The 56369-nt window shown below is 58.2% G+C and carries 58 protein-coding genes and 1 tRNA gene (2 of these 59 cut by a window edge); 38 read left to right on the top strand and 21 right to left on the bottom strand.

Annotated features, from left to right (window positions below):
- The 11 genes from BLP10_RS12330 to BLP10_RS12280 all read left to right on the top strand — a co-directional run.
- On the top strand, positions 1 to 525 hold the 3' portion of the coding sequence (locus tag BLP10_RS12330) for a pyruvate dehydrogenase complex E1 component subunit beta (RefSeq protein WP_091134803.1). 927 nt of this gene lie to the left of the window's left edge; only the last 525 of its 1452 coding nucleotides appear in the window; the start codon falls outside the window, past its left edge; the stop codon is at positions 523 to 525.
- Positions 526 to 529: 4 nt separating this feature from the next.
- Entirely contained in the window at positions 530 to 826 is a 297-nt protein-coding gene (locus tag BLP10_RS12325; RefSeq protein WP_091134801.1) for a DUF5076 domain-containing protein, read from the top strand.
- Positions 827 to 849: 23 nt separating this feature from the next.
- Positions 850 to 2274 (top strand): pyruvate dehydrogenase complex dihydrolipoamide acetyltransferase, encoded by a 1425-nt coding sequence (locus tag BLP10_RS12320; protein ID WP_091134799.1) that lies wholly within the window; start codon positions 850 to 852, stop codon positions 2272 to 2274.
- Positions 2275 to 2391: 117 nt separating this feature from the next.
- Positions 2392 to 3831 carry a dihydrolipoyl dehydrogenase gene (lpdA, locus tag BLP10_RS12315; protein WP_091134797.1) on the top strand — a complete coding sequence of 480 codons (1440 nt, stop codon included), beginning with the start codon at positions 2392 to 2394 and terminating at the stop codon, positions 3829 to 3831.
- A gap of 154 nt (positions 3832 to 3985) precedes the next feature.
- A complete protein-coding gene (locus BLP10_RS22845) occupies positions 3986 to 4189 on the top strand; it encodes a hypothetical protein (RefSeq protein WP_139165493.1) in 204 nt (67 codons plus the stop codon).
- Between the two features lie 67 nt (positions 4190 to 4256).
- Positions 4257 to 4706, top strand: a complete 450-nt coding sequence (locus tag BLP10_RS12305; protein WP_091134793.1) for a GFA family protein — start codon at positions 4257 to 4259, stop codon at positions 4704 to 4706.
- 117 nt (positions 4707 to 4823) lie between these two features.
- The gene (locus tag BLP10_RS12300) at positions 4824 to 6398 is read left to right on the top strand and encodes a GmrSD restriction endonuclease domain-containing protein (RefSeq protein WP_091134791.1); all 1575 of its coding nucleotides are present in this window, start codon (positions 4824 to 4826) and stop codon (positions 6396 to 6398) included.
- Between the two features lie 479 nt (positions 6399 to 6877).
- The gene (locus tag BLP10_RS12295) at positions 6878 to 7150 is read left to right on the top strand and encodes a hypothetical protein (protein WP_091134789.1); all 273 of its coding nucleotides are present in this window, start codon (positions 6878 to 6880) and stop codon (positions 7148 to 7150) included.
- 167 nt (positions 7151 to 7317) lie between these two features.
- Positions 7318 to 8277, top strand: coding sequence for a lipoyl synthase (gene lipA, locus BLP10_RS12290; RefSeq protein ID WP_091134788.1), 960 nt, complete (start codon positions 7318 to 7320; stop codon positions 8275 to 8277).
- 24 nt (positions 8278 to 8301) lie between these two features.
- The gene (locus BLP10_RS12285; protein ID WP_091134785.1) at positions 8302 to 8826 is read left to right on the top strand and encodes a P-loop NTPase family protein; all 525 of its coding nucleotides are present in this window, start codon (positions 8302 to 8304) and stop codon (positions 8824 to 8826) included.
- Entirely contained in the window at positions 8827 to 9297 is a 471-nt protein-coding gene (locus BLP10_RS12280; RefSeq protein WP_091134783.1) for a type II toxin-antitoxin system RatA family toxin, read from the top strand.
- Between the two features lie 14 nt (positions 9298 to 9311).
- Here the strand turns inward: BLP10_RS12280 and BLP10_RS12275 are convergent, their stop codons facing one another.
- Together BLP10_RS12275 and BLP10_RS12270 are read right to left on the bottom strand one after the other, a co-directional pair.
- Positions 9312 to 9797, bottom strand: a complete 486-nt coding sequence (locus BLP10_RS12275) for a CinA family protein (RefSeq protein WP_091134780.1) — start codon at positions 9795 to 9797, stop codon at positions 9312 to 9314.
- Positions 9787 to 10989, bottom strand: coding sequence for a bifunctional 2-C-methyl-D-erythritol 4-phosphate cytidylyltransferase/2-C-methyl-D-erythritol 2,4-cyclodiphosphate synthase (locus tag BLP10_RS12270; RefSeq protein WP_139165491.1), 1203 nt, complete (start codon positions 10987 to 10989; stop codon positions 9787 to 9789). The genes BLP10_RS12275 and BLP10_RS12270 overlap by 11 nt, the downstream gene beginning before the upstream one ends.
- A gap of 106 nt (positions 10990 to 11095) precedes the next feature.
- Here BLP10_RS12270 and dusB point away from each other — a divergent pair, with 106 nt between their 5' ends.
- The 7 genes from dusB (at position 11096) to hflX (ending at position 20285) form a co-directional block, all read left to right on the top strand.
- Positions 11096 to 12112 carry a tRNA dihydrouridine synthase DusB gene (gene dusB, locus BLP10_RS12265; RefSeq protein ID WP_091135090.1) on the top strand — a complete coding sequence of 339 codons (1017 nt, stop codon included), beginning with the start codon at positions 11096 to 11098 and terminating at the stop codon, positions 12110 to 12112.
- A complete protein-coding gene (locus BLP10_RS12260; protein ID WP_091134776.1) occupies positions 12109 to 13209 on the top strand; it encodes a two-component system sensor histidine kinase NtrB in 1101 nt (366 codons plus the stop codon). Before dusB ends, BLP10_RS12260 begins: the two co-directional genes overlap by 4 nt.
- A gap of 10 nt (positions 13210 to 13219) precedes the next feature.
- Complete coding sequence (gene ntrC, locus BLP10_RS12255; protein ID WP_091134774.1) at positions 13220 to 14683, top strand: nitrogen regulation protein NR(I); 1464 nt, start codon at positions 13220 to 13222, stop codon at positions 14681 to 14683.
- 131 nt (positions 14684 to 14814) lie between these two features.
- Positions 14815 to 17034 carry a sensor histidine kinase NtrY-like gene (locus BLP10_RS12250; RefSeq protein WP_175493899.1) on the top strand — a complete coding sequence of 740 codons (2220 nt, stop codon included), beginning with the start codon at positions 14815 to 14817 and terminating at the stop codon, positions 17032 to 17034.
- On the top strand, positions 17031 to 18398 hold the full coding sequence (ntrX, locus tag BLP10_RS12245; protein WP_091134770.1) for a nitrogen assimilation response regulator NtrX: 1368 nt from the start codon (positions 17031 to 17033) through the stop codon (positions 18396 to 18398). Before BLP10_RS12250 ends, ntrX begins: the two co-directional genes overlap by 4 nt.
- A 233-nt stretch (positions 18399 to 18631) precedes the next feature.
- Positions 18632 to 18886 (top strand): RNA chaperone Hfq, encoded by a 255-nt coding sequence (gene hfq / locus BLP10_RS12240; RefSeq protein WP_009491222.1) that lies wholly within the window; start codon positions 18632 to 18634, stop codon positions 18884 to 18886.
- A gap of 1 nt (position 18887) precedes the next feature.
- Complete coding sequence (gene hflX / locus BLP10_RS12235) at positions 18888 to 20285, top strand: GTPase HflX (protein WP_091134768.1); 1398 nt, start codon at positions 18888 to 18890, stop codon at positions 20283 to 20285.
- Here the strand turns inward: hflX and mazG are convergent.
- A complete protein-coding gene (mazG, locus tag BLP10_RS12230; RefSeq protein WP_091134767.1) occupies positions 20282 to 21115 on the bottom strand; it encodes a nucleoside triphosphate pyrophosphohydrolase in 834 nt (277 codons plus the stop codon). The two genes, hflX and mazG, sit on opposite strands and share 4 nt — an antisense overlap.
- A 102-nt stretch (positions 21116 to 21217) precedes the next feature.
- Here mazG and BLP10_RS12225 point away from each other — a divergent pair, with 102 nt between their 5' ends.
- Positions 21218 to 21646: an OsmC family protein gene (locus tag BLP10_RS12225; protein WP_091134765.1), complete on the top strand. Its 429-nt coding sequence runs from the start codon at positions 21218 to 21220 to the stop codon at positions 21644 to 21646.
- Positions 21647 to 21889: 243 nt separating this feature from the next.
- Here the strand turns inward: BLP10_RS12225 and BLP10_RS12220 are convergent, their stop codons facing one another.
- The 8 genes from BLP10_RS12220 to BLP10_RS12185 all read right to left on the bottom strand — a co-directional run bounded on the left by BLP10_RS12220 (position 21890) and on the right by BLP10_RS12185 (position 32133).
- Positions 21890 to 23419 (bottom strand): L,D-transpeptidase family protein, encoded by a 1530-nt coding sequence (locus BLP10_RS12220; protein ID WP_091134764.1) that lies wholly within the window; start codon positions 23417 to 23419, stop codon positions 21890 to 21892.
- Entirely contained in the window at positions 23358 to 24425 is a 1068-nt protein-coding gene (locus BLP10_RS12215) for an ABC transporter ATP-binding protein (protein WP_091135087.1), read from the bottom strand. The genes BLP10_RS12220 and BLP10_RS12215 overlap by 62 nt, the downstream gene beginning before the upstream one ends.
- Entirely contained in the window at positions 24418 to 25398 is a 981-nt protein-coding gene (locus BLP10_RS12210; RefSeq protein ID WP_091134763.1) for an ABC transporter ATP-binding protein, read from the bottom strand. The genes BLP10_RS12215 and BLP10_RS12210 overlap by 8 nt, the downstream gene beginning before the upstream one ends.
- A complete protein-coding gene (locus BLP10_RS12205) occupies positions 25395 to 26216 on the bottom strand; it encodes an ABC transporter permease (protein ID WP_091134762.1) in 822 nt (273 codons plus the stop codon). Before BLP10_RS12205 ends, BLP10_RS12210 begins: the two co-directional genes overlap by 4 nt.
- Positions 26217 to 26225: 9 nt before the next feature.
- Positions 26226 to 27161 (bottom strand): ABC transporter permease, encoded by a 936-nt coding sequence (locus tag BLP10_RS12200; protein WP_091134760.1) that lies wholly within the window; start codon positions 27159 to 27161, stop codon positions 26226 to 26228.
- Positions 27162 to 27245: 84 nt separating this feature from the next.
- Complete coding sequence (locus tag BLP10_RS12195) at positions 27246 to 28793, bottom strand: ABC transporter substrate-binding protein (protein ID WP_091135085.1); 1548 nt, start codon at positions 28791 to 28793, stop codon at positions 27246 to 27248.
- Positions 28794 to 28951: 158 nt separating this feature from the next.
- Positions 28952 to 30580: an amidohydrolase gene (locus BLP10_RS12190; protein ID WP_091135082.1), complete on the bottom strand. Its 1629-nt coding sequence runs from the start codon at positions 30578 to 30580 to the stop codon at positions 28952 to 28954.
- A gap of 80 nt (positions 30581 to 30660) precedes the next feature.
- Complete coding sequence (locus BLP10_RS12185; RefSeq protein ID WP_091134758.1) at positions 30661 to 32133, bottom strand: M81 family metallopeptidase; 1473 nt, start codon at positions 32131 to 32133, stop codon at positions 30661 to 30663.
- 163 nt (positions 32134 to 32296) lie between these two features.
- Between BLP10_RS12185 and BLP10_RS12180 the strand changes: the two genes are divergently transcribed.
- Positions 32297 to 33226, top strand: a complete 930-nt coding sequence (locus tag BLP10_RS12180) for a LysR family transcriptional regulator (protein ID WP_091134756.1) — start codon at positions 32297 to 32299, stop codon at positions 33224 to 33226.
- Positions 33227 to 34115: 889 nt separating this feature from the next.
- Here the strand turns inward: BLP10_RS12180 and BLP10_RS12170 are convergent.
- The 8 genes from BLP10_RS12170 to BLP10_RS12135 form a co-directional block, all read right to left on the bottom strand.
- Complete coding sequence (locus BLP10_RS12170; protein ID WP_091134744.1) at positions 34116 to 34913, bottom strand: MBL fold metallo-hydrolase; 798 nt, start codon at positions 34911 to 34913, stop codon at positions 34116 to 34118.
- Positions 34910 to 35719, bottom strand: coding sequence for a TatD family hydrolase (locus BLP10_RS12165; RefSeq protein WP_091134743.1), 810 nt, complete (start codon positions 35717 to 35719; stop codon positions 34910 to 34912). Before BLP10_RS12165 ends, BLP10_RS12170 begins: the two co-directional genes overlap by 4 nt.
- A gap of 67 nt (positions 35720 to 35786) precedes the next feature.
- Entirely contained in the window at positions 35787 to 37118 is a 1332-nt protein-coding gene (locus tag BLP10_RS12160) for a family 1 glycosylhydrolase (RefSeq protein ID WP_091134742.1), read from the bottom strand.
- Positions 37119 to 37165: 47 nt separating this feature from the next.
- Complete coding sequence (gene metG / locus BLP10_RS12155) at positions 37166 to 38716, bottom strand: methionine--tRNA ligase (protein ID WP_091134741.1); 1551 nt, start codon at positions 38714 to 38716, stop codon at positions 37166 to 37168.
- A gap of 50 nt (positions 38717 to 38766) precedes the next feature.
- Positions 38767 to 39831, bottom strand: a complete 1065-nt coding sequence (locus tag BLP10_RS12150; RefSeq protein ID WP_091134740.1) for a DNA polymerase III subunit delta' — start codon at positions 39829 to 39831, stop codon at positions 38767 to 38769.
- Complete coding sequence (tmk, locus tag BLP10_RS12145; RefSeq protein WP_091134736.1) at positions 39821 to 40495, bottom strand: dTMP kinase; 675 nt, start codon at positions 40493 to 40495, stop codon at positions 39821 to 39823. The genes BLP10_RS12150 and tmk overlap by 11 nt, the downstream gene beginning before the upstream one ends.
- Positions 40495 to 41706, bottom strand: coding sequence for a D-alanyl-D-alanine carboxypeptidase family protein (locus tag BLP10_RS12140; protein WP_091134734.1), 1212 nt, complete (start codon positions 41704 to 41706; stop codon positions 40495 to 40497). Before BLP10_RS12140 ends, tmk begins: the two co-directional genes overlap by 1 nt.
- Positions 41707 to 41843: 137 nt before the next feature.
- Complete coding sequence (locus BLP10_RS12135; RefSeq protein WP_091135080.1) at positions 41844 to 42827, bottom strand: septal ring lytic transglycosylase RlpA family protein; 984 nt, start codon at positions 42825 to 42827, stop codon at positions 41844 to 41846.
- Between the two features lie 423 nt (positions 42828 to 43250).
- Here BLP10_RS12135 and BLP10_RS12130 point away from each other — a divergent pair.
- Both BLP10_RS12130 and BLP10_RS12125 read left to right on the top strand, forming a co-directional pair.
- Positions 43251 to 43340 (top strand) — tRNA-Ser (locus BLP10_RS12130).
- A gap of 265 nt (positions 43341 to 43605) precedes the next feature.
- Positions 43606 to 44439, top strand: coding sequence for a universal stress protein (locus BLP10_RS12125; protein WP_091135078.1), 834 nt, complete (start codon positions 43606 to 43608; stop codon positions 44437 to 44439).
- A gap of 122 nt (positions 44440 to 44561) precedes the next feature.
- Here the strand turns inward: BLP10_RS12125 and BLP10_RS12120 are convergent, their stop codons facing one another.
- Positions 44562 to 45401, bottom strand: coding sequence for a universal stress protein (locus tag BLP10_RS12120; RefSeq protein WP_091134732.1), 840 nt, complete (start codon positions 45399 to 45401; stop codon positions 44562 to 44564).
- 298 nt (positions 45402 to 45699) lie between these two features.
- On the opposite strand from BLP10_RS12120, the gene BLP10_RS12115 reads away from it, so the two are divergent.
- The 9 genes from BLP10_RS12115 to BLP10_RS23375 all read left to right on the top strand — a co-directional run bounded on the left by BLP10_RS12115 (position 45700) and on the right by BLP10_RS23375 (position 51775).
- Positions 45700 to 46038: a response regulator gene (locus BLP10_RS12115; protein ID WP_091134731.1), complete on the top strand. Its 339-nt coding sequence runs from the start codon at positions 45700 to 45702 to the stop codon at positions 46036 to 46038.
- 66 nt (positions 46039 to 46104) lie between these two features.
- Complete coding sequence (locus BLP10_RS12110; protein WP_091134726.1) at positions 46105 to 46653, top strand: sigma-70 family RNA polymerase sigma factor; 549 nt, start codon at positions 46105 to 46107, stop codon at positions 46651 to 46653.
- Positions 46646 to 47407: an anti-sigma factor family protein gene (locus BLP10_RS12105; protein ID WP_091134724.1), complete on the top strand. Its 762-nt coding sequence runs from the start codon at positions 46646 to 46648 to the stop codon at positions 47405 to 47407. Before BLP10_RS12110 ends, BLP10_RS12105 begins: the two co-directional genes overlap by 8 nt.
- 19 nt (positions 47408 to 47426) lie before the next feature.
- Positions 47427 to 48143: a Bax inhibitor-1/YccA family protein gene (locus BLP10_RS12100; RefSeq protein WP_091134723.1), complete on the top strand. Its 717-nt coding sequence runs from the start codon at positions 47427 to 47429 to the stop codon at positions 48141 to 48143.
- A gap of 31 nt (positions 48144 to 48174) precedes the next feature.
- Positions 48175 to 48756, top strand: coding sequence for a DUF2076 domain-containing protein (locus tag BLP10_RS12095; RefSeq protein ID WP_091134716.1), 582 nt, complete (start codon positions 48175 to 48177; stop codon positions 48754 to 48756).
- A gap of 118 nt (positions 48757 to 48874) precedes the next feature.
- Positions 48875 to 49360: a PRC-barrel domain-containing protein gene (locus BLP10_RS12090; protein WP_091134714.1), complete on the top strand. Its 486-nt coding sequence runs from the start codon at positions 48875 to 48877 to the stop codon at positions 49358 to 49360.
- 81 nt (positions 49361 to 49441) lie between these two features.
- A complete protein-coding gene (locus tag BLP10_RS12085; RefSeq protein ID WP_091134712.1) occupies positions 49442 to 50110 on the top strand; it encodes an exopolysaccharide biosynthesis protein in 669 nt (222 codons plus the stop codon).
- 382 nt (positions 50111 to 50492) lie between these two features.
- Positions 50493 to 51248, top strand: coding sequence for a TerC family protein (locus tag BLP10_RS12080; RefSeq protein WP_091134710.1), 756 nt, complete (start codon positions 50493 to 50495; stop codon positions 51246 to 51248).
- A gap of 83 nt (positions 51249 to 51331) precedes the next feature.
- On the top strand, positions 51332 to 51775 hold the full coding sequence (locus tag BLP10_RS23375) for a 4-aminobutyrate aminotransferase (RefSeq protein WP_139165489.1): 444 nt from the start codon (positions 51332 to 51334) through the stop codon (positions 51773 to 51775).
- Between the two features lie 178 nt (positions 51776 to 51953).
- On the opposite strand, the gene BLP10_RS23180 is transcribed toward BLP10_RS23375, so the two are convergent.
- Positions 51954 to 52100, bottom strand: a complete 147-nt coding sequence (locus tag BLP10_RS23180; RefSeq protein WP_175493897.1) for a hypothetical protein — start codon at positions 52098 to 52100, stop codon at positions 51954 to 51956.
- A 566-nt stretch (positions 52101 to 52666) separates the two neighbouring features.
- Here BLP10_RS23180 and BLP10_RS12070 point away from each other — a divergent pair.
- The 7 genes from BLP10_RS12070 to BLP10_RS12040 form a co-directional block, all read left to right on the top strand.
- Positions 52667 to 52876: a cold-shock protein gene (locus BLP10_RS12070; RefSeq protein ID WP_091134706.1), complete on the top strand. Its 210-nt coding sequence runs from the start codon at positions 52667 to 52669 to the stop codon at positions 52874 to 52876.
- Between the two features lie 97 nt (positions 52877 to 52973).
- Positions 52974 to 53252 carry a translation initiation factor IF-1 gene (gene infA, locus BLP10_RS12065; protein ID WP_091134704.1) on the top strand — a complete coding sequence of 93 codons (279 nt, stop codon included), beginning with the start codon at positions 52974 to 52976 and terminating at the stop codon, positions 53250 to 53252.
- Between the two features lie 43 nt (positions 53253 to 53295).
- Positions 53296 to 53559 carry a hypothetical protein gene (locus BLP10_RS12060; protein ID WP_091134702.1) on the top strand — a complete coding sequence of 88 codons (264 nt, stop codon included), beginning with the start codon at positions 53296 to 53298 and terminating at the stop codon, positions 53557 to 53559.
- Positions 53560 to 54092: 533 nt separating this feature from the next.
- A complete protein-coding gene (locus BLP10_RS12055) occupies positions 54093 to 54293 on the top strand; it encodes a hypothetical protein (RefSeq protein WP_091134700.1) in 201 nt (66 codons plus the stop codon).
- A 55-nt stretch (positions 54294 to 54348) separates the two neighbouring features.
- The gene (locus BLP10_RS12050) at positions 54349 to 54543 is read left to right on the top strand and encodes a hypothetical protein (protein WP_091134698.1); all 195 of its coding nucleotides are present in this window, start codon (positions 54349 to 54351) and stop codon (positions 54541 to 54543) included.
- 70 nt (positions 54544 to 54613) lie between these two features.
- Complete coding sequence (rpsU, locus tag BLP10_RS12045; protein WP_091134696.1) at positions 54614 to 54904, top strand: 30S ribosomal protein S21; 291 nt, start codon at positions 54614 to 54616, stop codon at positions 54902 to 54904.
- An 821-nt stretch (positions 54905 to 55725) separates the two neighbouring features.
- Positions 55726 to 56369: the 5' portion of an alpha/beta hydrolase gene (locus BLP10_RS12040; RefSeq protein WP_342026113.1), read on the top strand. 457 nt of this gene lie beyond the right edge of the window; 644 of the gene's 1101 nt are visible here — the first part of the coding sequence; the start codon lies at positions 55726 to 55728; its stop codon lies beyond the right edge, outside the window.

The raw sequence follows: 56369 nt of genomic DNA, 5'->3' as shown, positions 1-56369 counted from the left end.
GACGCCAAGGGCCTGCTCAAGAGCGCCATCCGCGACCCGAACCCGATCATCTTCCTCGAGAACGAGATCCTCTACGGCCAGTCGTTCCCAGTGCCGAAGCTCGACGACTTCACGGTTCCGATCGGCAAGGCACGCATTCATCGCGAGGGCACGGACGTCACCATCGTCTCGTTCTCCATCGGCATGACCTACGCGCTCAAGGCCGCTCAGGAGCTCGAGAAGGAAGGCATCTCCGCCGAGGTGATCGACCTGCGCACCATCCGTCCGATGGATACCGAGACCATCGTCGCCTCCGTCATGAAGACGGGCCGCTGCGTCACGGTGGAAGAGGGCTACCCGCAATCGGGCGTCGGCGCCGAGATCGCCATGCGCATCATGGAGAACGCGTTCGACTACCTCGACGCGCCCGTGATCCGCATCACCGGCAAGGACGTGCCGATGCCGTATGCGGCAAACCTCGAAAAGCTGGCCCTCCCGTCGGTGGCCGAGGTCGTGCAGGCCGCGAAGACCGTCTGCTACAGGTGAGATCATGACAGAGCGGAAATTCGAAGCTCTCAACATCCCTCCTGATGCCCTCGAAAAGGGTGGCGTCGAGATTCTGAGGGCTTCGGTGGTCGATGGGGCGGTGAGCATCGCGCTGCGCCGCGCCTTCGACGATCCGTTCACCTGGGGCGTGCTCCTGGTGGATCTCGCCCGTCACGCCGCGCGCGTCTATGCCATGGAAACCGACCTCTCGGAGGAGGAGGCCCTGGCGGAGATCGTTTCAGGCATTCAAGCCGAGCTGGACAATCCGAGCGATCCCGGCTCCTCGCAAGCCGTCAACTGATTCAGATCAGGATCAAAAACGCCATGCCCATCAATATCCTGATGCCCGCTCTCTCACCCACCATGGAAAAGGGCAACCTTGCCAAGTGGCTGAAGAAGGAAGGCGATACGGTAAAATCCGGTGACGTGATCGCCGAGATCGAAACCGACAAGGCCACCATGGAAGTGGAGGCGGTGGACGAAGGCGTCCTCGCCAAGATCGTCGTGCCGGAAGGCACGGCGGACGTGCCCGTCAACCAGGTGATCGCGCTGATCGCCGGCGAGGGCGAGGACCCGAAGAGCGTCACGGCCCCCTCGGGTGGTGGTGCTCCCGCACCCGCGCCGAAGGCAGAGGCGGCGCCTGCTCCGGCAGCTCCCGCGGCTGCTCCGTCTCCGCAGGCGAACGCCGTTCAGGGCGATGCGAATGCGCATATGTCCTACGCCCGCGTCGATCAGGCTCCCGCAGGCCCCGCGCAAGGCGCGAAGCCGAATGGGGCAGGGCAGCAGGCTTCCGGCAACCGGGTCTTCGCTTCGCCGCTTGCGAAGCGCATCGCCAAGGAAGCCGGTATCGACATCGGATCCGTGCAGGGTTCGGGCCCGCATGGCCGCATCGTCGAGAAGGATGTGCGCGCAGCCCTTCAGGGCGGAGGCGCTAAGCCTGCCGCTGCTCCTGCAGCCGCCGCAGGCGCTCCCGCCGCGAAGCCTGCTGCGCCGCAGCTTGCTGCGAGCATGGGCGCCGATCAGGTCAAGGCCATGTTCGAGGCCGGTTCTTACGAGGAAGTTCCGCTCGACGGCATGCGCAAGACCATCGCCAAGCGCCTCGTCGAGTCCAAGCAGACCGTTCCGCATTTCTACCTGTCGCTCGATTGCGAGCTCGACGCGCTCATGGCGCTGCGCGAGCAGATCAACGCAGCCGCCGGCAAGGACAAGGACGGCAAGCCCGCCTATAAGCTCTCGGTGAACGATTTCGTCATCAAGGCGCTCGCCATCGCGCTCCAGCGCGTGCCTGCGGCGAACTCCGTTTGGGCGGAAGACCGCATCCTGAAGATGAAGCACTCGGATGTGGGCGTGGCGGTTGCCATTGAGGGCGGCCTGTTCACTCCGGTCGTGCGGAAGGCCGAGCAGAAGACGCTCACCGCCATCTCCGCCGAGGTGAAGGACATGGCGGGCCGCGCCCGCAACCGTCGCCTGAAGCCTGAGGAATACACCGGCGGCTCCACCGCCGTGTCGAACCTCGGCATGTACGGCATCAAGGACTTCCAGGCCGTCATCAACCCGCCGCACGGCACGATCCTCGCCGTCGGCGCGGGCGAGAACCGCGTGGTGGTGAAGAACGGCGCTCCCGCCGTCGTGCAGGCCATGACCGTGACGCTCTCCTGCGATCACCGCGTGGTCGACGGCGCGCTCGGCGCAGAGCTTCTCGCGGCCTTCAAGCAGCTCATCGAGAACCCGATGGGGATGCTGGTTTAAGTCATTCGTCATCCCGGGGCTGTGCATCAGACCCGGGATCGTACGACCGTTTTGGCCTTATCCTGATAACGATCCCGGCTCTCGCTTTGCTCGGCCGGGATGACGAGTAGGAAGATCATGGCAAACCAATACGACATCATCGTCATCGGCGGCGGTCCGGGCGGCTATGTGGCCGCGATCCGCGCGGCGCAGCTCGGGTTCAAGACCGCCGTGGTGGAGCGTGAGCATCTGGGCGGCATCTGCCTCAACTGGGGCTGCATTCCCACGAAGGCGCTGCTGCGCTCGGCGGAAATCTACCATTACATGGAGCACGCCAAGGATTACGGCCTGTCCGCGCAGGGCATCGGGTTCGATGCCGCCGCCATCGTGCAGCGCTCGCGCGGCGTGTCGGGTCGCCTCAACGGCGGCGTGGGCATGCTGCTGAAGAAGAACAAGGTCGACGTGATCTGGGGCGAGGCGGCCATCTCCAAGCCCGGCGAGGTCGTGGTGTCGGCGCCCAAGAAGCCCGCCATGCAGCCGCAGCATCCGACGCCGAAGGGCGTGCTGGAAGCGGGCACGTACCAGGCCAAGCACATCATCGTCGCCACCGGCGCCCGTCCGCGCGCGCTGCCCGGCATCGAGCCGGACGGCAAGCTGATCTGGACCTATTTCGAGGCCATGGTGCCGCCTGCCATGCCGAAGTCGCTGCTCGTCATGGGCTCGGGCGCCATCGGCATCGAGTTCGCCTCGTTCTACCGCACCATGGGCGCCGAGGTGACCGTGGTCGAAGTGATGCCGCAGATCATGCCGGTCGAGGATGCGGAGATTGCGGCGCTGGCCCGCAAGCGCTTCGAGAAGCAGGGCATGAAGATCCTCACCGGCGCCAAGGTGACGAAGGTCGAGAAGGGCGCGAACTCCGTGACCGCCACCATCGACGACGGCAAGGGCGGCACGCAGACGATCACCGCCGAGCGGATGATCTCGGCGGTCGGCGTCGTCGGCAACATCGAGAATCTCGGCCTCGAGAAGATCGGCGTGAAGATCGAGCGCGGGGTCGTCGTCACCGACGGCCTCGGCCGCACCAACGTTCCTGGCATCTATGCCATCGGCGACGTGGCGGGCGCGCCCATGCTGGCGCACAAGGCCGAGCACGAGGGCGTGATCTGCGTGGAGACCATCAAGGGCCTGCACACGCACGCCATGGACAAGGCGAAGATCCCGGGCTGCACCTATTGCAACCCGCAGGTGGCGTCGGTCGGCCTCACCGAGGCCAAGGCGAAGGAGCAGGGCTTCGACATCCGCGTCGGCCGCTTCCCCTTCGTCGGCAACGGCAAGGCCATCGCGCTCGGCGAGCCGGACGGCATGGTGAAGACGATCTTCGACAAGAAGACCGGCCAGCTGCTGGGCGCGCACATGGTCGGCGCGGAAGTGACCGAGATGATCCAGGGCTTCGTGATCGCCATGAACCTGGAGACTACGGAGGAAGAGCTGATCCACGCCGTCTTCCCGCATCCGACGATCTCGGAAACCATGCACGAAGCCGTCATGGACGCCTATGGTCGGGCAATCCACATCTGAGCCCACAGGCCGCACCTGACTGTAAGAATGTGAAATGGCCGGGCTTGCCCCGGCCATTCTCGTTTCAACGCACCGGCATCGAGCGCCCCATGCCTCGTGCGGAACCTTGCCCGCCGTCATCTCTTTCCCACGCAATGACGGGATGGAGCATGAGATGCAGCGGCTTCTTTCAATCCTTGCCTTCCTTGTGGCCTCGACCTGGGCTTACGCCCAGAGCACGACGCCTGCCGTACCGAGCGCCGAAGAGGCGGGAACGAGCGGCGACGGGTGGCTGTATGCCTGGATCGCCATCGGCACCATCGTCGTAGCCTTCGGCATCTATCTCTTCCTCCGGCGGGGAGGGCGCGCACGGATGTGAACGCCCCGCGTTGACGCGCACGCCCGACGCATTCCACACTCGCCTCCCCGACGCCGGGGAGGGCATCATGGCGAATACGTTGGACATGCGGGAAGGCAAATGCCGCTGCGGGCAGGTGCGCTTTCGCGTCAGGGGTGAGCCCGTCATCACGATGGCCTGCCATTGCACAGGCTGCCAGAGGATGACCGCAAGCGCCTTCTCGTTGAGCGCGCTCTATGCAAGCGACAATTTCGAGGTCGTGCAGGGTGAGCCGGTGATCGGCGGGCTCCATGCCGCCACGCGCCATTTCTTCTGTCCGCATTGCATGAGCTGGCTCTTCACCCGTCCCGAAGACCTCGACGATTTCGTGAATGTCCGCGCGACGATGCTCGATAATGCGAAGGACTTCACGCCCTTCATCGAGACCTACACCAGCGAGTCGCTGCCGTGGGCGAAAACGCCTGCGGTGCACAGCTTCGAGAAACTCCCGCCGACGGAGCGTTATCCGGAGCTAGTGGCGGAGTTTCGAGAGATATAAGAAACGATGAGAAATTTTCGTCTGTGCTTGACCTAAAAACAAAAATTTCTCTAACGTAGGTTGTTATAAATTAAGATTCGCAATCTGAATTAGAGTAGCGAATGTAGGGGGGCAGCTTTGGACAGTCTCAGTATCAGAGAGCTTATTGATCAAGTGAGTCGGGGTCAGATTCGGATTCCAGCTTTTCAAAGAGGCTTTGTGTGGGATGCTGAACGTGTGGCTTACCTCATGGATAGCATCTACAAAAAATACCCTTTCGGCTCTCTGATGTTTTGGAGAACAAAGGAGCAGCTTAAATTTGACAGGGATTTGGGCCCTTTCAAATTGCCTGAACCTAAAGAGGATTATCCTGTCGACTATGTGCTTGATGGCCAACAGCGTGTGACGTCAATATTTGGCGTATTTCAAACTACTATCGAACAGTCTGATACCTCAGATTGGACGGATATTTACTTTGATCTAACAGCGGAACCGACAGTTCAGGATAGCCAGTTTATCGCCCTTGCTCCGGGCGACGTTCAGCCTGGCAAACATTTTCCTCTGAAGACTCTTTTCGACACCACAGCTTACCGTGCTGCTACTCAAGGTCTGCCTGATGACATAATCAAGCGCATAGATGAAATGCAGGCCGTTTTTAAAGAGACCAAAATACCAGTCCAGATATCCAAAACTGAAGATAAAACGACAGTTGCGATCATCTTCGAACGTGTGAACAGACAAGGTGTAGAACTTGACACGCTTCAACTGCTATCTGCTTGGACTTGGAGTGAAGAGTTTCAGCTACAAGATCAATTTGAAGAACTCGCAGAGGAGTTAGCTCCGTTTGGCTTCGCAGATGTTGGTGGGGACACCGATCTCCTATTGCGTTGTTGCTCAGCTATTCTGACAGGAGATGCTTCGCCTAAAGCGCTAATGGATCTAAATGGTGCTAATGTCCGCGAAAAATTCGATACCGTCACAAATGGTGTGAAGTACGGTGTTGATTATCTACGCAGTCATTATTCAGTTCAAACTCTACACAACCTTCCATTCACGACACTGCTTGTACCAATTGCTGTTTTCTTTGCCGTTTCAGGAAATCGAGAAGCCTCTTACACGGGTGATCAAGCTAGAATAATTGATAAATGGTTCTGGAGATCAGCATTCTCTAAGCGTTACAGCTCTGGTGTTCTAAGAAATTTGAAAACTGATATTGAGCAGATGGCTGCATTAAGAGATGGAAAGCAAAGCTCGCTCGGTGACTTCACATTTAATATTGATGAAGATTTCTTCAAAGCAAACTCTTTTGGGATGGGCAATGTAAATACAAAAACATTCCTATTAATGCTCGCCAAGCAGGGTCCAGTGTCCTTTATTTCCGGAAATAAAATTAATCTTGAAACTACCCTTAAGGCGGCCAATCGCTCTGAGTTTCATCATATGATGCCAAGAGATTTTCTAAAGAAAACTAAGCAGGATGTTTATGATGACAATATCCTCGCCAACATTTGCTTTTTGTCTAGAGCAGACAATCGAAAGCTCGGCGGCCAAGCTCCCTCGAAATATAGAACAATGATGCCTGAGGATATTAGTGATATCTTACAGTCTGCAGTAACTACTGAAAATTTATTTTCTGATGATTATCAGACTTTCGTTAATGAGCGAGCCACGGCTCTTACAAAAATCGCTGAGCATCTATGCGCAAAGCCGTAGCCCATATTTAGGGCTCTACCTCTACCGTAAAGAGGAGTTGATTTCACATAAGTTGGTAGGCTGACTTTGAAGTCAGCCTACCGAGGTCGTTCCCTATTTGTTCTTGACATTCTCCACAACCTTAGCTATATGTCGTGTCATCCCGGCTCACCGAGGGGCGCGCTCGCGAGGCGTCGTGATTGTGGGGCCGGGAGCGGTCCTGCGGAGGAGGCAACGCCAGCCCTCCGGCAGGAGGCCGCCCGCACATCCTTTGAGGATTGATGCGGTGTCCGCCTAAAAAAGCCGTGCGCGAGGGGCCATCCGGTTCTTCACACACACCAAACATCGAGCTGGATTGCCCATCGCGCCTCCCTCGATTGCCGCTGCAAGGCTCCCGGCTTGTTTCAGGCCCGGAGCCCGCAGGCGCGCGCCGTTTTCCCAAAATCTTTTTCTTCGCTTCCATTCCTTGCTCCGTTCATTGCCGCAGGAGGTTTTTTCCGATGAGCCGTGTCCGCCAGTATCTCTCCACGCTCCCCGATTGCGACGATGCCCTGCGCCGTCTCGCCGATGTGCTCCACGTTCCCGCCACCTGCCGCAACCGCGCCTGTCGCAAGGCTGAGCGCTGCCAGGGCGGCTATGGGCCGCCGTGCTATTTCGACCGGCGCAAGTTCTTTGCCGATGCGGTTCTGGACGACATGCATGCCTATCGCACGGAGTGGGACGAACGCCGGAGGAGCATCGAGGCCATGTTTCGTGGGGAGGGCCGCTCTTGAGGCGCAGCCCGGACGAGGCGCAGCGGCGGTCCGGGGTCGCGAGCAGGGCAAGGCGTCTTTACCACAATCCTGCCTTACGCCTTCAGCATTTGCGAAAGCGCGTCAAAAGCCTTAAATCAGGCCAACAGCAGAAGGGCAGGGTTCCTTCGATCCTTAGGGTTTAATTCATGGCCGTCGTTCTCGACCTTCTGAACAAGGATAACCGCCCCCGCCACCCGGAGAAGGCGCACCGGCCGGATCAGCCCGTTCAGCAGCGGAAACCCGACTGGATCCGCGTGAAGGCTCCCGGCTCGCCCAAATGGGCCGAGACCAACCGCATCGTGCGCGAGAACAAGCTCGTGACCGTGTGCGAGGAGGCGGGCTGCCCCAATATCGGCGAGTGCTGGGAGAAGAAGCACGCCACCTTCATGATCATGGGCGACACCTGCACCCGCGCCTGCGCTTTCTGCAACGTGAAGACGGGCCTGCCGCAGGCGCTCGATCCGAACGAGCCCGAGAGCGTCGCCAAGGCGGTGGAGAAGCTCGGCCTCGAGCATGTGGTCATCACCTCCGTGGACCGCGACGACCTGGCTGACGGCGGCGCCCAGCATTTCGCCGACGTGATCCACGCCATTCGCGCCCGCTCGCCGAAGACCACCATCGAAATTCTGACGCCGGATTTCCTGCGCAAGCCCGGCGCGCTCGAGGTTGTCGTCGCGGCCCGCCCGGACGTGTTCAACCACAACCTGGAAACCGTGCCGTCGAAGTATCTGAAGGTCCGCCCCGGCGCGCGCTATTTCCACTCCATCCGCCTGCTGCAGCAGGTGAAGGAGATCGATCCCACCATCTTCACGAAGTCCGGCATCATGGTCGGCCTCGGCGAGGAGCGGAACGAGGTTCTCCAGCTCATGGACGACCTGCGCTCGGCGGATGTGGATTTCATGACCATCGGCCAATACCTCCAGCCGACGAAGAAGCACCACCCGGTCATCCGCTTCGTCACGCCGGACGAATTCAAGGCCTTTGAAACCACTGCCTATGCCAAAGGGTTCTCCCTCGTCTCCTCGACTCCGCTGACGCGTTCCTCGCATCACGCGGGTGAGGATTTCGCCAAGCTCAAGGCGGCTCGTCTCGCCAAGCTCGGCTGATACTCGATTGGTCTTGGATGGGGCATGCAGCGGATTCTCATCATCGGCAGTCCGGGTGCGGGCAAGAGCACCCTGGCAAGGCGTCTCAGTGAGCGGCTCAACCTGCCGCTGATCCATCTCGACCGGGAGTATTTCGGTCCGGGCTGGTCCACGCCGCCGCGTCCTGAATGGCGCGAGCGGGTGAGGGCTCTCGCGGCCCGCCCGGCATGGATCATGGACGGCAACTACGCCTCCACCTTCGACATCCGCGTGCCCCGCGCCACCGATATCGTCTGGCTCGATCTGCCCCGCTGGCGCTGCGCTTCGTCCGTGCTCGCGCGCGTCGCGAGAAACTACGGACGGACGCGGCCGGACCTCGGCAACGCCGGACCGGAAAAGTTCGACTGGTCGTTCATGCGCTGGATCTGGGCCTATCCGGATAAGCTGCGTCCCAAGACGGCGCGCATGCTGGAGCGCCTGAGGCCCGACCAGAGGGTCTTTGTGCTGAACTCGCGTTCCGACATCCCAGGCCTCGAGGCCGCTCTCACACCTGTCAAGGAGGCCGCCTGAATGCCGTCCTTTCGCATGACGCGAACCGTCAAGCACAAGCCGGCCCAGATGTTCGCGCTCGTCGCGGACGTGGAGCGCTATCCCGAGTTCCTGCCGCTGTGCGAGGAATTGCGCGTCATCCGCCGCGTGCAGAGCGGGGAGGGCGTGGAGACGCTCGTCGCGGCCATGCGCGTGGGCTACAAGGCCATCAACGAGAGCTTCACCACCCGCGTGACCCTCGACGAGCCGCGCCTGCGCATCCAGGTCGAATACGTGGACGGGCCGTTCAAGTATCTCGAGAACCGCTGGAACTTCCGCGAAGCCCCGGGCGGCTGCGAGGTGGAGTTCTACATCAACTACGAGTTCAAGAGCTTCGCCCTCGGCCTGCTCATGGGCACCGTGTTCGACAAGGCGTTCCGCAAATTCACGGAAGCGTTCGAGGAGCGCGCGAACACCATCTTCGGCTCACGCGGAGCCGTGGCGGCGAGATAGTTCAGGAGGTTCCGTCAAATGGCCTTTTCGAGAAGGCCCAAGGCGTCTTCGACCGCGCTGCGTCGCACCGCCTCGCGCCCGAGATCGCCATAACGCCGCTCCAGATGGATCGTGGGAGAGCCCATTCGCGCCAGGCCGAAATGCACGAGCCCGACCGGCTTTGCCGCCGAGCCTCCGCCGGGCCCCGCGATCCCGGTGATGCCGACCGCCACATCGGCGCGGGAATGGGCCAGGGCCCCCTCCGCCATGGCGCGGGCCACAGGCTCGCTCACGGCTCCATGAGCGGCGATGAGGTCGGCTGGAACGCCGATCGACTCCGACTTCGCTTCGTTGGAATACGTCACGAACCCGCGTTCCACGACGGCGGACGACCCGGCGATCTCCGTCAGCAGCCCAGCGACGAGCCCGCCGGTGCAGGACTCGGCCGTCGCGATCTTCAAGCCCTTCTCCTCGTAAGCCTTGAGAAGGTTCGCCGCTCTCTGCTTCAGGTCAGGATACATACGGTGCCTCCGGCAGGCGGATGGTCGCCGCAGCCTGAGCGGCAATGCCTTCGCTGCGGCCGGTGAATCCGAGCTTTTCCGTCGTGGTCGCTTTCAACGACACTTGATCGATCCGAAGCCTCCCGATCTCCGCAATCCTCTGGCGCATCGCCTCCCGATGCGGGCCGAGGCGCGGTTTCTCGCAAAGCAGCGTCACATCCAGATGATCGATCAGGCCCCCGCGGCCTCTCACCAGCTCGATCGCATAAGCCAGGAAGCGGTCGGAGGAGGCGCCTTTCCATTGAGGATCGCTCGGCGGGAAATGCGTGCCGATATCCCCATCCGCGAGAGCGCCAAGAATCGCATCCGTCAGAGCATGGAGGACGACGTCGCCATCCGAATGAGCCACGACGCCGCGATCATGTGGCACTTTAATGCCACCGAGCCAGACATGGTCGCCGTCGTTGAAAGCATGCACATCAAAGCCGGTGCCCAGGCGCGTCACATAAGTCATGGATAAGCCTCTCAAACGCCTCTCAGCCTCGGGAAAATCGGAGGAATGGGTGAGCTTGATATTGCCAGGGTCGCCCTGGAATACATGGACGGGAAGTCCCGCCCATTCAGCTAGAGCGCCGTCGTCGGTGAAGTTCGTGAGCTTGGCTGAGGCGGCTTTGCGATGAGCCGCCAGCAAAGGCGAGAAATCGAACACCTGAGGAGTTTGGGCCGCACGCAGGCTCGCCCTATCTGGCGTCGACACCACCTCGTTTCGCGAGCCGATCACCTTGATCGTATCAGTGACGGCAACGCCGGGGACGGCTCCACCCCATTCCTCGACAGCTTCGATGGCACAATCAATGAGAGGGGCAGCGACGAAGGGACGTGCGGCATCATGAATTAGAACATGCCGAGGACGGAGGTCGCTTAGAGCTTCCAGCCCATTGCGAACCGAATCCTGCCGCGTTTCTCCTCCATAGGCCACGGACAGGAGGCTGACGTTCAAATCGCTGGACAGGGCGCCGATGCTCTCTTGGTAGAGTTCCAAGTCGTCGGGGTGAATCACGACAAGCGTCCGCTCAACTCTCGGATGATGCAGGAAAGCCTCAAGGGTTCGCGCCAAAACAGGTCTCCCGCCGAGTGATCGGTACTGCTTGGGGATGCCGTTGCCGGCTCTGGAACCTCGTCCTGCTGCAACGATGAGGGCGGCGACTGACATCAAGTGGCTCTCCGGATGAGAGTTCTCCTAAGCGTCACTGCCAAAGAAGGCAAATCTGACCTCTAGGGGCTTGCGCCGGCGCAGAAATGGCTAGTAAATGAGCATAATGGAACGTGAACAAAAAATAGGCGAAAACTTGCGGGTGGGCCTGATCTCGATCAGTGCTCCGGCAGTTCTTGCGCCATTGTCCGGTGTTACGGATGTGGTTTTTCGGCGCATCGCAAAGCGCTTGGGGGCAGGGCTTGTCATTTCCGAGATGGTGGCATCCGACGAGCTTGTTCAGGGCTCCGAGGAGGCGCAACTCCGGGCGGAGGGAGCGGGAATCGAACCCCACGTGGTCCAATTAGCAGGCTGCGATCCTCGGTGGATGGCGGAGGGTGCCCAAATTGCCGAAGCCGCAGGGGCAAGGGTAATCGACATTAATATGGGATGCCCGGCCAAGCGGGTCATCGGGGGCTATTCAGGGTCCGCCTTGATGCGGGATCTCGACCACGCATGTCGCCTGATCGAAGCGACTGTTCGGGCAGTCTCCGTGCCAGTGACAGTGAAAATGCGGCTGGGCTGGGATCACGATTCCATCAACGCCTCCGAACTTGCCCGACGAGCGGAAAACCTTGGCGTCAAGGCCGTGACGGTGCATGGGCGCACACGGCAGCAATTCTATAAGGGGCATGCTGACTGGAAGGCTATCGCATCCGTCGTGCAAGCCGTCAGCATTCCCGTCATAGCGAATGGCGACATTGGCTCGCTCGAAGACGCGCGCAAGTGTCTTGGTCTCTCAAACGCAAGCGCCGTGATGATCGGTCGCTCGGCTGTTGGCCGGCCATGGATCGTCGGTCAGATCGGCGCAGCTCTCCAGGGACGCGCCATCTCCGTGCCTAGCCCGGAGGAAAGAACCGCTTTGGCGTTGGAGCATTATGAGGGCCTGCTCTCACTTTACGGCGCCAAGGTTGGCATTAGACATGCCCGCAAGCATCTCGCGGCTTACGCAGAAGCCGCCGCTGAGGCAGGTTTCCATGTTCCTCAAAGCGTTCGAACCGGCTTGGTAACGTCAGACGATTCCTCTGTGGTCATGTCGCTGTTGCGTTCCCTGTACATCCATCAGGAGCGGGATGCTGCATGACTGTGGCCATCAACGACCTCATCATGAATGCATTGCCTCTTCCGGTGCTAACGATCGGTGAGGAACATAGGATCGTTCACGCCAATGCCGCGGCCGAGGCGTTTTTTGAGATGAGTCTGCGCATGATGCAGCGTCAGAAACTCACGGATTTCCTACCTTTCGGTTCTCCTGTCATGACGCTCGTGGAAGATGTGAGGCAGCGGGGATCGAGCGTCAGCGAGCACCGGGTCGATATCGGCAGCCCTCGTCTCGGGCCTGAGCGGATCGTGGACGTGTTCGCGACCCCTCTGGGAGATGAAAGTGACAACGTTGTCGTGATGCTGCAGGAGCGCACCATCGCTGACAAGATGAACCGGCAGCTGACACATCGTGGAGCCGCAAGATCAATTACAGCTCTTGGCGCTCTGCTCGCCCACGAAATTAAGAATCCGCTCTCGGGTATCCGCGGCGCTGCGCAACTTCTCGAACAGTCGGCGGATGAGGATGACAGGCTTCTCACGCGGCTGATCTGCGACGAGACGGATAGAATCGTCAAACTCGTCGAACGAATGGAACTTTTCGGGGAAGAACGACCCGTTGAGCGGGGCCCTGTGAACATTCACGGGGTCCTCGACCATGTAAAGCGTCTCGCGCAATCCGGCTTTGCCCGTCACATCCGTTTCGTGGAAAACTATGATCCCTCTCTTCCACCGGTCCTCGGCAACAGGGATCAATTGATCCAAGTGATCCTGAACCTCGTGAAAAATGCCGCCGAGGCAATTGGGATCGATGCGACAGATGGGGAGATCACTCTGACAACCGCATTTCGAACCGGTGTCAGACTTCAGGTGCCAGGGGCCCAGGAGCGCGTGAGCCTGCCGATTGAATTAAGCGTGAGCGACAATGGCGCCGGAATACCCCCTGAGCTCATGAGCGACCTCTTCGATCCGTTCGTCACGACGAAGGTTCAAGGCAGCGGCCTCGGCCTTGCCCTTGTCGCCAAGATCGTCGGCGATCACGGCGGCATTATCGAATGCGAACCTGCGCCAAGACGCACGACGTTCCGAATTCTCCTTCCCATGCACCGCGCCGCCTCCGGCAGCGATGCCGATTTGTGAGACTTAATCCATGCCCAGCGGACAAATCCTGCTTGCTGACGACGATGCCGCCATCAGGACAGTTTTGAACCAGGCATTATCCAGGGCGGGGTACGAAGTTCGATCCACAAGCAATGCAGCGACGCTCTGGCGATGGGTTTCTCAAGGAGAGGGCGACATCGTCATCACGGATGTGATGATGCCGGACGAGAATGCCTTCGATCTTCTGCCTCGTATCAAGAAGCTCCGGCCGGAACTTCCCATCATTGTCATGAGTGCGCAGAACACGTTCATGACCGCTATCAAGGCCTCAGAGCGCGGAGCCTATGAATATCTGCCGAAGCCATTCGATCTGAAGGAGCTTGTTGCGGTTGTAGGACGTGCGTTGTCGCGGCCTCGCACAGCGATATCGAACGCGAATCCTGTCGAGAACGACGATATCCCATTGGTGGGACGCTCCCATGCCATGCAGGAAATCTATCGTGCGCTCGCGCGCTTGATGCCGAACGATCTCACGGTGATGATCACGGGAGAATCCGGTACCGGCAAGGAACTCGTGGCTAAAGCGTTGCACGATTACGGCAAGCGGCGCCAGGGGCCTTTTGTTGCGGTGAATATGGCAGCAATCCCGCGCGAGCTGATTGAATCCGAACTCTTCGGGCACGAGAAGGGCGCTTTTACAGGCGCAACGTCGCGCAACACCGGACGCTTTGAGCAGGCCGAGGGCGGAACCCTTTTCCTTGATGAAATCGGCGACATGCCCATGGAAGCGCAGACCCGCCTCCTGCGCGTACTCCAGCAGGGGGAATACACCACTGTCGGTGGCAGGGTACCGATCAAGACGAATGTTCGCATCGTAGCCGCCACCAACAAAGACCTGCGGGTTCTCATCCAGCAAGGATTGTTCCGCGAGGATCTCTATTTCCGCTTAAATGTGGTTCCCTTGCGCTTGCCGCCATTGCGTGAGCGCGTTGAAGACATTCCGGATCTGGCGCGCCACTTCTTTACGCTCGTGGAGAAGGAGGGGCTTTCCCGCAAGCAGCTCGACGTCGAGGCCATGGATCGTCTCAAGCGCTACCGCTGGCCTGGAAATGTGCGCGAGCTGGAAAACCTCGTCCGCCGGCTCGCGGCGCTCTATCCGCAGGATACGATTACCGGCGCAATCATCGATGCGGAACTTGATTCCCAACCTCTTTTGCCGCCCCTGCCGGCAGGCAAGCCTATGGCCCAAGCCCAGGCAGGCTCTGAGGGACTCTCCGACGCTGTGGAGCGTCACCTGGCGGAATACTTCTCCGGGTTCCGGGACAGTCTGCCGCCTCCCGGCCTCTATCACCGAATCCTGCGCGAGATCGAAGGCCCCCTGATCGGGGCAGCCTTGGCCGCTACCAGAGGCAATCAGATCCGGGCGGCCGAACTCCTCGGGGTCAACCGCAATACCTTGCGCAAGAAGGTACGAGACCTTGAGCTCATGGTCGTTCGAACCAATCGGGGCTAAATCGAAAACTGTAATAATTTGACCACAGTGTTGTGTTGGTGCATCACCCACAAATGGGTGCTGCAGCGAAGGCACCCTCTTTTGCGGGGCCTCACGTCTTGACCGACCAGAGTATTCAAGAGCAGCGCCAAATGGCGGAACCGGCCCAGGGGAGCCTCGGCTGGCTTGGCTATGGCGCCGTGGTTGCGGCCCTTGGGTCCGCATTGGTCACCTTCCTGGTGCTTTCCGGCGCGACGCCTATCCTGCCTACGAACAATGTCGTTACGGCTATGTTCGTCATTAACGGGCTTCTTATCACCCTCCTGCTTGGTGTTGTCGCTTGGCAGGCGCGGAAGCTCGTCCGTGAGCATAAGGCAGGGGCTGCAGCTGCTGGCCTTCATGTGCGGATTGTTGGCCTGTTCAGCCTCGTCGCCGTTCTACCTGCCATCCTCGTGGCCGGCGTGGCGACGGTGACCCTGGAGCGCGGCCTGGACCCTTGGTTTACGGGTCAAATTCGGAACCTCATGTACAACACTGTCGACATTGCGCGTGCTTACCGCGAGATGCAGTGCCGTATCCTCGCCCGTGAGACCAACCTTATGGCGCTCGATCTGAACCGGGCGAAGGTGATGTTCGACGCGGACCGCAGGCTGTTTCGCGAATACATGAGTTACCGCTCCATCGCCCTGAGTTTTCCGTTGGCGATGATCCTGGAGCCGGATGGCACTGTGGTCGAGAAGATCGAGTCGAAAAAGCTCGAGGGTATTCCAGAGCCGAAGGCGGCAGATCTCAGCGATGCCAGCAGCCAGGAGCCCTGGTGCCTATTCCCGCGAACCGGCAATATCGTCGTGTCCGTTCTGAAGCTCGAGGCTCATAACGGGCGGCTTCTCTACATCGCCCGTGAGGTTGATCCGGGGGCTATCCAATTTCCGCCGATCGCAGAAGCTGGCGTCGCCTATTACGAAGCCTTCGACCAGAAGAAGGCGAGCATCCAGTTTGCCTTCGCTTCCATGTTCACAATTATCGCATTGACGGTGCTCCTATCGGCGATTTGGTTCGGCCTCAACTTCGCTAATCGCCTCGTGGCTCCCATCCGCCGGCTGATTCATGCAACAGACCAGGTAGCGACCGGCAACTTCTATGTGCAGGTGCCTGTCAAGCGTAGCGAAGGCGATCTGGGGCATCTGGGCGAGACCTTCAACAAAATGACGTCCGAGCTGCGGCGTCAGCACGACGGCCTAACCGCCGCAAGCGAGCTGATCGACCGTAGGCGTCGCTTCACGGAAGCAGTCCTCGCAGGCGTTTCCGCCGGTGTGATCGGCATCAATGATCGCGGACAGATCACCATCGTCAATCCCTCTACTGAGGCACTGCTTCAGGCCCCACGAGAGCAACTGATCGGCCGTTCTGTGACAGAGGTTCTCCCCGAGGTCGCACAGCTGGTGATGGAGATGGCACAGGGGCGTCAACGCCTGATGCAGGAGCAGATCCAGATTTCCCGTAAGGGCAGGGAGCGGACCATCAATGTGCGCGTCACAAGCGAGCAGGCGCGCAACGACAGGCGGGATCTTGTGATCACGCTCGACGACATCACAGATCTCGTCGTGGCGCAGCGAACCTCCGCCTGGGCCGATGTGGCGCGACGGATCGCGCACGAGATCAAGAATCCGCTTACTCCGATTCAGCTCTCGGCCGAGCGCATTCGCCGCAAGTACGGCAAGGTGATCACCACGGATCGTGAGGTGTTCGATCAATGTACGGACACAATCGTGCGGCAGGTGGATGACATCAAGCGTATGGTCGACGAGTTCTCGTCGTTCGCTCGCATGCCGAAACCCAAGATCGGGCAGGAGGATCTGGCCGAGACGATCCGCCAGGTCACCTTCATGATGCGTATTGCGCACCCAGAAATCGAATTTGTGGATCAGCTCCCTGAAGGGCAGGTGATCGCTCCTTTCGACCGGCGCCTAATCTCTCAGGCTGTGACGAACATCGTGAAGAATGCCACCGAAGCGATTGCAGCGGTGCCCGAGGACGAGCGAGGTCAAGCGCAGATTTCGGTGACGTTGGACGATACGCATACAGATTATCTGATCCTAGCTGTGACCGACAACGGCAAGGGTTTTCCCATCGAAGGTCGTCAACGCCTTCTGGAGCCTTACATGACAACGCGCGAGGGCGGCACAGGATTGGGCCTCCCAATCGTTGCGAAAATTCTGGAAGACCATGGGGGTGGCATGGACTTGGCCGACAATCCTGCAGGACGAGGCGGACAGGTTCGCATGTGGATCCCTAAGACGAAGCAAGTTGCAGAGGAAGAGACGGCACCGGCCGCCTCGGAGCGCAACGGAACTCGCAGAGCAAGCCTATGAGCGCTGATATTCTCGTCGTTGATGACGAAGTCGACATTCGCGAGCTGGTGGCAGGCATTCTTGAAGATGAAGGCCATCGCACCCGCACGGCCGGAACCTCCGATGATGCCCTGGCGGCTATCGAAGCCCGCCGTCCGCACCTTGTCTTTCTCGACATCTGGCTGCAGGGCAGCCGCTTGGACGGTTTGCAGGTGCTGGAGATTATCAAATCCCAGCACCCTGACCTGCCGGTCGTGATGATCTCGGGTCATGGCAACATCGAAACCGCGGTTTCGGCCATCAAAGCTGGCGCTTACGATTTCATCGAGAAGCCCTTCAAGGCCGACCGGCTCGTGCTGGTCGCAGAGCGGGCACTCGAAGCATCGCGCCTCAAGCGGGAGGTGCGCGACCTGCGCTCCCGTTCGGTTCAGGCAAGCCGCATCGCCGGAAAGTCCATTGTCATCAACCAGCTTCGTCAGGCGGTTGAACGTGCTGCGCCAACGAACGCGCGCATCCTCATCACAGGCTCTCCTGGTTCCGGCAAGGAGCTGACGGCCCGTACCATTCACGGCATGTCTACCCGTGCCAACGGCCCGTTCGTTGTTCTGACAGCCGCGAATATTACGCCCGAGACAATGGAAGCCGAGCTCTTCGGCACCGAGGGCGAGGGGGGAGGTCGCCGCGTGGGCGCGCTTGAGGAAGCGCACGGTGGCACCCTCTATATCGACGAGATCGCCGACATGCCTCGGGAGACGCAAAACCGTATCTTGCGCGTTCTCGTGGATCAGAACTTCCAGCGTGTCGGCGGCACAACCCGCGTTCATGTGGATGTGCGCATCATCTCATCCTCAAGCCGTGACCTGCCGGCTGAAATCGCTGCCGGCAACTTCAGGGAAGACCTGTTCCATCGGCTTGGCGTCATCCCGATCCGTGTGCCTTCGCTGGCAGAAAGGCGTGAGGATGTGCCGGAGCTGATCGAGTTTTTCATGGATCAGATCTCCACTACCACCGGCCTGCCGAAGCGGCAGATTGCTGAAGATGCCATGGCCGTTCTCCAGTCTCATGACTGGCCAGGCAACGTTCGACAGTTGCGCAACAATGTCGAGCGCCTGATGATTCTGAGTTCCGGGGATCCAGAGGCGGAAATTACGGCGGAGATGCTGCCGTCCGAGATCGGGACGCTCGTACCGACGACACCGGGCGGGGCAGGGGGTGAAAAGCTCATGAGTATGCCTCTGCGCGAGGCGCGTGAGATTTTCGAGCGGGAGTACCTACTGGCTCAGATAGCCCGATTCAGCGGTAACATCTCCCGCACGGCGGAATTCATCGGCATGGAGCGCTCGGCCCTTCACCGCAAGCTCAAGTCGCTGGGAATCGGCAGCTAACGATATCGCTTTCCATATATCAGTAGGCTGTTCTGCGAGGGGCTGCGCTTTCCCCAGCCCCTCATCCACGGAAAATATGCTTCTAATGAGGTAATAGCGAGAGTCCCTCTTGCCGAATGGTCAACTTCGCCCTGTAATAGACAGGCCGGTCAACGACCGCACGATAGCGGACAACCATATACAGGCGGCCCAATAGCCAAGACCGGCGGCGATGGGCTGGCGAGGCAACTTCAATGGCGGGCGATCGCGCGCAAAATCTGCAGGACACGTTTTTAAACTACGTCCGTAAGCAAAAGATTCCCCTGACGATATTCCTTGTAAATGGGGTTAAGCTCCAAGGCGTCGTCACATGGTTTGATAATTTCTGCGTGCTCCTACGCAGGGATGGTCATTCTCAGCTGGTTTACAAACACGCCATTTCCACCATCATGCCCGGACAGCCCGTCCAATTGTTCGATCAAATCGACGAGGCTGGCGAAAAGGCTTGAGGTGACTGAACCACGCACTCCGGGGGAACACCGTCTCGCAGAATTGGCCGAGCCTGAGAAGGACGTCGCGGCCGGTACTCGCACGCTTGTCGTAGGGCCTTATCTGACCCGAAAGCGTCGTGTGGGTTTCAGCGACGCTGATGCCGATGCATCAAATCCCCGTCCACCTGAGGCTCGCTTGGATGAAGCTTCGGGGCTTGCGCTCGCGATTGATCTCTCTGTCGTCCAGTCCTTGATCGCGCCGCTTTCATCCCCCAGGCCCGCCACTTATATCGGCACCGGCAAGGTGGATGAACTGGCCGCCTTGATCCGGGCGGAGGAGGTCGGTCTTGTGGTCATGGATTGTGCGCTCAGCCCCGTGCAGCAGCGCAATCTTGAAAAGGCATGGGGCGCCAAGGTTATCGATAGAACAGGGCTGATCCTGGAGATTTTCGGTCGCCGAGCGCGGACGAAAGAGGGTACGCTTCAGGTCGAACTGGCGCATCTTTCCTATCAGAAGGGGCGGCTGGTCAGGTCTTGGACCCATCTGGAACGACAGCGTGGCGGCTTCGGCTTTCTCGGCGGCCCTGGTGAGACCCAGATCGAGGCAGATCGCCGGATGATCCAGGAGCGGATGAGCCGCATCGAGCGCGATCTTGAAGGCGTGGTCAAAACCCGCTCCTTGCACCGCACGAGCAGGAGGAGGGTGCCTTACCCTATCGTGGCTCTTGTGGGCTACACCAATGCCGGCAAGTCGACCCTCTTCAACCGTATGACCCGGGCTGAGGTATTGGCCGAGAACATGTTGTTCGCGACCCTCGATCCGACAACTCGCGCCATTGACCTACCCCATGGCGAAAAGGCGATCCTCTCAGATACCGTCGGCTTCATCTCGGATCTGCCGACCATGCTGGTTGCCGCCTTCCGCGCAACCCTCGAGGATGTTGTCGAGGCCGATGTTCTTCTGCATGTCCGGGATGTTTCGCATGGCGAAACCGAAGCTCAGGCTGGCGATGTGAACGTCGTTCTTCGGGAACTCGGCATCGATCCCGACGACACCAGGCGGATCATCGAGGTCTGGAATAAGGCTGACCTGTTGTCGCCAGAAGACCGTGAACGGCTCTCAACCGCCTCCCATCGTGCCGGGATCGAGCGGCGGCCGATCCTGATCTCGGCGCTGACAGGCGAGGGCATGGACGAACTGCTTGAAACCATCGAGCAACACTTGGCCATGGGTCGGCGGACGTACGAGGTCGATGTAGCTCCAGAAGACGGGCAGGGCCTCGCATGGCTCCATGAAAACACTGAGATTCTGGAGCGGAGGGGGCTGGAGAATGGGCATACCCTCCTCCATGTGCGGTTAGTCGCCGGCAAGGAGCCGCGCTTCCTGAACCGTTTTCCTAATGCCAAGGTAATCTAGGTTTTCCGCTCTTCCAGCTTTGCCTGAACCCAGAGCTCTTCCATTTCGCTTAGGGAAGCATCGGTCAGTTTGCGGCCCTGCTGCTTCAATGCTTTCTCTACAGTGCTGAAGCGTCGTTCAAACTTGGCATTGGTGCGGCGTAGAGCTGTCTCCGGATCAATGCCATAGTGCCGTGCGAGGTTGGTAACTGAGAATAGAAGATCTCCGATCTCGTCTTCGATACGCTCTCTCTTGCCAGTTGAAGAGGCTTCCTTAACCTCCTCCAATTCCTCATGAATTTTATCGATAACTTGGGCGGGCTCAGGCCAGTCAAAGCCGACCTTGGCCGCTTTCGCCGTGAGTTTCTGAGCTCGGTTCAAGGCAGGCAGGGCTATTGGGATTCCTCCCAGGAAATCGGTTTCATTGGACTCCGGCGGAAGCCCGATCCTCTCACGAGCTAAGCGCCGTTCGGCCTTTTCCTCTCGTTTAATCTCATCCCAAAGGGTCTTCACCTCGTCCGGACCCAGATCCTTGGCATCTCCGAACACATGCGGGTGGCGGCGGATCAGCTTTCGGGTAATCGCCTCTACTACGTCGGGAAAAGCAAAGGTGCCTTGTTCTTCCGCCATGCGAGAATGGAACACGACCTGTAGCAACAGATCACCTAACTCATCCCGAAGATCGGCCAGATCGCCACGCTCGATCGCATCGACGACCTCATAGGCTTCTTCAAGGGTATAGGGTGCTATCGATGCAAAGTCTTGCTCCAGATCCCAAGGGCAGCCGGTCTTTGGCGTGCGCAGAGCTGCCATGATCTCCAGGAGACGCGCGATATCGGACGAAGGCTTCATTCCAGAATTTCCTTGCTCGTTGAGCGGTTCATAGCCCGATTCCGATGGGGAATCAGGACAAAAGATGATCAAAGGGCAGGAGCGAATTAGGAGACGGCAAACATGAAGGCGCGGGTCAAGCTGGTTGATGGGATGATGTTCGTGGGAGAGTCCGGCAGTGGGCACGCCGTCGTCATGGATGGCGCTCCGGAGTATGGTGGCCGCAATCTCGGCATACGCCCCATGGAAATGCTGCTGATCGGGCTGGGTGGGTGCACGGCTTTCGACGTCGTGCAGATCCTGCGCAAGGGCCGCGAGGACGTCACCGATTGCGATGTCGAGGTTACCGGCGAGCGGGCCGAGATCGATCCCAAGATCTTTACCTCAATCCATATTGAGTATCGCGTTAAGGGTCGCAACCTGGCCCCAGCCAAGGTCGAACGCGCTATTGAGCTCTCGAAGGAAAAATACTGCTCAGCCTCGATCATGCTGGGGGCCATGGCCACGATCACTCACAACTGGACTGTCGTCGAGGACGAGCTGACCTGCTGAGGCTTCTATCGCTGCTGATAAATGTCATGGTCTTGATCCTCTTGTGCGTAAGAGCAGGGCGCATAAGCTGGCAATATCAAATTCGCATAAGATATATTATGGAACCAAGAATAATGAGTCATTACGGCTTAGGTGGTGGTTCTGGGCGTATGGGCAGTTGGACAAACTCCAACAAACGGAATTGCTGCGTGCATAGTCGAACCTGACCGAAGCGAGTGTTCCATTGAGTCCCAATGGTCGCGATCAGAACATACGTTCACTCTCCACGCCGAAGTAACAGAGCCCGTCACCAGGCATCGCGTTCTCATTCGGAAAGATAATAAAGCCTGGCCTTGGTGCCGCGATGGTCTCGCCATTCGCTTTTTGAACGAGTGCCTGACCCATCTCAACGGGATCGCCTGTTTTCCATTGCCCGGTCAGGTGATCTCCCTCGACCTCGCAGACAAGCACATCGATGATATGGATGGCTCGACGGGCGGATACGGGAGGTTCGGGCGCGTCGATCAACTGCAGCTGAGCCAGCACCTTCAGGATAGCCGAGTAGCCCACCTCAATGGAGGCCGGATCGTCATGGCTTCCGCACTCGAGCGTTACGCCATATCCTCCGGAAAAGCGCATGTATTCCGTAGTACCGACCCCTTCGGAGTTGGCTGGATTGACGTAGCCAAGACTTGCTCGCTTTTTGAGGAACTGATCATAAACCTCTAGCCAACCGTGTATGACGGTTTCCGTGCCGAGGCGCACAGCGAGTTCTCCCTCGGGTTGTGCGTAGCGAAAGGGTTCGATGGCCCCAGAGTTGTTGGGAGGACCAGCGAACACGAAAGGCTCTCCTTCGCCACGAAACGAGTGGATATCCAGCAGGACATCGTGCTCTCGCAGCAGAGCGCAGATTCTGTTCCCGATCGCATCCTCGTAATTCTCCGGTACGGGCTTGTCCCGCAGGTCGCGGTTGAGGTTACGGTCTCCTTCACGGGTGCGCTGACGATAGGCCTTGAGATTGGCAATCGGCACGAAAGTCACTTCACCACGGCGGATCTTCAGGTTGCCGGTGCGGCAATCGGCAATGGCACGTTCTATGGCTTGAGGTCCGCAGGGCTCATTGCCATGGACTGCCCCTATCACTAGTAACTTCGGCCCCGGATGCAGACCCATGAAACGAACTGCTTCCAGAGAGTCTTCAGGATGTTGCGCTCGCTCCTGCGCTCCATCCGCATATGCGATGTCGATGACCATGCCAGGTTCCAACCGGCGAATGAATTCGGCCATCTTCTCCTGTGGCACACCAATGCATCCGGCCGTGCCACTCATATCTCTCCGGGCCGCATGGATGAAAAGCGCGCTACCACGCCCCGGTTCGGGAGCGGAATCGTTGTAGCCGATAGGGATTACAACATCGAAAAGGCGTTCATCACGCGTACGCGAAAGACGATCCTCCGACCGCTCTTCACCGCGGGCGAAGACAAGACGGTTGTAGTACCTCCCCTCCTCTTCCCAGATCATATCAGCTGTCATCGGGACGAACGGAAAAGTGAGATCCCTCGGAAAATCAGGCAATGCTGCAGCATTGAAGAACCCGTATCGCAACGGGAAAATGCCGATAGGTGTTCGCTTGTCCCCTTCCCGCTTTGCCCTCGGATTAACGAGTCCGGCAGATCCGATAGTGCATGGAACTTCCCAGTCACCGATACTGAGGATTCCTAACGACCGGTTCTCACTCGATCGGGAGATACGAATTGAAATTGTCGGGATGTGAGCCATCGGGAAGCGTTCCATGAATATTCTCTGGCACCTGCTTTGGAGTGAAGAGTTCACCCACTCTTCGACAGCGGACGAAATGTCCTGGCTCCACCTCGTCCAGTTCCGGCGTCGGCGGTATGCAGCAAAGGTCGCGCATATCCGGGCAGCGCGGATGGAACCCGCAGCCTGTGGGCGGATCGAGTGGATTTGGAATTTCCCCTGTGATCCTCGTGCCGCTCCCTTGCTTGAAAGGGTCCGGGATCGCTGCGATGAGGGCACGGGTATAGGGATGAGCCGGATTATTAAATATTGATTCCCAGGATCCGGTTTCAACGATCCGTCCGAGGTACATCACGGCTACCCGGTCACTCATGTGCTCGACGACACCAAGATCGTGACTGATCATGATGTAGGAGAGGCCAAGCGTTTCCTTCAACTCAAGCAGCAGATTGATGATTTGCGCCCGGATGGAGACATCGAGCGCTGAAACGGGTTCATCGAGGATCACGACTTTAGGCTCAAGGATGAGCGCGCGGGCAATTCCAATGCGCTGCCTCTGTCCTCCAGAGAACTCATGCGGATAGCGCTCTGCCGCTTCCGGACGCAATCCCACGCGCTTTAGCATCTCGCTGATGCGATCATCGATCTCGCTCGCCGAACCCATGCCATGAACGCGCAGAGGCATCTCAAGCGTCTTGCGAACAGTCTGGCGGGGATTAAGGGATGAGTATGGATCCTGAAACACCATTTGAGTGATCCGGGCCCGGGCCATGCGATCAAGGCCGTCCCCTACCCTGTGTCCATCTACAATGACTTTTCCATGGGTCGGCTGCTGCAAGCCTAATATGGAAAGGGCCAAGGTGGATTTCCCACATCCGGATTCACCTACCAAGCCCAGACATTCGCCCCGCCTCAACTCGAGATCTACGCCATTGACCGCGTGCAGATAACGTCGCGGCTTCCCTAAGAAGCCGCCTCCCACAGGGAAGTGGACGGCGAGGTTCTCGACCCTCAGGATCGCATCGTCGGACAGGTTACTCATGATGATGGCACCTAACGAGCCCGCCACGGGCGAGAGGCGTCACACCAGGGTCTTCAGTCCCGCAGACTTCAGTTGCTGCATAACAGCGAGGATTGAAACGGCACCCGGTCGGAAAAGCAGCCACAGGCGGAACGACTCCTGATATTTCCTTGAGCCGCTGCCGTCCATACTTTGAGCGAGCTCCGAGCAATGGCAGGGAGGCGACGAGCCCACTCGTATAGGGGTGGCTAGGGCTTTGAAAAACCTCTGTCGCGAAGCGCTCCTCTACAAGACGCCCTGCATACATGACCCCGACACGGCGACACATATTTGCGATCAGGCCGAGATCATGGCTGATCATGAGAACGGCTGTCCCCTTTGCCGCGGAGAGGTCACGGATCAATTCCAGGATCTCGGCCTGGACCGTGACATCAAGAGCCGTGGTCGGTTCGTCGGCAAGCAGAAGATCTGGCTCGCACGCCAGGGCGATGGCGATCATGACCCTTTGGCGCATACCTCCCGACAACTGATGTGGGTAATCCTTGATACGCCGCTCAGGTGCAGGAACCCGAACATTTGCGAGCGCTTCAATGGAAAGACGCTCTGCTTCTTTCCATGTAGCGCCTCTGTGGAGGACGAACATCTCAGCGATCTGCCGGCCGATTGGCGAGAGCGGATTGAGCGCCGTCATCGGCTCCTGGAATATCATCGAAATGCGATCGCCACGCAGCTTGCGCATCTCACCGGGAGAGAGAGCCTGGATCTCACGCCCATCGAAGCGGATCGTTCCGGCGCCGATGCTGAGCGGATGACGAAGAAGGCCGATGAGAGCAAGCGAAGTGATGCTCTTGCCACAGCCGGACTCGCCGACGAGACCAAAGGTTTCACCCCGCTTGATCGTAAATGACACATCCTGGACAGCCGGAAATTTTGTTCCGCCGACAGTCAAATCGATCCTCAGGTTCTCGACTTCGAGGAGAGGCTGCTCACTCATGCGCGTCGTGTCCGCGATTGAGGATCGAGGATATCCCGCAATCCGTCTCCCAGAAGGTTCAAGCCAAGGACGGTAATGAAGATTGCCAGCCCGGGAAAAATGGAGATCCAGGGAGCCGTCGTAATCTGATCTCTAGCATCGGAGAGCATGCTTCCCCAACTCGGGAAGGGAGGACGAATACCAAGGCCAAGGAATGACAATGCTGCTTCCGCGAGAACTGCGCCTCCCATGCCGAGAGTTCCGATGACGATGATCGGCCCAAGCATGTTTGGCAGCAACTGCGTCAGCATGATCCGGATGTCGCTGTAACCCAACACCTTCGCTGCCTGTACATAGCCTTGGCTTTTCAACGACAAAGCCGACGCTCGCGCGAGGCGGCATGTAAATGACCAATTGGTAAGTCCGAGTGCAATCAGCAGGCTCGTCAACCCTGGGCTCAAAATGGCCATGATAGCCAGAGCGAAGATGAGAGATGGAATGGCGAGCATCATGTTGGTGAGGCCATTGACAATATCGTCCCACCATCCTCCCCAGTATCCGGCAGATAGACCGAGGGCGACACCGATCACGGTGTTGATCAACTGTGAAAGAATGCCAACTGTGAGGGAAATCCGGGCCCCGTACAGCACTCGGCTGTAAATGTCGCGGCCTTGTGCGTCAGTTCCAAACCAGAATTCCGTCCCTGGCGGTTCTTCCGCATACATAAGATTTGCATCCATAACCGGATCGGTATGAGCAAGCCAGGGCGCCAGGAGACCTGCCACCACTACTGCCGTGAAAAGAATGCCGCCGATGAGGAGATTGGCTCTGATCTTCATAACGCCACCTCAGCTGTACTTGATCCGCGGGTCGATGATGGCGCACAGCACGTCGACAAGCATATTGATTAGAAGAAAAAGCAGAACGATCACCAAAATTGAGCCCTGTACAACCGGAATGTCTCGCAAAGTTACGCTGTCCACGAGGAGCGATCCGAGACCTGGCCAGGCAAAGAGCTTCTCAACGACGACTGCCTGACCGATGACGGTTCCGAATTGCAGGCCAATCGTCGTCAATACGATTACGAGAGCATTTCGCGTCAAATGCCATTGCACCACCCTTCTCTCGCTCATTCCCTTCGCACGCGCGGTGCGAACGAAATCCGCATTCATGATCTCAAGGACTGCGGCCCGGGTCGTTCGCGCGAGAAGGGCCATAGGGGCGACACCTAAGGCGATAGAAGGCAGGATGAGATAGCGCAAGCTCCCGTCACCATACCCGAAGCTGGGAAGCCACCCGAGTACCAGTGCGAACAGATACATCAGCATCAGACCGAGCCAGAACTTCGGCAACGAGAGGCCGGACACAGCGGTCACCATGGAAACCATGTCGACCCAGCTCCCGGGCCTTAGGGCAGCAATGAAACCAAGCGGCACGCCCATTGCGATCGCGAACAGCATGGATGCGAGGGTGAGTTGAGCCGTGGGCCACAGACGGTCAGCAATGACGCTCGTCACGGGCTGGCGTGACCGGAACGACGTCCCGAGGTCAAAGGTCGCAAGATCCGCAATATACTTCCCGAAACGAATATAAACCGGATCGTCGTACCCGAATTCCTTATTCATGCGCGCCATCACCTCAGCGTCGAGAACGCTGCGGCCATCATCGCTCATGCTTGATGCGAAGGTGCCTGGAATGACGCTGAAGAGCACGAAAATGATGGCTGCAACAGCAAGAATAATAGGTAATGTCTGCAGCAGCCGCCGCACGATGAACGAGAGCATCCACGTCTCCAACCTGACGCCTCGGGCCTAAGCCCGTCGACGTCAGGATCTTCGTTTAAACAGCCAGGGTCGGCAGGAATCTGGCTACTTGGCGGCTGGCGAGCTTTCGTCGACCCACATCTCCTCATAGTTCTGAATAGCGAGCTCCGTCGCATTGGGCTGCAAGCCTTTGAGCCAAGGCTGATAAGCCATTACCGCCTTGTTGTAGTTGAAGAACCACATGGGTGCCTCTTCATAGAGGATGGCGTTCGCTTTTTTCAGATTGGCAATCTGCTTTTCAGGATCAGCAGCGGCGCCTGCCTCATCGAGAAGCTTGTCGAACTCGGGATTCTTGAAGAGCGTGTAGTTACAGGCCGATTGCGGCGTGGCCGAATGGAAGCACTTCAATGCCGCCAACGGATCAGGGCCTGTCGAAAGGGACCATATAAAGGCTTGGTATTCACCCTTGCGGGCGACTTCCGAGAGAACCGTGCCTTCAACGGGCTTGATCTTGACCTTGATGCCCACCTTCTCCAGCATCGGGATCACGGCCTCGACGATCGGAATACCCCAGCTCTCGTTGGACGTTGCGGTCCATTCGAACTCGAAACCGTCCGGATAGCCTGCTTCGGCCAGCAGCTTCTTGGCCTTCTCCGGATCATAGGCATAAGGCTTCAGTGCGGAATCATACGCAGGCGATGACAACGGGAGCCAGCTCGTAGCCCGATAGGCTTTTTCTTTGTTGAGCCGCTTGATGATCAGGTCAGCGTCAATGGCATGATTGATCGCCTGCCGCACCCGCTTATCCGAAAATGGTTTGAAGCTTGGATTCAGACCCATCACGCGGGTGTAAACTTCCGCGACTTCAAGGATACCTTTCGACAGGTTCGGATCGGCCTTGTAGGCAACATACTGGGTAGGGCCAAGGATTGAGGCGTCGATCTCCTTATTGCGGAAGGCGACATCCCGTGCAGCCGCCTCACCGATGATGGAGACCACGACTTTGTCCGCATAAGGCTTGCCCGGCTTGTAGAATTTCTCCCACCGCTCCGCAGTCAAACGGGAACCAGGAACGTATTCCGCAAATTTGTACGGACCAAGTCCAACCGGCCTCGCATTGAAGGATTCCTTAGTCGCTTCGTCGGCGGGATAGATCGAGAGCATTGACGGATAGAAGTAGAAACCCGGATCGACTTTTTCAGTCAGCGTGATCTCAAGGGTATGATCATCGATCTTCTTGAGCCCAGAGATTTCCTTCGCCTGGCCCTTCTCGACCTCGACAGCACCTTTAATGATGCGGATGTAGCGTGCGCCGGGGTAGGCCTTCGTGCCGTCCATCAGCCGCGTGAAAGTCCAGATCACGTCGTCTGCGGTCATTGCGCGACCGTGATGGAAGATGGCATCGTTGCGCAGTTTGTAGGTATAAACCAGCCCGTCACCCGATACCGTCACCGAAGTGGCCAACTCCAGCGCAGGCTTGTTGTTGGTCGAGTCCCAATTGTAGAGCGTGCGATGGATTGCCTTTGCCCAGATCTCGTCCTGGGCCCGGTTCGACGTATGGATATCAAGATTTGCAAAACTTGAGCCGTACGGTGCCGTAAAGCGGATCGTGCCGCCGCTACGTGGTGTCTGCGCTTCGGCAACGCCGCCCATAACCAGGGCAAGCGCTGTTGTTGCGATGAGCTTCTTCAACACGGTGGTCCTCCAACGTAAGTGACTCTGGCGGCATTGCCCGCGGCAGCCGGACCGACCGACTCCCAAGCATTCCGTAACGGTGCAATTAAGTATCTCGACGCATCCCTCTTTATTTTCTAAGTCACGCCAAGACGGTCATAAACAATCGCACCCCCTCGGATCGTAAGATCACAGTACGTCTTGTCAAGAATATCCTCAGGTGTTGCTGCCAAAAGATTACGCGAAAATACCGCGATATCGGCAAGTTGACCTACGATGAGGCGACCTTTGGTGTTCTCTAGCTTTTGCGAGAACGCTCCAAACTCCGTGTATGCCTGAAGAGCGTATTCGATCGTAACACGTTCGCGCGCATCCATGACGGTTCCTTTCCAGGTTTTGCGCGTCAGCATGCTGTAGAAGTTCGGGAACGGGTTGGGGTCGCATACAGGTGCATCGCTTCCTGTCGCAGGTTTCAGACCCAGGTCGAACCACGTTCTGAAAGGATAGCTGCCCAGCGCCCTCTCCTCACCGAGCACTGATATGTATGCATCACCGAAATCATAGATGAAGACCTGTTGAGGGCAGGGATAGATACCGGCCTTCAGCATTCGTTGATGTTGCGCGGGAGTCGAGAAACCGGAATGCTCGATCCGGTGGCGCCGGTTCGGGTCCGGAAGTGCCGCGAGGGCTTTCTCGTAGGCAGTGATCAGTTGCTCGATAGCCGCATCGCCAATCGCATGACACGCGAGCTGGTATCCTTTGGAGTGAGCATCCATGACGAGTTCATTGAGCTCATCATCCCTCAGAATCTTGACGCCAGTGGTCTGGTCGTCCCCGAGATAAGGCTTCGACATCCACGCTGTGCGACCGCCTGCAGAGCCATCGAGGAAGTATTTGACAGCGCCGATCATCAGCATGTCGTCGCCGGTTCCGGAGATCAGACCGGCTTCGTAACACTGGGGCACAATGGTACGGTCGGGATCGCCCAACAAAGTCAGCCAGGTTCTAACGGGCAACCTGCCTTCCTGCTTGGCACGATGATAGGCTTTGATCTCGGCGAAACCCGCTCGCTGACCAACGGCAGCATCCATGCAACTCGTAATACCGAATGATAGTAGATAGCGACCTCCACGTTCGATGGCCGCGACCAGGCTATCTTCCGTTGATGGTGGAATGGCAGCCCAAACGGGGCCACGAGCATTCTCCGCTAGGAGACCGGTAAGACTGCCGTTGCGCTGCTCGATAAAGCCGCCCGGAGGTTCCGCTGAACTCTCGTCGATCCCTGCAAGTTCCAAGGCTCGGGAGTTGCAAATCGATACGTGGCCGCAGGTCCGAAGGAGCATAACGGGATTGTCGGGTGCAGCCGCATCAAGTTCAGTGCGGTGCGGATGACGCCCCACATCGAGCTTCGTCTGATCGTAGCCCCGCGCAAGAATCCACTCTCCCGGGCGGCTTTTGGAGGCACGTTCCCGAATTCCGGAAAGGAGCGCATCAAGGGTCGGGGCTGCCGCAGGTGTCGCGTCGACCCAATCCATCATGAGGCCCAAAGCAACGAGATGCAGATGGGAATCGTTTAGTCCTGGCGTTGCCAAGCGTCCATCAAGGTCGATGATGCGTGTGGCAGGACCAATGAGAGATGCAATCTCGCTTTGCCGACCGACAGCCAGAACACGCCCCTGCCAGATTGCGATCGCCTCTGCCACCCCATCGTCGCGTCCGCACCAAATCGGACCGTTCTGCAAAACAACATCTGCTTTAGGGGACACGACAGCATTCTCCTTGAATGTGACTTTCAATGATTACTCGCCCAAAACGACATTTCACACAGACGAGCACATTAAGCTGATTAAATTGCATCAAGAGGCCAGATTGGCCTGCGGATGTTCTTGTACGGTCGTTCCATGAAGTTTCGCGTGGACAGCGCCCCCGTATCGACCTCGATCACTTCCCGAGCAATTGGCTCGAACGCCGCGCGGAAATGCTGCATTGATTTGACGATGATAGTCGACTTGCGAGTAGGGTCGACACCCAATGATGTAAACTGCCCAAGATCAGTCGCCTGACCGTTATAGCTGATCACAATGATCTCGACGCCACCGATACGCAGCAATGCACTCAAGCCGTAGTTGCGACGCGCTCCGCCACCCATCGGCCCATAAGCGATGAAGCTGCCATCCGTCAGCGATACGACTTGCGCTGTCACTTCGATGGGCCCTCCGCCCATCGACGGATCGACCTTGCCTCCGAGCATCAGGGTGACCTCGTTTCCAACGCCCGCGGCTTGAGCCTGCAGGGCTGCCTCGGGGTCACAGATTGCGTGGAAACCTACATTCTGCAGATCCGCATCCAGGACGGCCTTAAGAAGCCGCGTCGCATCGCCGTATGCGCCCGAGCCCGGATTGTCCGAGTAATCCGCAATGATAAGCGGCTTGTCGGCTTTCCCCTCGCCTGCCTTGGCCTTCTCTATGGCTTCTGAAAGGGGCGTAAACCGGATAGATGAAAACGTTCGCTGCTCCCAGACATAATCCATCAGCTCATCGGCAATGGCCTGCGCCGATACGAGATCATTCCCTGTTACGGCAACAGACGGCCCAATGTCCTGAACGTCAGCTGATGAAAAGCCGGCCTGGATACTGACCGCAAGGGCCTGGCCTTCGGCTTCGATCCGATCGCCTCTGCGGAGAAGCTCCATCATAGGGGGGGAGGTGGTGCGTCCACCATCGAGGGCATACAGAATCGGGCGACGGGACACCGCGACTTTCGGCGTCGCTTCCCCCCTCATCGCTTTTTCAAGAAGTTCCGCAGCCTGCCAAGTCCGTTCATATTGATCGATATGTGGGTAAGTTCGGTAGGATATGAGCGCGTTGGAGTTGTCGGCCATTTTCTGCGTCAACGTCGCGTGCAGATCCAACACTGCCATAATCGGAGTTGCATCCCCTACTCGCGCGCGGATCCGCGAAAGGAGTTCCCCCTCCCCGTCATCGTGGGACTGGGTCGACATTGATCCGTGCAGATGAAGCAGTATGCCGTCCACCCCATCACAAGCGTCGATGATTTGATCTGAAACGTGGTCGAAAAAATCATCCGTTACCCGGCCGGAGGGGTTAGCTGAAGTGACGATCGGATGAAGCATGGCCCAACCGAATTTCTCGGCCGCCTCAAATGCGGCTCCCATCGAAGTCCGCGTACCGGTGAACGCGCCGGGAATATCATTATCCAGATAGTAGCAGCTGTTTCGAAAGGCATTCTCATCGGTCACTTGGACACTGAACGTATTGGTCTCGTGCATGAACTCAGCCACAAGAACGCGCTTTACCATCCCGCTTCACTCCCTAGGGGTCGAACGATCCCTTGCTGACCAGATCCGACGGCCCCTTCTGCGGAATGCCTTATCGCGATCGATTTCCGATGGATGGTGACAAAGGCATTGGACTACTGCAAATATCAACTTCTGCTCAATTCATTCGTTTTTGATATGAGGCATGCCAAGCGTGACATTATCTCCCCGGCATATCGAGATTTTCCATGCGGTCATGGTGTGCGGCAGCGCAACACAGGCTGCCTTCGCTTTACGGACCTCTCAGCCGACCATCAGCCGAGAACTCAAGGAATTTGAGCAATCCTTAGGCTTCCAGCTCTTTACCCGTAAAGGTCGGTCCTTATTCCCGACTGAAGCTGCGATTTCGTTGCACAGTGAGGTGCGTCGCTCATTTGTGGGACTCGAGGAGATCGGGAGAACGGCTGAGGCGATCCGCGCGAATGCGGCTTCTCATATCAAAGTCGTATGCATGCCCGCCTATAGCACGACACTCCTGCCACCCCTGTGCCGAGACTTTCTTGAGGATAATGAATCCATTCGTCTTAGCATCTATGCACTTGGTAATTCAGTAATAGCCAACGGCATCTCGGCGCAGCATTACGATCTCTGCATCATCGAGGCCGATCTCGGATTTTCTGGCTGGACGTCAGCTAGCGTCGATGCCGGTGAGCAGGTCTGTATCGCACCGAAAGGGCATCCCCTCACCAACAAGAAGGTTTTAACTCCAGCCGATTTCGAGGGTGTCAACTTCATCTATTTTTCAGCCGAGGACATATACCGGCGCAAATTGGACAACGTTTTCCATGAGCATCGGGTAACACGCAGGCTGAGAATGGAAGTGTCAACGGCCGCAGCTGTATGCTCGCTGGTATCCCAAGGCCTCGGGGTGTCGATTATCAACCCTATCAGCGCAATGCATTACCTCGATCAGGGATTAGAGATGCGGCGCCTTTCATTCTCAATTCCTTATACCGTGCGACTACACAGAAACCAAAGCGCCAGTAGCACACAAGCTCTCAATGCCTTTACCGATAAGTGCACGAAAGCAATTATGAATATAAGGCGGCAGGCGGAGGAGCGGCTAGGGAGCTGAAAAGGTCATCTCCAGGAAACCTTCATCACGGATGCCGGGACGATCCGCAGGCTTCTTTATGTAGTCATAAAATCTCAGCGAGCCTTTCAATGCCGATAATCTTCTTGCCTGCTCAAGCAGCCTTCCGGGCACGCGGATCCGTGCCGGGTAAAGCCGTTGTCGAATTCAGATGCGACGCATCAGGCAGTCATGGGCCTACAACGGTTCCTCTGGCCCGACCACCGGGGACCCGACACGAGCACCCGATGCCAATCGGAGCGGGGTTGGTCAGTGCGCAAGTCCGCACAGGCGTCGCACAATAGCCACCGATGGGCGACGGAGCAGGCTCTGCGTAAAGCGGATAGGCAGGAGTCGCGACGGCTTCTATGGCCAGCCCGGTTGCTAATCCGGCTGCCCCCCAGCCCCACCCCCAATCATCATAATAGCCTGGGTAATATCCACCCCAACCCCAGTAGCCTCGCCTTACATAGCGATTTGGATAGTAACGTCCGGGCCTCCAACCGGGACGCCAACGGTCCGGTCCAGGTCGCCAGCGATCAGGCCCTACCTGCCAGCGGTTCCCGCTTGGCACGAAGCGAGGTGGGCGATTGGGCGTAAAACCGCCGGGGCGCACGCCAACTGGGCCAATGGCATCCGGTCTCATTCGCGGACCTATGCCTACGGACCCCATGCCACCGCCCTGGAACCCGCCTTGGGGCCTCAAGCGTTGCTGAGCGGATGCAGGTTCGGCGACGAAGGTGGTGAGAGGAATAAGAGAGACGCACAGCAGAATAAAGTAGCGCATGGCGAACTCCAGTGGAGATCATCTCTGTTAACGCACTACATCGACCGCCGTTTCTCGGATCATCCCTTTGCCCAAGACGCGTCGAGCACAGGTGGTTGCGCCGACTTATCCGATCTCTACCTGCAGGCCGTCATAGGCAGGCTCGATTTGTGGCGGCAGCTCCCGCCGCAATGTCTCGTAATCGAGATCCGTATTCAGGTTCGTGAGGATCGCGCGCTTCGGCTTCACCTTTCCAATTAGTTCAAGCGCGTCGGTAATGGAAAAATGTGTCGGATGAGGCGTGTAGCGCAAGGCATCGAGAACGAGGACCTCAAGACCTTCGAGATAGCCCAGGCTCCCCTCCGGCATAAGGCTGACGTCGGGCGCATAGGCCACATTGCCGAAGCGGAATCCGAGGGCGTCGATGTCGCCGTGAATTAGACGGAACGGCATAGCTTCGACCGGGCCTCCCGGCCCGGATATGGTGGTCATGGTGCCTGCCTTGAGATGCCGCATGTCCAGGATCGGTGGGTAGCTGCTCCCCGCAGGTGACTTGAAACAATAACCAAACCGGATCTGCAGCAACTCGCTTGTCATGCGATCGGCATAAACCGGGATGCGCTTGCGCATGGCAATCACCAGCGGACGCAGATCGTCGATGCCATGGGTGTGATCGGCGTGCTCGTGAGTATATAGAACCCCGTCCAGGCGCCTCACATCGGCGCCGAGCAGTTGATCGCGAAGATCTGGTGTTGTGTCTACCAGGACGGCTGTCGTGGAAGTGCCCGATCCTTGCTCGACGAGTACCGAGCAACGACGGCGGCGATTCTTGGGATTGGATGGATCGCACGCACCCCAACCGACGCCGACACGAGGGACACCGGCCGAAGAACCGCAGCCTAGTATGGTTAGTTTGAAGGTCATGGCGAGCCAGCCTGCTCCCTAACCGTATCAGCCTGAGCAGCCTTGGAGAAAAGGCGATAAAAATTCTCGGTCGTGATCCTTGCGATTTCGCTATCGGTAACGCCGACGACATTTGCGAGCACATGGGCGGTATGGGCCACATAAGCTGGTTCGTTGGTCTTGCCACGGAATGGCACAGGAGCGAGATAAGGCGCATCCGTCTCGACGAGAAGCCTGTCGTGACGCACGGCGGCAGCGATCTGGCGGATCTCCTCCGAGTTCCTGAAGGTCAGGATGCCGGAGAACGAAACATAAAGTCCCAGTTCGACACCAACCTGCGCCAGCTTCTCTCCGGACGAGAAGCAGTGCAGAACGGCTCTGAACCGCCCTTGCTCCATCTCATTAGACAGAATTTCAATCATGTCCTCGTCGGCATTGCGCGCATGAATGACGAGAGGCAGGCCTGTCTCTCGTGCTGCCTCGATATGCGTCCGGAAGACCTTACGCTGCACATCCCGGGGGCTCTTGTCGTAATGGTAATCCAGCCCAGCCTCTCCGATCCCGATGCACCTCGGGTGAGCAGAGAGTTCTACCAGCCGCGATGCCGGCACATTTGGTTCCTCCGCCGCGTTATGGGGGTGCGTGCCGACGGTGAAGTAAACGGCTTCGTTCGCCTCCGCCAACGCCTTATAGGTCTCATAACGGGCCACATGGGTCGAGATTGTCACAAGCCTGCCGACTCCAGCAGCTTGAGCGGCTGCGAGAACCTCAGGGAGACGGGTCTGAATATCTGGAAAATCCAGGTGGCAATGGCTATCGACCAACATCCGTGAATGCGCCCTCCTCCGAGGCCGTTAACTCTCAGGGCTCCATAGATCGGAATGTAGGCTTCGTCTAGCGACGGACTTCCTGGGTTGTGGCGGCAGGCTCGTCATCCTCTCGGGATTCCTTGCGGCGCATTTCCCGCAGGCTATCCTGGCGGCGCCGGACGGACTTCTCCTCATGTTCATGGGGCCAGACGACGGGAACCGTCAGGCACACGCTTTGAGCGGGAAGCACGTTGCACCAGTCGTGGATCAATTGCTTGTAGCGGCGGCCGACAGGACGGATGTTGCGATCGAGATCGTAGAGACCGACCGGCGCAACGCGGTTGTTCTCCTCGCGAAGAGCGACATCCCAATCCATCTGGTCGGTCAGGGAGTACCATGTGAAACCGACAATGGGCACTCCCGTGTTCCTAACCCGGAGTACGTTGGCCCATTGCTTCCAAAGCCAATTGACCGCCTCTTCCCCGGTCGGCCCTTCCATAAGGTTCGTCTCGGTATGCATGACTGGCAGGCGATAACGATCGTAATACTGGCGCGTAATCTCGTCATAGCCGAATACATCACCCGCCGATCTCGATGAACCGTCCGCAGCCACCCGGTGCTCATTGGTGACGTAATAGTCATTGCCCATGATGCAGTGGTGACGAAGGGAGGAGCGGCTGAGGAAGAAGTGATATTCGTCCCGTGTCATCCCGTTATCCATGAGAAACTCATACATCTCGGAATCGACGCGGCGGCCATAATTGAGGTCGAGAGAGAGAAAGCGCCGGGCATTCATGATCTCGGCAGGTTTGATCGCTGCCGGATTCTCAGCGTGAAAATATTCCGAGGACTCGCTCTGGATGAAGAGCGCATCCGGACGGACCTTGAGAATCCGCTCCATAGCCAGAACATTTGCCTTCACGATGTGCTTCAAAGCTGTGACGAAGGCTTGATCGCTTTGTAACTGCTCATTCCACCACCCATAAGCCGCTGAAAAGGTGGCGCAAATGAACATTTCATTGATAGGCGTATAAAGCTGCACCCATTCAAAGCGCTTTGCGAAGTCCTCAGCGTAAGCCGCGAAAAGGATTGGAAAATCCGGGTTCTGAAAATTTCCGATCCAATCCGGAACTCCGAAATGGCACAGGTCCACGATAGGAATGATATTGCGGCGTCCGAGTTCGCCAAAGGTCATATCCGCGAAGGACCAGTCGTAGCGCCCCGGACCAAGGAATGTTTTATGCAGAGGTGGTCCGTAGCGCAGGACCTGGATATCCAGATCGGCTAGAAGGTCGAAATCGGTTTCCCAATGCTTGTAATGGCCGCATTTCTCCATCTGATCGATGCGCGTGCGGCCATTGTTGATAGTCGGGATGCTGTTCTCGATCCCGGTCGCAAACATGAAAGTCGTGTACATCTTCCGCTTCCGCTGAAGGCTCCTGAGAGCCCATCAAAGCGGAAGCGTCAGGTTGCTTCCGCCTCGATATAACGCGGGAAAATCGGGGCTGGTTGCGGCAGGGCTGTCCCAGCCACCAAGCGGTGCTCTGGTCCGACTGCCGCAAGAACCCGGTTTTCTGGAGAGATCGCGAGGAGATCGAGGAGCTTGGCTGCGGCGGTCGGAACAAAGGGTTGAGCCAGGATACCTACAGCCCGCAGAACCTCGGCGGTAACATACAAGACTGTATTCATCCGTTCCGGATCGCTCTTGCGCAGCACCCAGGGCTCCTGCGAGGCGAAGTAGCGGTTTGCTTCTGCCACCACGGACCAGATTTCTGCGAGCGTTGTGTGAAGGGCAAAATCCTTCATGGCCGCCCTTGTCTTTCCCGGCAGCGCATCTGCGAGCCAGAGAATATCCTGGTCGGCCTGAGTGAAAGCCCCAGGCTGCGGCACGGCCGCGTCGCAGTTCTTGGCGATCATGGAAAGCGAGCGCTGCGCCAAGTTGCCGAGATCGTTCGCCAGATCCGCGTTGATGCGGTTCACGATGGCCTCATGCGAATAGTTGCCGTCCTGACCGAAGGGCACTTCGCGCAGGAAGAAGTACCGGATCTGGTCGACGCCGTAGTTGTCGGCAAGATCGAATGGGTCGACCACATTGCCAATCGACTTCGACATCTTCTCGCCCTTGTTGAGCAGGAAGCCATGGCCGAAGACCCGCTTGGGCAGCGGCAGTTCAGCCGACATGAGGAAGGCAGGCCAATAGACCGTGTGGAAGCGAACGATGTCCTTGCCGATGATATGCACATCGGCGGGCCAGTAGTGCCAGCGCGGATCGTTCTCGTTCGGGAAGCCGCAGCCGGTTACGTAGTTATTGAGCGCATCGATCCACACATACATCACATGCTTGGGATCGTTCGGGACGGGCAGGCCCCAATTGAAGGTGGTGCGACTGATCGAGAGATCCTGCAGGCCGGAGCGCACGAAGCTGACAATCTCGTTGCGGCGTGTTTCCGGGCTGACGAAATCCGGATTGGCTGCGTAGTGTGCGAGCAGCCGATCCTGATAAGCCGATAGGCGGAAGAAGTAGCTCTCCTCCTCGATCCACTCGACAGGCGCGCCCGTGGGCGCGCGCCAGGTGCCGTCGGGCTGCTTAGTCAGTTCGCTCTCGTCGAAATAGGACTCGTCGCGAACCGAGTACCAGCCGGAATATTTGGAGAGGTAGATGTCGCCCTTCTCCTGCATCCGCCGCCAGAGCTCCTGGGTCGAAGGCAGGTGGTCGGCATCCGTCGTGCGAATGAACCGGTCATAGGAGCAATCAAGCCGGTCCGCCATGGCGCGGAACTTCGCAGCCATCTCGTCCACGAAAGCCTTCGGCGTCGTGCCGTTCTTGTCGGCTGTCTGCTGGATCTTGAGACCGTGCTCATCCGTGCCTGTCATGAAGAACACGTCATAGCCATCCATGCGCTTGAAGCGGGCAATCGCATCGGACGCAACAACCTCGTAGGCATGGCCGATATGCGGCGCGCCGTTCGGATAAGAGATAGCCGTGGTAATGTAGAATTTCTGCTTGTCGGCCATGGCGGATCCTTAAAACTCTGAAATCTCGAACGCGGCGCTCAAAAGCGAACTCAAGCCGTTCGCCGAACCGCGTCGGCAAGATCGTCGAACAGCGTCAGGATGAAAGGCCGGCGGTCGAGATTGAACACGTCTATCTCGCGAGCCGTCCGGGCGATCTTCTCACATACCTCTACCAAAGGTGCAAGACGGGCGGCTCCAGACCCTGCCCGCTCACGCAGCTTGGCCGAGACCCACCGCTCGATCGTTTCCAGGGCAAGTTCATAGCTATCGTCGGCGTCGCGCTTGGAGAGCGCTTCGGCAAGGCTATAAATCTGCTTGGTATCGGCTCTGGGCAACCCCTCCAGAAGCCGAGTCACCTGCTCGATGAAGGCAACCTTGTCAGCATCCAGGAGTTCGAGCGTGCGGCGAACCGAGCCCTCGCCATAAGGCAGGGCCTGATCCAGAAGTTCGTTGGGCACCCCGGCCCAAGGCTCGCCTAGGGAGCGAATGGCAGCTTTGATCTGGTCGCTCTCGAGAGGACGCAGAAGCAGACGCCGGCAACGGGAGCGGATGGTCGGCAAAACCCTCTGAGGCGCATGACTGACGATCAGGAACAGAGATCGTGGTGGCGGCTCCTCGATGACCTTAAGGAGCGCATTGGCGCTCGAAATCGTCAGGTCTTCCGCGCTGTCGACGATGCAGACACGGTAGCCTCCATCCGCCGCCGTGGAGCCGAACATGTTCAGAGCCTTGCGGACCGCGTCCACGGGGATGGTCGTCGAGGCAGCCTTTTTGTCCGTGGGCGGTGCCCGCCTGAGAACAGAGAAATTGGGGTGTGAGAGCGCGGAAACCTGCCGGGCCACGTTTCCTTCGGGTGGCACGTCGAGATTGCTGAGCGCAGCGTCATTCGCTTTTTGAGGATCGAGAACGGCTCGGGCCAAGCGATATGCCAGAGTTGCCTTGCCGATTCCCTGTGGGCCGCCGATGAGCCAGGCATGATGAAGCCTGCCGCTGCGCAAGCCTTCTACGAAGGCCCCCTCGCCTTCCTGATGGCCGAAGAACGCAAACTGGTTGCGCGGATGCGGAGCGCCGTCAAACTGATCGGGCTCAATGGCGTCCTGTGCGTCACGCGACATCGAGAGGCCTCTCGGCGTGCTCGGTCAATTCGGGAATCCGCTCGCGCAAGGTGGCCCAGATTGCCGCCTCGACCTCGTCAGCCGATTGATCGGCGTTGATCACGGCGCAGCGCTGCGGCGCGTTCTTGGCGATATCGAGATAGGCCAAGCGCAGAGCCTGATGGAACGAGAGAGCTTCATCCTCAAACCGGTCGCCTCCCTCACCTTTTCGAGCCTGCCGCTCTCCGGCTCTGGCAAGGCCTGTTTCTGCAGGCAAGTCCAGAATAAAGGTAAGATCCGGTCGAGTTCCGGCCAGGGCTACTCTTTCGAGATCGTCGATCAGCGAGGGAGCAACAGTTCCCGACGAGCCCTGATAGGCGCGGGTGGAATCCGCAAAGCGGTCACAAAGGACGGTCTTTCCGTCCTTTAGGGCCGGGACGATGGTCTTGTCGAGATGGTCGATCCGGGCAGCGGTGAACATGAGAGCTTCAGCGAAAGGACCGAGAGGTTTGGCATGCCCTTCCAGAATGAAGGACCGGATCTGCTCCGCCAGAGGCGAGCCGCCGGGCTCGCGCGTGACAATCGTTGGATGCCCGAGCCTTTCCAGCCTGTCCTTGAGCCGCGTGATCTGGGTCGACTTTCCTGCGCCCTCCCCGCCTTCAAACGTAATGAACCGACCTGCCATCAAATTCTTTCGATGACACTCGAAAAGGCGCGCCGCACCCAGCCCGTGCCGAACTCCAGCAGGCCGTCCAGAGCGCGCTGGCTCAAGGTGCCTTCCTGAATGTCTTCGCTGGCATAAAGCGGCATTTCGAGCGCCTGCATATCACCTCGGTTAACCTGAAGCCGGGCCACCTCGGTCCCCTTTTGGACAGGGGCCTTCAAGGGACCGGTGTAGATAATGCGAGCCGTCACCCGCTCGCTCTCTCCACGAGGCACCAGTACACGAATAGCCTTCCTGGAGACAAGCGGGAGGGAGCGCTTGCTGCCTCCAAACACCTGGGCCTCGCCAACGACCTGTCCCTCGGCAAAGAGCTCTCTGGATTCGAAGGCCCGGAAGCCCCAATCCAGGAGCTTTCGGCTCTCATTGGCACGATCCTTGGCGCTTTTGAGCCCATTCACCACTAGGATCAATCGTTGCCCATTCTGGACTGCAGACCCAATCAGACCATAGCCGGCCTCGTCGATATTGCCGGTCTTTAATCCGTCCGCCCCAATATCCATACCCAATAGAGGGTTGCGGTTCTGCTGGCGGATTTTGTTCCAGGTAAATTCGCGCTCGCCGAAGATTTTGTAGAGATCAGGGTAGGTCTCGATAATGTAGATGGCGAGCTTAGCGAGATCGCGGGCGGTCGCCTTCTGTTCCGGATGTCCGTAGCCGGTCGCATTGCGGAACGTTGATTTCGTCAGCCCAATCGCGCGGGCACGCTCGTTCATGAGCCTCGAGAAACTCTCTTCCGTGCCTGCAATGCCCTCTGCGATGGCAATGGCCGCATCATTGCCGGACTGGACAATGAGGCCGCGCAGCAAGTCCTCGAGCCGGATCGTGCTGTTCACCTGGGCAAACATGGAAGAGCCGCCCGAGCCGCCCCCTCCCTTGCGCCAAGCGTTTTCGGAGACTGTGAATGTGCTGTCAAAGGACAGCCGCCCGTTCTTGATTTCATTGAAAACGACCTCTGCGGTCATGGTTTTGGCCATGCTGGCGGGAGCGGTCAGCTCATCGGCATTTTTTTCAAAAAGAACGGCATGGCTGTCGGCATCCATGAGGATCGCCGTTGGAGCAGCAGTCTGGAAATTCTGTGCCCCTGCCCCCTGCGGCAGGACAAGGCTCAGAACCAAAGCGCCAAGGGAAAAAAAGGCAGTGGAGAGGAAACGGGCAGACATCAGGTGACGCATAGTAAGGTATCCAGACTCTTCCGGTAAGAGAGCCTGAATCTGTATCGCGTCAATGACAAATCAACGTTACGTTAAGATAAGCTGTGTGCCGTCGTACGCCGAGCCAGGGGGAATGTCGGTCGCCCCCTTTCCGGCTCCTACCGAAGCACGAACTTCGACTGGTTCATCGTGTTGAAGCTGCCAGTCTTCTGAAAGCCGTTGTGGGCAGGCTCAGGCGACGAATAATACATGCCTGCAACCACAGGGCGGGATGACGGCAGAGCCTTCGGCGCAGCGGAGCTCATTGTCATCCCAGGGGTACTGGCACCCGGAATGGTACCAAGATCGAACGGACGCTCGGGCGGAAGCGGAACGTTGTTACGGACAGGAACCGTCGATGAGGCCAATTGCTGAGAAACAGCGGGGGCGGTCTCAAACTCGGCTTCGGCTTGGTCTTCAGCCTCATAATTGTTGATGCCGATGGCTTGGCGCGGTGCGGCGGCGGCACGCGGCGCTGCCTGAGCGATCATGGTCGGGGTTCCATTGGTCAGGCTTGCGGGCTGACCATCCGTGCGAAGGCTGGCGAGAAGGATTCGGTCGTCGCTGCCATTCGTCGAGGCGCGGCCGACATATTCAACACGAACCTTAGCCGTACCCTGCCGATGGAAGCCAAGAGCAGAGGCCGCGCGTTCGGAAACATCGATCACGCGGTTCCCATGGAACGGACCGCGGTCGTTGACGCGGACGATCATGGAATGGCCGTTCTGAAGATTGGTGACGCGCGCATAGCTGGGAAGCGGCATGGTCGTATGGGCAGCGGCGATCGAATCGCGATCGAAGATCTCGCCATTCGCGGTCATCCGACCATGGAAGCTGGCCCCATACCAGGAAGCGAGCCCTTCGACCGGACGGGGCGTTTCAGACGGGACGTAAGTACGGCCGGCAATCGTGTATGGCTTACCCACCATGTTGCGCCCGCCGCCTTTCGGAACGGGCTGGCCGTTAGCAACGACCCGTGGGCTTGGAGCAACGCCATATTTGGAATCGACGCCGCCCCGAACGTTCGAGGAGCAGTTTGCAACGGTCAGGGCAAGGGCTGCGACACCAGCAACACGAATGAAAACTTGGCCTTTGGAAGACATGAAGCCAGTCAGGCCGCTTGCTGCGTCAGCGCGTTCACAATGCATGTTATTCTGCATCCCCTTATGAGCACTTGCATGGTGCGCCAGAACTTACCCAGACAGCCAACCAAAGTGCTTTTATCGCCTTAAAAGGAAGTTAAACGGCCTCGCTTGTCAATCGCAAAGCTACCAAATTATTAACAGTATATCCCTGAACAGAAATAATCAGTAAAACCAGTTATTTATCCAAGAGATCCCATTCGCAATGCAGAGCCTTAGAAAAGCATCATAGGTTTATAAGCCTGCCCTTTGTTGGCCGGCAATGCCATTATCTCCCTTCTGAAGACAGCTACTGCATGGAGGGAAGTTGACGGCGGCACCTTTGCAGCCTTACACAACCGTACATCAATGAGCCGAGCCTGGACATGGCTTGCGATCTATATCGGAGAGGTGGCCGAGTGGTTTAAGGCAGCGGTCTTGAAAACCGCCGTGGGTGCAAGCCCACCGTGGGTTCGAATCCCACCCTCTCCGCCACTACTTTGCTTTAACCTGCTGCCTTTCCCTAACTGCGAGATCTGGCCCGCCGGAAGCCAAAGGGATAGCCCAGGATCGGACGGTGGCGCTACAGCATCGCCATCACGGTAGAGAACGGCGACTATCGACCCGCTCTCAAATCTTCAGATGCTTATATCTCGTGCTTAAGTCCTTGCTCCTCCTTGAGTGGCATATCAAATGCGAGGCGTTAAACTTAATTGATTCAAGTGCTTACGAATTCATCGGCGCCAAGGCGGAATTGCCCTTGAACAATATCAAGAATCTTCTGATCGGCTTTACGGAAGAAGCCGATGCTACATCCGCAGCGCTCACCTATGGGCTGTCCCTGGCGCGAGAGGCTGGGGCCCATGCCACGGCCCTGTCGGCTTCTGTCAAGCTCGTACTGACCCATGCGGTCGCGAGCAGGATGGCAGCAGGACTTGTGGCAGGAGAGAACCAACGTGTGAAAGAGCTTGCAGAGGCGGCAGCTGAGAGTGCCCGCCATCAGGCAAATCTGGAAGGGGTTCCCTGCACCGTCGAGAGCGTCCAGCTGCAGTATGCTGAGCTTGTCGGGAGGTTTACCGCCTTGTCTCGGGTGCACGACCTCACAGTGGTTGATGCCGACCCGGAAATCCTGACGATGGATCGAACGCTCATCGAGCAAGCACTTTTCGCCAGCGGCCGACCGGTGATCGTCGTCCCGCGGAGCGTGAATACTTTCGCAGCTGGGCGGATCATCGTCGCCTGGGATGGAACTCCCAAAGCGGTACGCGCCCTCAACGACGCTCTGCCATTCCTGCGGGAGGCCGAACAAGTAGACCTCGTGAGCGTATCGGGCGAGAAAGATCTGACAAACTCCGTTCCAGGCGCCGAGGTGGCACCGCATCTGGCGCGTCATGGCGTCAATGTGAATGTGGTGAACCTGTCTGCCCAGCAGGCGGATGTAGCCGAGACGCTCCGCAACCATGCGGCGCTGACCCAGGCAGATATGATCGTGATGGGCGCCTATGCTCATTCGCGTTTGCGTCAACTCGTGCTCGGTGGAGTAACGCAGTCACTTCTTAAGGCGTCTCCGGTTCCGCTGTTCCTGTCTTACTGATTTGTCCAGTCCACCATGCTCTGGTCATGATCAAAGCCAGGGCATGGATAGTTGAATTCAGCAAGTTTTCGGCAATGCATAAGCAGTCATCCGAGGGCGTCTCATGTCCTATAACTAGCCAACTAGTTCGCCATCAGGATTGGCAGACTCAAAGAACGCTCAAAGATACCCCGTGTCGCACTGCCAAAGATCAGACGTCGCAGGGCCGAATGGGCATAAGCACCCATCGCGAGGAGGTCGACGTCATGAGCCCGGGCGGCCTCGAGCAGGGCATCGGCCACATTTCCTTGGCCACGCTGCACAGGCGCAAACTGCGTCTGCACGCCGTGACGGGACAGATGATGACAGAGCTCTATGCCAGATCGGCCGCGCTGGAAGGCCTTGTCATCGGTGACATGAGCGACAACGACCTCACGGGCAGCCTGAAGGAATGGCATCGCGGCCGTGACGGCATGTACGGCGGCAGGCGTCGCATCCCAAGCCACCATCACTTTGTCATTCCCAAGAGTGGATGAGGTGGGCGGGATGAGGAGTAGCGGTCGGCCGGTCTCAAACAAGGCCGTCTCGACCATAAGGCGGGTTTCTCCCTCCAGGGCTCCGTTGACACCGATGATCCCGAGAGCGCGTACCCTGAGATAATCCGCAAAGACCTGTCCTACTTGATACGAGAATGCAGGCTCGATCACGACCTCGTGCCGAATGCCTCCTGCCTCAGCCGCGGCGGAAACAGCATGAGCAAGGCGTTGGGCCTGGTGGCGCGAACGCTCATTGAATTCCTGCCGAAGACGCTCGTCCGCTTCACTGGTTGCCGACGGGTTGTCGAGGCTGCTGAGCCGAACCTCGGAGATGAGGGCTGTGACGTAGGCTCCTTGATGCTTTGCCAAGTCGAACGCCAGTTTGACCCCATGATCGGGGCCATCGCCGTGGGGCGGGACGTGGACGACGAGATCCTGGATATTCATGAGCCCTCCTGTTGCGGCACTGCCCGCACGTAGAATGATCTATCTCCTATGCGCGTCTGTTTCCAGACTGAGGAAGGCGGCAGAAAAGTTTCAGGATTGACGAAAGGTCCAATCTCACAGGATCTTCCCACGATCAGAAACCCGATATTGCTCCTCTTGCAGGGGACATTCTCATTGCTTACTTCAGAGCTTGCCTTGGGGTCCGGGCCCCTCTGGCGAGCGGGTCGCCGCTCGCGATGTCGGACACCTTCTCTTGCCCTTGCGCCAACGAGCGCGACCGCAACTGGAGGATCCGATCTTGGATTCCGCTTCTTCCAGCCTCTCCATCCTCGTTGTCGAGGAGGATTTAGAACTACGCCCGCAGATTGTGCTCGCCCTCAGACAGGCCAGCTGTGAGGCGATTCTAGCCTCTTCCAGCGAGGACGCCTTCGATCTGATCGCAGTGGCCGATTCTGACGGTCTCTACTGCGCGATCGACTCCCCGGCAAAATCGATGGTTGGGAAGTCGGCACCACCTTCAGCTTTATCTGGCTCGCTGCGTCACTGCATTTTCCTGCGCAAGTCCTTCGCCATGGATTGGTTCATCCGAGTCTTTGATCTGGCGCCGTCACCGCGCGCCAGGCAGCAACTGGCATGACCGAAGCAGTATCAAAATTCCGAATGGCGTTGGGATTAGCCTTTCAAGCAGCTCCGTATACCTCGCATGAACGACACTAAAGGCACTGACGTTATCGGCCTGCTTGGACCCTTGCGGCGCTATGCCCGATCACTGACGCGCGACGAGACCCAGGCAGAGGATCTGGTTCAGGACACTCTTGTCCGCGCCTACGAGCGGCGGAGCTCTTTCCGCGCGGGCGGCAACCTGCGCGGCTGGCTTCTATCGATCCTGCACAACACCTTCGTCGATGGCCGACGCCGTCAAGCGGCGGAGGCACGCCGGGCGCGGCAGGCTGCCGAACTGACTGATGACGTCTCTCCCGCCGAGCAGGAAAGCCGAGTGCAACTTCAGCAGGTCCAAGCGGCCTTCATGACGCTGCCGGACGAGCAGCGTGCCGCTCTGCATCTGGTGGCTGTCGAAGGCCTGTCATACCAAGAGGCCGCGACCGCGCTGAATATCCCGGTCGGCACCCTCATGTCGCGCCTGGGCCGCGCACGCGCAGCCTTGCGGGGCTTCGAGGCAGGGAGCGACGTATCGCAGCCGTCTCAGCATAGGCGCCCAACCCTGCGCGTCGTCGGAGGATCCGATGTCTGACCCCATTACCGAAGCGGACCTTCTCGCCTACGTCGATGAACAGCTCGACCCGGCCCGACGGATCGAGGTGGAAGAGCATCTTGCCCACAACCCGCAAGCCGCCGTGCGAGTCATGGCCGATCTGAAGGATCGCGATGCCCTGCGCCTGCTCCATGCGGTACCCCTGCCCCGCCCTGCCGAGCGCTTGCTGGCGGCGGCTGGCCGACTTGAGCGGGCTCTCGGCTGGCAAGGGTTATGGCTGAAGCTACGCCGGGTCGCCGCCGTCGTGACCCTCGTTGGCTTCGGTTGGTTTGCTCACGGTCAGGTTGGCTTGGGTATCAGCGATAGTGAGGCATCGCCCAAGCCGCCCGCCTTCGTGGAGGATGCCTTGCACTCACATGAGACCAGCCTGCTGCGAGCCCGCATGGTTTCGCAGCCTGAGGTCGAGGATTACGATCCAGCTGAGATTCTGGCCGAAACCGGCATCAGATTGCCCCCCTTGCCAAAAACCTGGCAGGTGCGGGACGCCCAGATCTTTCCATCTCGCTACGGCCACAGCATCGAGATTGCCATCGATGCAGGCGATCTCGGCCGGGTTTCGCTCTTCGCCGCCCAGGCTCCTGCCTTCGACGTCATCGCCCCCATGCCGGCCCGCTTCGAGAAGGCGACGGCGGTGTACTGGCAGACAGGCCACCTTGCCTATGCGCTGACCGGAACCGGCAGCGAAAAAGCCCTTGAGCGGGCAGCTATCCGGCTGTCCCGCAAGCTTCAGTAAACTCTAGGAGACCTCACCGATGAACACACCCTATGCCTGGCAGACCACCACGGCGCCTACAAGCAGCGCCCTCTTCGACGAGGGCCTGCGCCAGCACATGCTTCGCGTCTACAACACCATGGGCCTTGGCCTTGTGGTAACAGGCCTCGTCGCTTTCTTCGTCGCCTCGACCCCGGCGCTCTACGTGCCCATCTTCCAGACACCGCTCAAGTGGGTGGTGATGCTGGCGCCACTGGCCTTCATCTTCTTCTTCTCGTTTCGCATGGAACGGATGACGGCCGCATCCGCACGCACTGCCTTCTTCGCCTTTTCGGCAGTCATGGGCCTCTCACTCGCATCGGTGTTCCTGGTGTTCACAGGCGCAAGCATCGCTCGCACCTTCTTCATCACCGCCGCCATGTTCGGCGCCACCAGCCTCTACGGCTATACCACCAAGCGCGATCTCTCGAAGTTCGGGTCGTTCCTGGTCATGGGCCTGATCGGCGTCATCATCGCCTCGATCGTAAACATATTTCTCGTATCGAGCGCGCTGCAGTTCGCCATCTCGATCATCGGCGTGCTCGTGTTCACGGGCCTGACTGCCTACGACACACAGACCATCAAGGAGCAATATGCCGAGGGCTTCGGGCATGAGGCCAACAACAAACTGGCCGTATTCGGCGCGCTCTCGCTCTACCTGAACTTCATCAATCTGTTCCAGCTGCTCCTCAGCCTCACCGGGCAGCGGGAAGAGTAAGCCACGTCCATTGCAGAAAGGATATATTTACATGGACCATCAAGACCGTCAGGCCATTGAGCAGCTCTTCGGCAAGATCGCGCAGGTCGAGCGTCAATCGACAGCACCGGATGCCCAAGCGGCGGAATTTATCCGCTCACAGCTCAACCAGCAGCCTAATGCTCCGTACTACATGGCTCAGACCATCGTCGTTCAGGAGCAGGCATTGAGCGCCGCTCATGGCCGCATCCAGCAGCTGGAACAGGAACTCGCTAGCCGTCCCGCGGGCGGAGGAGGCTTCCTGTCAGGTCTCTTTGGAGGCGGGCAGCAGCCCCGGCCCCAGCCGCATCAGCAACCCATGCACGGCATGCAGCACCATATGGGCCCAGGCACAGGCCCCATGGGCGGCATGGCCCCTGGCATGGCGCCCCGAGCAGGCGGCTTCCTGGCCGGTGCTGCGCAAACCGCCATGGGTGTGGCCGGCGGCGTACTGCTGGGCAATATGATTGCCAATGCCTTCTCTGGCAGCAGTGAGGCCAACGCGGCGGAGGCCGGCCAGCCCGAGCCGCAGCAGGCCGCTGCTGAAGACTTTGGCGACGCTGGCGGCGACTTCGGCTTCGAAGAAGATATCTGATGCCGGGAAGAGGTCGCTCTAAGCAATAGACCGCTTAGGCGCTTCCGAAATGGCTTAAGCATTGCGCTTCTGCCGGTGTATCGCGCCGGCAGAAACGTCTGCATTTAAGGAGTGAAAAATGACCCTTCCAGCCCTCGCCCTTGCGGCTGGCGCAATCATTGCATCGCCGCCGTTGGTCGCGGCGCAGACGTCCCTCTTACACGATACGCCCCCGGGCGTTTTCATATCGGCTGTGCCTGTCAGCGCCACCGGCTCCACGACCGGCATGGCGACGTTCAGAACAGTAACGCGGATTCTCACCGTCGATGCTCTGGGAAATATGGATGTCGTCAGCAGGGACGGGAAAGCGGTGGGTAGCATCGACGGGGTGGTTGAGTGCAATACTGATAAGAAGCGGCTTGTCCTGATCGAGCGCGGTGGTTTGCTGGGACTTGGCGCCAAAACGATTGCGCTTCCGCTGGATAACATCGCCATTCAAAGCGGAAAGGTAACCCTGCACAATCTGGATATAGCCCAACTCGACGGAATGCCAGAGTTCAGAGAGGACGACACTGCGTTCCGCAAACTGAGCGACATCCAGCAGATCACGTTGCTGCAGTTGTAATCCCCATTCTGCGGTAGAACTGACAAAATCTTGATCGATGCCCAGTCGCTCTAATTCACCCGAAACCCTATAGGCAAACTCATGCCCGCCCCCTCAAGTAGTTTCTCCACCGTCGTGCCACCGGACGACGATGTGGAGTCCCGACAACGGTTCTCTGAGGTTTTGAGCGACCTCTCCAGCCGCCCCAGTGCGGCAATCAGGATTGGCGATGTGCTTGAAGCATTCGGCGACCGTGCGTTCGGCGCCCTGATGCTCCTGTTTGCTGCTCCCAACGTGCTTCCGCTTCCTCCCGGTATGTCAGCTGTTCTCGGCGCGCCTCTTCTGTTCGTCACGGCTCAGCTGATGCTCGGACGCCCTACCCTGTGGATGCCGCGCTTTATTCGTGAGCGGTCGATCTCCCGTGATTTTTTCACCCTGCTGACGACAAAGCTCAGCCCCATCCTGCACAGGACGGAGCGCTTCCTCCGCCCTCGTCTCGGTGCATTGCTTCATCCCCTCCCAGAGCGCATCGTTGGCGCCGTCTGCCTGATGCTGGCCATTATCTTGTTCCTGCCAATCCCGTTCGGAAACATGCCCCCTGCCTTTGCGATCTCCGTCTTTGCTTTAGGCATTCTTGAGCGGGATGGGCTTGCCACACTCATCGGCTGGCTCGCCGCCATCGGTAGCCTGCTGATCCTCGCGGTGATCTCATCGGCCATCTTCGCCGGCATCAATGCCTTTCTCGACCAGCTGTGGGTTATCCTCGGATGAGGAAGTTGAAAATGAACCCTGCAGCCACACCTTCGATCATCTTGGAGGAAGGAACAGCTCCGCTTATGGGTCGAAGTCCATGCAGAAAAGACCTCGTCAATTCCCGTCGGGAGCGGCCGGGATTCTGGGCTCAGAATGAGCCGCCGGCTGCTGGACAAATAGGCCCGAAGACCACCCCCGGCCGCAGAGATCGGCCCTGCACCCTTCTACGACCTAGGATAGGCTTTCGCCAGCTTTCGCATGCGAGAAAGCGGCGACGCAGAGCCTTATACGGCGCTGCCCTCGGGCCTACGAAACGTAACTGGCTGCCCCAAAAACTAGACACTCCCGCGGCTCATCCGCGAACGAAATCCTCCTGATCATAGATCGAAAGGGACCCTTGATGGACTTCTCCTGGATAACCGATCCGGCTGCTCTGGTGGCGCTGGCGACCCTCGTTGTGATGGAAGTGGTGCTCGGCATCGACAACCTGATCTTCATCTCCATCCTGACCAACAAGCTGCCTGAGCATCAGCGCTCGAAGGCGAGACGCATCGGCATCGGCATGGCGCTCATCCTGCGCCTGGGATTGCTGGGCACCATCGCCATCATCGTCACGCTCACGGAGCCGGTGTTCAGCGTGTTCGGGCATGCCTTCTCTTGGCGAGACCTGATCCTCATTGGCGGTGGTCTATTCCTGGTCTGGAAAGCGACCAAGGAAATCCACCACAACGTGGACCCTACCCCCACCGATGATGTCTTCGACACCGCCAAAGCTACCATGACCTTTGGATCGGCAATTACCCAGATCCTGCTGCTCGATCTCGTGTTCTCTCTCGACAGCATCATCACGGCAGTGGGCATGACGGATCATGTCGCGATCATGGTGATCGCCGTGATCGTGGCCGTGACGGCGATGCTTCTGGCGGCCAATCCACTGGCTCAGTTCATTAACAACAACCCGACGGTCGTGATGTTGGCCCTGGGCTTCCTTTTGATGATCGGCACGACCTTGATCGCGGAAGGCTTCGGTGCACACGTTCCGAAGGGCTACATCTATGCCGCCATGGCGTTCTCGGCCCTGATCGAAGGTCTCAACATGCTCTCTCGCCGAGCCGCCCGGCGCAAGACAGTCGGATCCGCTGACCGGAAACACTGAATAACAAGCGCAACGAGGCCGTTGTAAGATGGCCTCGTTGCGCTCCGAGATTATTCTTAGAAAGGAATTCATGAATGGTCCCCGTGAAATCCCTCGTCGTTGCGTCTATCGGTGCTGTCATGCTGGCTGTGTGTAATGGCGCCGCTTGGGCCCAGAGCAACAGCGCCTTCCGGAGTGCAGAGGTTGTTGCTGGGAAGCAAGAGCGTCTTGGGGTCTATGGTAACGTGCAAAAGGACTGCACATCCGGGCCGTTGCCTACGATCCGAGTTCTGACCCCGCCGAGGAATGGCGAGTTGAACGTGCGCAATGGGAAACTCAAAGCGGGCAGGATCACCCGCTGTCCGAAGTTGGAGGCCACTGCGCAAGGTATCTTCTACAAGGCGAAACCTGCCTACAAAGGCACTGACGAGATCGCCTACGAGGTCCGGTCTGCCAGCGGCAAAGTGGAGAGCCACACGGTCAAAATCACCGTAAAGGATGCGCAAGCGCCCGACAGCGCCAAGCCGGGGCAGGATGCAGAGCTCTGACAGGCGTTGATCTCTGTTAGAATACGCAATCTGTTGAGACCGAAGACGCTGGCTCCAGGGATAAGCGCCAGCGCAGTTATCTGCCAACATCCCGATACATAGTTAGGTGTACGTAGAGACCGAGAACAGGCTCGGTCTCATATTCATATGCACGATGAGAGATCGTGCCGGTCGGCGGTTAACCGATCATTTCAAGCACAATCTGGCGGACTTCTTCTCGAGACAAGCCGGTCGGCTGCGGCTTGGGTTCAGTCTTCGCCTGTGGGGCAGCCTTTGCAGATAGAGGCTTCTTTTTAGAGAGCGAGGTTTGATTGGATGTCGTCATAGAAATTCCTTTGGCCGCTCTGGCTAAAGCACAGGCAGCAGTGTCGGTTTCGACTCAATGCAGGGAATGCAAGGGTCGATAAAGGTCCGCCTAGGTAGGCGGACCATGGAGATAACAATCGTGGGAACGGAAAGCAGGCTCGGCGCTCGATCAGAGCAAAGGAGAGCAGCCCGAACATGTCGGATCGAATGAACCTAATATGGGGCACAAATTCGAACAGTGCAAGAACATTCCAGAATTGGAGAGGAAATGTCTTAGATCTAGCGCCCACGAGGGGACAAAATATTTCAAATATTTCAGGGAATTTCGCTTGTCGCCGGCTAAATTATCGGTGGGATATTTGTAAAGCGCCGCAACTATTTTCGCGGAATGCCTTGTAATCGCCCCAATAGGGCTCTAGGTATTCCTTCATCGACATTTGGCCGGACAATCGGGCCGTTACGCCTTGGCATGCCAGGCGCACGTTCAGACACTCTCCCAAACATCGACGAACCCGAGACTGAGGTCGTGCTCTCGCACGCCTTCGGGCTCACGTGCACTGACGCATAGACTACAAGGATATTCCCATGATTTCGGGCACCGTAAAATTCTATAACGACCAAAAAGGCTTCGGCTTCATCCAGCCTGACAACGGCGAGAAGGACGTGTTCGTCCACGCTACCGCTCTTGAGCGCGCCGGCATCCGTGGCCTTCGCGAAGGCCAGAAGGTTACCTTCGACACGGCTGAAGATCGCCGTTCCGGCAAGGTCGCCGTCAATAACATCCAGACGGCGTAAATCTCCGTCTCTCCAGCAAGCGGCATGGTGCGCCATGCCGCTTGGCAAAGCCGCCCCTCAGGAGCGGCTTTTTTGTTTTCAGCAAAGGATTTCCGTTATGGCCAAAGAAGAATTGATCACTTTCGAAGGCGAAGTCGTCGAGATCCTGCCGGATGCTCGCTATCGCGTGAAGCTGGAAAGCGGGCACGAGATTGTTGCCTACACAGCCGGCAAGATGAAGAAGAACCGCATCAAGACGCTCGCGGGCGACCGCGTCACCGTCGAGATGTCGCCTTACGATCTCGATAAGGGTCGTCTTATCTTTCGCCATAAAGACAGCGGTTCGGGTGCTCCCCGCCCGGCAGGCGCGCGCCGTCCGCAGTTTCGGCGCCGTTAATCAATGTACTGGCTGAGAATCATCAGCCGCACAAAGGTTCAATATGCCTGAAAAAACTTGGACGTTCGAAGCTGGCGATTTGGTACCGGACTGGCTCATGCGTCAGACCAACTGTGTTCTGCGGTTCGGACGTGACGCGATTGTTGTCGAAAGCAACAGTGAGTTCCAGATCTACCCTGCTACCGCTATGAACGAAGAGGACACGATGGTCCTGGCCGAGATTATCGACCAGGAAGTCGACGCTGAAGTGGAGCATACCCTCCCAATCAAGGCTCATACTTCTCCCCGGATGAGGTCTCTCAACTGAGACCTCTCCCACTTGCTCATCCCGTATTCCAATGAGCTCGGTCCATTGAACTTACTGAAGCCTTCGGGGGCAGAGCTTGCCTTGCGGTTTTCGATGCCCCGGCGACAAGGGCACAGTCGAACAGCACCTGGATCCAAAATAAGAGCACTCCCGTCAGTTTTCGAAGATATCGACAGGAAGCAAAAGGTATATGCCGCTATAACGCCTTGAAATTTCATCATATTGATCCTATTTAATATTATCGACTTGGTTTGGGCATACGGTCCAACCCATCTTCGCGACTAAGTGCCTTCCTCTCCAGGTATTGAGAAACACGGAAGTGTCGTCTCATCGCAATTGAGCGCTTTGCTCTAAGCGAATCTGTTGAGGGACAGGGAGTTTCGCTCAATACCTTCGTCAATAAGCGGTCTGGGGCGACCGTCTTGGATGACATTGAAGCGGCCTACAACGAACTGAAGCACCGCCATTAACCCGCTTGCCTGCCGGAGCGGTTTCCTCATTTTTTAGACGGCAGGCACATCAGTGAGGTTCCAATGAGCATGTTCCGGAAAAGCACACCTGCAAAATCGGTGATTTTCGCTGTCAATTTCGACGATGCCCGTACCGCCTATCTGTGGATCGACGATCTTGCGAAGGCTAACGACAATCGGGCAGTCAACCAGATCGCACGCGCTCAGCAGGAAAATGGCTCCCTGCCGGAAGGCACAATCTCCAGCATCAAGCGTGTTAGGTAAGCGAAATATCCGGCTTTACTGAGCCGGTTCAATCACTCATTCAGGAAAGTTCTCCATGTCTCACAAGTTCAAAATCAAACAGATGGTCCGGATGAAGCAGCCCGGAGTGTCTGATGCGCGCCTCAACTCAGCGAATGTTTATGAAATCATCCGCCTGATGCCCGCAGATCAAACTGGAGAGCTTTCGTATCGAATTAGATCTGGAGCGCTCGAGAGAGCTGTCCGCGAGAGCGAGATCCGCGACGCCTAAGCAACCTTTGCTCGCGCTTGCAGAAGAGCAACGCGTCATCCCTTATTAGTTAAAAGAAATAGGACATCCTTTGCAGGTTTTTGTCAGAGACAACAATGTCGATCAGGCTCTCAGAGCGCTCAAGAAGAAGATGCAGCGTGAAGGCATCTTTCGCGAGATGAAGGCGCGGAAGGCGTATGAGAAGCCGTCAGAGAGAAAAACCCGCGAGAAAGCAGAAGCTGTGCGCCGTGCGCGCAAACTTACCCGTAAGCAGGCCATTCGTGACGGCTTGATCGCTGCACCCAAGCGCCCTGCCCGCGATGTGCGTGGCCCTGGCCGAGGCGCACGCGCAAGTGCGCCGTCTGCTCCTAGCGCAAGATAGGCACGTTTAGTTCAGGCCTCCTCCATTCGGCTGTGAAGCCTGACTATAATCATTGCAAAGTCCGCGAAGCCGTCTGTCTCTACCAAGAAAATGTTCAGAGCTCTTCAAGCTCGCACACTCAGTAATCATGGGATGCCCGACATCAGCGCTGCCGGTGTCGGACGAGAGTAACGATCGCGCCGATTATAAGAGCCAAAAAGATTATAATCCCGACTGCTTCGAGCAGGGTTTCCGCTCTCGCCGCGCCAGAAGATGGCGCTTCAATGCTTTCTCCCGGCAAAGTTGGAACAGCGGGAGGCCGGCCGAGGGTTTGCGGCTCCATGGTGATCTCTTTAGCTCAACAGGTTCGCGGGTCACTCCGGTAAGCATCCACACCTAAGACAGAATCTCTATGGACCTCGTGGGTTTCTCTCTGCTCCCGGGAATTCTGGATGACCTTGCGTCTCTAAGGCGCCTAGGAAATAACCCTCCCCATCCCCGCAGCTTCAGATGAAACCCTGAAACTTGACGGCTTGGTGATGGCACGCTTGGTGCGAGGCGAGGATGCAAGCGAGCTATTCCCCAGCCTCTCCGCAATCGGGCTTGCATTCGAATGCGGCATTCGAGACAAAAGGACTTGCGCGGTCCCGAAACCGAAATGGGTTCAGAAGGCCGGTGGGGGCTTAACGATGTGGCTAGTGGCGAACCGAACCTGCGCATGGAAATTCTCGATATGCCGTGCGGCTTGCATGAGCCTGGTTTTGTTATTGCCTGCCTGTGCTGAGCTGCGTGGAACCTTGTTGCCTGTCGAGGATACGGCTCCTGGGACAAGCCGAGTCGACATGCTGGTCACCACCACCCGCATGCAGGCGACCGACCCAGCCGAGTTCTTCTCGGGCGATAGAGGTCCGCAGCTCTCGTTTGCGGAGTTCACCGTTTCCATTCCTCCAGAAGCAAATCGTAAACAGGGCGATGTCCAATGGCCACGTAGCGTGCCGGGCAATCCGGCCACAGACTTCGTGACCCTCAAGGCAGATATAATCGACCGCGCGCAAGCATTAGCATGGGTCAAGCGCACAACCCGGCAGGTTCCCAGGCGCCATGTGCTGGTGTTCATTCACGGCTTTAATAACCGCTTCGATGATGCGGTTTTCCGCTTCGCTCAGATCGTACACGATGCAGGCACGCCTGTGGCGCCTGTGCTCTTTACCTGGCCATCCCGCGGCAGTGTGCTTGCCTATGGCTATGACCGGGAGAGTAACACCTACTCACGCAACGCGCTGGAAGCGACACTGCGTACGCTCGCTCGGTCTCCCGACGTCGGAGAAATCTCGATCCTCGCGCATTCCATGGGCAACTGGGTAACGCTTGAAGCATTGCGGCAGATGGCAATCCGTGACGGCAATGTCGCGCCCAAGATCAAGAACGTCCTGCTTGCAGCGCCCGACGTGGATGTCGGCCTGTTCCGCGAGGCGATTATGGATAT

The sequence above is a fragment of the Microvirga guangxiensis genome (assembly GCF_900102135.1).
In the GTDB taxonomy this organism is placed as follows: domain Bacteria; phylum Pseudomonadota; class Alphaproteobacteria; order Rhizobiales; family Beijerinckiaceae; genus Microvirga; species Microvirga guangxiensis.
Note: the sequence above shows the minus strand (reverse complement) of the source record. Positions and strands in the feature narration are given on the sequence as shown.

What these genes read in the sequence shown, in the direction of transcription:
- BLP10_RS12180 (WP_091134756.1), top strand. Translation starts at nt 32,297, where the DNA reads ATGCCAAGCGTGACATTATCTCCCCGGCATATCGAGATTTTCCATGCG.
- ntrX (WP_091134770.1), top strand. Translation starts at nt 17,031, where the DNA reads ATGAGCGCTGATATTCTCGTCGTTGATGACGAAGTCGACATTCGCGAG.
- BLP10_RS12055 (WP_091134700.1), top strand. Translation starts at nt 54,093, where the DNA reads ATGAGCATGTTCCGGAAAAGCACACCTGCAAAATCGGTGATTTTCGCT.
- BLP10_RS12120 (WP_091134732.1), bottom strand. Translation starts at nt 45,401, where the DNA reads ATGAATATCCAGGATCTCGTCGTCCACGTCCCGCCCCACGGCGATGGC.
- BLP10_RS12160 (WP_091134742.1), bottom strand. Translation starts at nt 37,118, where the DNA reads ATGTACACGACTTTCATGTTTGCGACCGGGATCGAGAACAGCATCCCG.
- BLP10_RS12110 (WP_091134726.1), top strand. Translation starts at nt 46,105, where the DNA reads ATGAACGACACTAAAGGCACTGACGTTATCGGCCTGCTTGGACCCTTG.
- BLP10_RS12200 (WP_091134760.1), bottom strand. Translation starts at nt 27,161, where the DNA reads ATGCTCTCGTTCATCGTGCGGCGGCTGCTGCAGACATTACCTATTATT.
- BLP10_RS12140 (WP_091134734.1), bottom strand. Translation starts at nt 41,706, where the DNA reads ATGCGTCACCTGATGTCTGCCCGTTTCCTCTCCACTGCCTTTTTTTCC.
- BLP10_RS12135 (WP_091135080.1), bottom strand. Translation starts at nt 42,827, where the DNA reads ATGTCTTCCAAAGGCCAAGTTTTCATTCGTGTTGCTGGTGTCGCAGCC.
- BLP10_RS12090 (WP_091134714.1), top strand. Translation starts at nt 48,875, where the DNA reads ATGACCCTTCCAGCCCTCGCCCTTGCGGCTGGCGCAATCATTGCATCG.
- BLP10_RS12275 (WP_091134780.1), bottom strand. Translation starts at nt 9,797, where the DNA reads ATGTATCCTGACCTGAAGCAGAGAGCGGCGAACCTTCTCAAGGCTTAC.
- dusB (WP_091135090.1), top strand. Translation starts at nt 11,096, where the DNA reads ATGGAACGTGAACAAAAAATAGGCGAAAACTTGCGGGTGGGCCTGATC.
- BLP10_RS12295 (WP_091134789.1), top strand. Translation starts at nt 6,878, where the DNA reads ATGAGCCGTGTCCGCCAGTATCTCTCCACGCTCCCCGATTGCGACGAT.
- BLP10_RS12050 (WP_091134698.1), top strand. Translation starts at nt 54,349, where the DNA reads ATGTCTCACAAGTTCAAAATCAAACAGATGGTCCGGATGAAGCAGCCC.
- infA (WP_091134704.1), top strand. Translation starts at nt 52,974, where the DNA reads ATGGCCAAAGAAGAATTGATCACTTTCGAAGGCGAAGTCGTCGAGATC.
- BLP10_RS12250 (WP_175493899.1), top strand. Translation starts at nt 14,815, where the DNA reads ATGGCGGAACCGGCCCAGGGGAGCCTCGGCTGGCTTGGCTATGGCGCC.
- BLP10_RS12305 (WP_091134793.1), top strand. Translation starts at nt 4,257, where the DNA reads ATGGCGAATACGTTGGACATGCGGGAAGGCAAATGCCGCTGCGGGCAG.
- BLP10_RS12060 (WP_091134702.1), top strand. Translation starts at nt 53,296, where the DNA reads ATGCCTGAAAAAACTTGGACGTTCGAAGCTGGCGATTTGGTACCGGAC.
- BLP10_RS12225 (WP_091134765.1), top strand. Translation starts at nt 21,218, where the DNA reads ATGAAGGCGCGGGTCAAGCTGGTTGATGGGATGATGTTCGTGGGAGAG.
- BLP10_RS23180 (WP_175493897.1), bottom strand. Translation starts at nt 52,100, where the DNA reads ATGACGACATCCAATCAAACCTCGCTCTCTAAAAAGAAGCCTCTATCT.
- BLP10_RS22845 (WP_139165493.1), top strand. Translation starts at nt 3,986, where the DNA reads ATGCAGCGGCTTCTTTCAATCCTTGCCTTCCTTGTGGCCTCGACCTGG.
- ntrC (WP_091134774.1), top strand. Translation starts at nt 13,220, where the DNA reads ATGCCCAGCGGACAAATCCTGCTTGCTGACGACGATGCCGCCATCAGG.
- BLP10_RS12085 (WP_091134712.1), top strand. Translation starts at nt 49,442, where the DNA reads ATGCCCGCCCCCTCAAGTAGTTTCTCCACCGTCGTGCCACCGGACGAC.
- BLP10_RS12105 (WP_091134724.1), top strand. Translation starts at nt 46,646, where the DNA reads ATGTCTGACCCCATTACCGAAGCGGACCTTCTCGCCTACGTCGATGAA.
- BLP10_RS12320 (WP_091134799.1), top strand. Translation starts at nt 850, where the DNA reads ATGCCCATCAATATCCTGATGCCCGCTCTCTCACCCACCATGGAAAAG.
- BLP10_RS12150 (WP_091134740.1), bottom strand. Translation starts at nt 39,831, where the DNA reads ATGTCGCGTGACGCACAGGACGCCATTGAGCCCGATCAGTTTGACGGC.
- BLP10_RS12070 (WP_091134706.1), top strand. Translation starts at nt 52,667, where the DNA reads ATGATTTCGGGCACCGTAAAATTCTATAACGACCAAAAAGGCTTCGGC.
- BLP10_RS12080 (WP_091134710.1), top strand. Translation starts at nt 50,493, where the DNA reads ATGGACTTCTCCTGGATAACCGATCCGGCTGCTCTGGTGGCGCTGGCG.
- BLP10_RS12280 (WP_091134783.1), top strand. Translation starts at nt 8,827, where the DNA reads ATGCCGTCCTTTCGCATGACGCGAACCGTCAAGCACAAGCCGGCCCAG.
- BLP10_RS12165 (WP_091134743.1), bottom strand. Translation starts at nt 35,719, where the DNA reads ATGTTGGTCGATAGCCATTGCCACCTGGATTTTCCAGATATTCAGACC.
- metG (WP_091134741.1), bottom strand. Translation starts at nt 38,716, where the DNA reads ATGGCCGACAAGCAGAAATTCTACATTACCACGGCTATCTCTTATCCG.
- BLP10_RS12185 (WP_091134758.1), bottom strand. Translation starts at nt 32,133, where the DNA reads ATGGTAAAGCGCGTTCTTGTGGCTGAGTTCATGCACGAGACCAATACG.
- hfq (WP_009491222.1), top strand. Translation starts at nt 18,632, where the DNA reads ATGGCGGGCGATCGCGCGCAAAATCTGCAGGACACGTTTTTAAACTAC.
- BLP10_RS12195 (WP_091135085.1), bottom strand. Translation starts at nt 28,793, where the DNA reads ATGGGCGGCGTTGCCGAAGCGCAGACACCACGTAGCGGCGGCACGATC.
- BLP10_RS12285 (WP_091134785.1), top strand. Translation starts at nt 8,302, where the DNA reads ATGCAGCGGATTCTCATCATCGGCAGTCCGGGTGCGGGCAAGAGCACC.
- BLP10_RS12270 (WP_139165491.1), bottom strand. Translation starts at nt 10,989, where the DNA reads ATGTCAGTCGCCGCCCTCATCGTTGCAGCAGGACGAGGTTCCAGAGCC.
- lpdA (WP_091134797.1), top strand. Translation starts at nt 2,392, where the DNA reads ATGGCAAACCAATACGACATCATCGTCATCGGCGGCGGTCCGGGCGGC.
- lipA (WP_091134788.1), top strand. Translation starts at nt 7,318, where the DNA reads ATGGCCGTCGTTCTCGACCTTCTGAACAAGGATAACCGCCCCCGCCAC.
- mazG (WP_091134767.1), bottom strand. Translation starts at nt 21,115, where the DNA reads ATGAAGCCTTCGTCCGATATCGCGCGTCTCCTGGAGATCATGGCAGCT.
- BLP10_RS12100 (WP_091134723.1), top strand. Translation starts at nt 47,427, where the DNA reads ATGAACACACCCTATGCCTGGCAGACCACCACGGCGCCTACAAGCAGC.
- BLP10_RS12215 (WP_091135087.1), bottom strand. Translation starts at nt 24,425, where the DNA reads ATGAGTAACCTGTCCGACGATGCGATCCTGAGGGTCGAGAACCTCGCC.
- BLP10_RS12170 (WP_091134744.1), bottom strand. Translation starts at nt 34,913, where the DNA reads ATGACCTTCAAACTAACCATACTAGGCTGCGGTTCTTCGGCCGGTGTC.
- BLP10_RS12210 (WP_091134763.1), bottom strand. Translation starts at nt 25,398, where the DNA reads ATGAGTGAGCAGCCTCTCCTCGAAGTCGAGAACCTGAGGATCGATTTG.
- BLP10_RS12325 (WP_091134801.1), top strand. Translation starts at nt 530, where the DNA reads ATGACAGAGCGGAAATTCGAAGCTCTCAACATCCCTCCTGATGCCCTC.
- BLP10_RS12095 (WP_091134716.1), top strand. Translation starts at nt 48,175, where the DNA reads ATGGACCATCAAGACCGTCAGGCCATTGAGCAGCTCTTCGGCAAGATC.
- BLP10_RS12205 (WP_091134762.1), bottom strand. Translation starts at nt 26,216, where the DNA reads ATGAAGATCAGAGCCAATCTCCTCATCGGCGGCATTCTTTTCACGGCA.
- BLP10_RS12220 (WP_091134764.1), bottom strand. Translation starts at nt 23,419, where the DNA reads ATGGAACGCTTCCCGATGGCTCACATCCCGACAATTTCAATTCGTATC.
- BLP10_RS12260 (WP_091134776.1), top strand. Translation starts at nt 12,109, where the DNA reads ATGACTGTGGCCATCAACGACCTCATCATGAATGCATTGCCTCTTCCG.
- tmk (WP_091134736.1), bottom strand. Translation starts at nt 40,495, where the DNA reads ATGGCAGGTCGGTTCATTACGTTTGAAGGCGGGGAGGGCGCAGGAAAG.